The organism is Paenibacillus sp. FSL P2-0089, assembly GCF_038595095.1.
GTDB classification, from domain to species: Bacteria; Bacillota; Bacilli; order Paenibacillales; family Paenibacillaceae; genus Paenibacillus_AQ; species Paenibacillus_AQ silagei.
Map to the genome: position 1 here is coordinate 1,267,496 of NZ_CP152006.1, position 57,671 is coordinate 1,325,166.

General features: G+C 51.6%; 45 protein-coding genes and 1 pseudogene (2 of these 46 running past the window's edge). 38 read left to right on the forward strand and 8 right to left on the reverse strand.

What is annotated here, in order from left to right; genetic code table 11:
* The 4 genes from NST69_RS05340 to NST69_RS05355 form a co-directional block, all read left to right on the forward strand.
* A protein-coding gene (locus NST69_RS05340; protein ID WP_342548694.1) for a Zn-dependent hydrolase crosses the window boundary here: on the forward strand, positions 1-1,185 show its 3' portion. Its footprint begins 210 nt before the window's first position; only the last 1,185 of its 1,395 coding nucleotides appear in the window; its start codon lies off the left edge, out of view; the stop codon is at positions 1,183-1,185.
* A gap of 102 nt (positions 1,186-1,287) precedes the next feature.
* Positions 1,288-2,520 carry an alanine--glyoxylate aminotransferase family protein gene (locus NST69_RS05345; RefSeq protein WP_342548695.1) on the forward strand — a complete coding sequence of 411 codons (1,233 nt, stop codon included), beginning with the start codon at positions 1,288-1,290 and terminating at the stop codon, positions 2,518-2,520.
* A gap of 95 nt (positions 2,521-2,615) precedes the next feature.
* Positions 2,616-4,424, forward strand: a complete 1,809-nt coding sequence (locus NST69_RS05350; RefSeq protein WP_342550085.1) for an adenine deaminase C-terminal domain-containing protein — start codon at positions 2,616-2,618, stop codon at positions 4,422-4,424.
* 803 nt (positions 4,425-5,227) lie between these two features.
* Entirely contained in the window at positions 5,228-5,683 is a 456-nt protein-coding gene (locus NST69_RS05355) for an IDEAL domain-containing protein (protein WP_036727946.1), read from the forward strand.
* Positions 5,684-5,755: 72 nt separating this feature from the next.
* Here NST69_RS05355 and hemH read toward each other — a convergent pair whose 3' ends face one another.
* Positions 5,756-6,781, reverse strand: a complete 1,026-nt coding sequence (gene hemH, locus NST69_RS05360; RefSeq protein WP_036727724.1) for a ferrochelatase — start codon at positions 6,779-6,781, stop codon at positions 5,756-5,758.
* A gap of 485 nt (positions 6,782-7,266) precedes the next feature.
* On the opposite strand from hemH, the gene NST69_RS05365 reads away from it, so the two are divergent.
* A complete protein-coding gene (locus NST69_RS05365) occupies positions 7,267-9,588 on the forward strand; it encodes an FMN-binding protein (protein ID WP_342548696.1) in 2,322 nt (773 codons plus the stop codon).
* A 192-nt stretch (positions 9,589-9,780) separates the two neighbouring features.
* Positions 9,781-10,737, forward strand: coding sequence for an HD domain-containing protein (locus tag NST69_RS05370; protein ID WP_036727727.1), 957 nt, complete (start codon positions 9,781-9,783; stop codon positions 10,735-10,737).
* Between the two features lie 83 nt (positions 10,738-10,820).
* Here NST69_RS05370 and NST69_RS05375 read toward each other — a convergent pair whose 3' ends face one another.
* Complete coding sequence (locus NST69_RS05375; RefSeq protein WP_342548698.1) at positions 10,821-12,176, reverse strand: TerD family protein; 1,356 nt, start codon at positions 12,174-12,176, stop codon at positions 10,821-10,823.
* Positions 12,177-12,320: 144 nt separating this feature from the next.
* On the opposite strand from NST69_RS05375, the pseudogene NST69_RS05380 reads away from it, so the two are divergent.
* A pseudogene (locus NST69_RS05380) lies at positions 12,321-12,842 on the forward strand (TerD family protein); the annotation flags it as partial.
* A gap of 186 nt (positions 12,843-13,028) precedes the next feature.
* A complete protein-coding gene (locus NST69_RS05385) occupies positions 13,029-13,694 on the forward strand; it encodes a VWA domain-containing protein (protein ID WP_036727950.1) in 666 nt (221 codons plus the stop codon).
* A gap of 520 nt (positions 13,695-14,214) precedes the next feature.
* Here the strand turns inward: NST69_RS05385 and NST69_RS05390 are convergent.
* Positions 14,215-14,769 carry a GNAT family N-acetyltransferase gene (locus NST69_RS05390; protein ID WP_036727729.1) on the reverse strand — a complete coding sequence of 185 codons (555 nt, stop codon included), beginning with the start codon at positions 14,767-14,769 and terminating at the stop codon, positions 14,215-14,217.
* Between the two features lie 275 nt (positions 14,770-15,044).
* On the opposite strand from NST69_RS05390, the gene NST69_RS05395 reads away from it, so the two are divergent.
* The 11 genes from NST69_RS05395 (at position 15,045) to NST69_RS05445 (ending at position 25,957) form a co-directional block, all read left to right on the forward strand.
* Entirely contained in the window at positions 15,045-15,932 is an 888-nt protein-coding gene (locus tag NST69_RS05395) for a LysR family transcriptional regulator (RefSeq protein ID WP_036727730.1), read from the forward strand.
* Positions 15,933-16,054: 122 nt separating this feature from the next.
* Positions 16,055-16,927: a transporter substrate-binding domain-containing protein gene (locus tag NST69_RS05400; RefSeq protein ID WP_340978882.1), complete on the forward strand. Its 873-nt coding sequence runs from the start codon at positions 16,055-16,057 to the stop codon at positions 16,925-16,927.
* 34 nt (positions 16,928-16,961) lie between these two features.
* Entirely contained in the window at positions 16,962-17,744 is a 783-nt protein-coding gene (locus NST69_RS05405; protein ID WP_340978884.1) for an amino acid ABC transporter permease, read from the forward strand.
* Positions 17,744-18,454, forward strand: coding sequence for an amino acid ABC transporter permease (locus NST69_RS05410; RefSeq protein WP_209874845.1), 711 nt, complete (start codon positions 17,744-17,746; stop codon positions 18,452-18,454). The genes NST69_RS05405 and NST69_RS05410 overlap by 1 nt, the downstream gene beginning before the upstream one ends.
* Positions 18,451-19,203, forward strand: a complete 753-nt coding sequence (locus tag NST69_RS05415) for an amino acid ABC transporter ATP-binding protein (RefSeq protein WP_340978887.1) — start codon at positions 18,451-18,453, stop codon at positions 19,201-19,203. Before NST69_RS05410 ends, NST69_RS05415 begins: the two co-directional genes overlap by 4 nt.
* Positions 19,204-19,214: 11 nt before the next feature.
* Complete coding sequence (locus NST69_RS05420) at positions 19,215-20,237, forward strand: LLM class flavin-dependent oxidoreductase (RefSeq protein ID WP_340978889.1); 1,023 nt, start codon at positions 19,215-19,217, stop codon at positions 20,235-20,237.
* Entirely contained in the window at positions 20,234-21,433 is a 1,200-nt protein-coding gene (locus tag NST69_RS05425) for an amidohydrolase (RefSeq protein WP_340978891.1), read from the forward strand. The genes NST69_RS05420 and NST69_RS05425 overlap by 4 nt, the downstream gene beginning before the upstream one ends.
* Positions 21,426-22,583: an N-methyl-L-tryptophan oxidase gene (gene solA / locus NST69_RS05430; protein WP_036727951.1), complete on the forward strand. Its 1,158-nt coding sequence runs from the start codon at positions 21,426-21,428 to the stop codon at positions 22,581-22,583. Before NST69_RS05425 ends, solA begins: the two co-directional genes overlap by 8 nt.
* A 377-nt stretch (positions 22,584-22,960) precedes the next feature.
* Positions 22,961-23,485, forward strand: a complete 525-nt coding sequence (locus tag NST69_RS05435; protein WP_051478195.1) for a DinB family protein — start codon at positions 22,961-22,963, stop codon at positions 23,483-23,485.
* A gap of 55 nt (positions 23,486-23,540) precedes the next feature.
* Complete coding sequence (locus NST69_RS05440) at positions 23,541-24,881, forward strand: LLM class flavin-dependent oxidoreductase (RefSeq protein ID WP_036727742.1); 1,341 nt, start codon at positions 23,541-23,543, stop codon at positions 24,879-24,881.
* Positions 24,882-24,964: 83 nt separating this feature from the next.
* Complete coding sequence (locus NST69_RS05445) at positions 24,965-25,957, forward strand: patatin-like phospholipase family protein (protein ID WP_051478238.1); 993 nt, start codon at positions 24,965-24,967, stop codon at positions 25,955-25,957.
* 64 nt (positions 25,958-26,021) lie between these two features.
* Here NST69_RS05445 and NST69_RS05450 read toward each other — a convergent pair whose 3' ends face one another.
* Positions 26,022-26,564 (reverse strand): hypothetical protein, encoded by a 543-nt coding sequence (locus tag NST69_RS05450; RefSeq protein WP_155991588.1) that lies wholly within the window; start codon positions 26,562-26,564, stop codon positions 26,022-26,024.
* Positions 26,565-26,795: 231 nt separating this feature from the next.
* On the reverse strand, positions 26,796-27,800 hold the full coding sequence (locus NST69_RS05455) for a substrate-binding domain-containing protein (protein WP_036727744.1): 1,005 nt from the start codon (positions 27,798-27,800) through the stop codon (positions 26,796-26,798).
* Between the two features lie 411 nt (positions 27,801-28,211).
* Here NST69_RS05455 and NST69_RS05460 point away from each other — a divergent pair, with 411 nt between their 5' ends.
* The 8 genes from NST69_RS05460 (at position 28,212) to NST69_RS05495 (ending at position 43,767) form a co-directional block, all read left to right on the forward strand.
* The gene (locus tag NST69_RS05460; protein ID WP_342548699.1) at positions 28,212-33,320 is read left to right on the forward strand and encodes a glycoside hydrolase family 66 protein; all 5,109 of its coding nucleotides are present in this window, start codon (positions 28,212-28,214) and stop codon (positions 33,318-33,320) included.
* A 74-nt stretch (positions 33,321-33,394) separates the two neighbouring features.
* Positions 33,395-35,146: a histidine kinase gene (locus NST69_RS05465; protein ID WP_340978899.1), complete on the forward strand. Its 1,752-nt coding sequence runs from the start codon at positions 33,395-33,397 to the stop codon at positions 35,144-35,146.
* A gap of 3 nt (positions 35,147-35,149) precedes the next feature.
* Positions 35,150-36,775, forward strand: coding sequence for a helix-turn-helix domain-containing protein (locus NST69_RS05470; protein ID WP_340978901.1), 1,626 nt, complete (start codon positions 35,150-35,152; stop codon positions 36,773-36,775).
* Positions 36,776-36,850: 75 nt separating this feature from the next.
* Complete coding sequence (locus NST69_RS05475) at positions 36,851-37,813, forward strand: ABC transporter permease subunit (protein ID WP_340978903.1); 963 nt, start codon at positions 36,851-36,853, stop codon at positions 37,811-37,813.
* Between the two features lie 12 nt (positions 37,814-37,825).
* The gene (locus NST69_RS05480) at positions 37,826-38,704 is read left to right on the forward strand and encodes a carbohydrate ABC transporter permease (protein ID WP_340978905.1); all 879 of its coding nucleotides are present in this window, start codon (positions 37,826-37,828) and stop codon (positions 38,702-38,704) included.
* 89 nt (positions 38,705-38,793) lie between these two features.
* Positions 38,794-40,368 carry an ABC transporter substrate-binding protein gene (locus tag NST69_RS05485; protein WP_340978907.1) on the forward strand — a complete coding sequence of 525 codons (1,575 nt, stop codon included), beginning with the start codon at positions 38,794-38,796 and terminating at the stop codon, positions 40,366-40,368.
* Positions 40,369-40,411: 43 nt separating this feature from the next.
* On the forward strand, positions 40,412-42,133 hold the full coding sequence (locus NST69_RS05490; protein WP_340978908.1) for a glycoside hydrolase family 66 protein: 1,722 nt from the start codon (positions 40,412-40,414) through the stop codon (positions 42,131-42,133).
* A gap of 5 nt (positions 42,134-42,138) precedes the next feature.
* A complete protein-coding gene (locus NST69_RS05495) occupies positions 42,139-43,767 on the forward strand; it encodes an alpha-glucosidase (protein WP_340978911.1) in 1,629 nt (542 codons plus the stop codon).
* 102 nt (positions 43,768-43,869) lie between these two features.
* On the opposite strand, the gene NST69_RS05500 is transcribed toward NST69_RS05495, so the two are convergent.
* Both NST69_RS05500 and NST69_RS05505 read right to left on the reverse strand, forming a co-directional pair.
* Positions 43,870-44,541 carry a PspA/IM30 family protein gene (locus tag NST69_RS05500; protein ID WP_340978913.1) on the reverse strand — a complete coding sequence of 224 codons (672 nt, stop codon included), beginning with the start codon at positions 44,539-44,541 and terminating at the stop codon, positions 43,870-43,872.
* 62 nt (positions 44,542-44,603) lie between these two features.
* Positions 44,604-44,822, reverse strand: a complete 219-nt coding sequence (locus NST69_RS05505; protein ID WP_340978915.1) for a PspC domain-containing protein — start codon at positions 44,820-44,822, stop codon at positions 44,604-44,606.
* 297 nt (positions 44,823-45,119) lie between these two features.
* Here NST69_RS05505 and NST69_RS05510 point away from each other — a divergent pair, with 297 nt between their 5' ends.
* Positions 45,120-45,749: a YfbR-like 5'-deoxynucleotidase gene (locus NST69_RS05510; protein ID WP_340978918.1), complete on the forward strand. Its 630-nt coding sequence runs from the start codon at positions 45,120-45,122 to the stop codon at positions 45,747-45,749.
* Positions 45,750-45,791: 42 nt separating this feature from the next.
* On the opposite strand, the gene NST69_RS05515 is transcribed toward NST69_RS05510, so the two are convergent.
* A complete protein-coding gene (locus tag NST69_RS05515) occupies positions 45,792-46,424 on the reverse strand; it encodes a CPBP family intramembrane glutamic endopeptidase (RefSeq protein WP_342548701.1) in 633 nt (210 codons plus the stop codon).
* Between the two features lie 197 nt (positions 46,425-46,621).
* Between NST69_RS05515 and NST69_RS05520 the strand changes: the two genes are divergently transcribed.
* From NST69_RS05520 to NST69_RS05565, 10 genes are all read left to right on the forward strand, one after another.
* Positions 46,622-47,359, forward strand: a complete 738-nt coding sequence (locus tag NST69_RS05520; protein WP_342548703.1) for a hypothetical protein — start codon at positions 46,622-46,624, stop codon at positions 47,357-47,359.
* Positions 47,360-47,537: 178 nt separating this feature from the next.
* Complete coding sequence (locus NST69_RS05525) at positions 47,538-48,347, forward strand: protein phosphatase 2C domain-containing protein (protein ID WP_342548704.1); 810 nt, start codon at positions 47,538-47,540, stop codon at positions 48,345-48,347.
* A gap of 44 nt (positions 48,348-48,391) precedes the next feature.
* Entirely contained in the window at positions 48,392-51,640 is a 3,249-nt protein-coding gene (locus NST69_RS05530; protein ID WP_342548705.1) for a DEAD/DEAH box helicase, read from the forward strand.
* Between the two features lie 128 nt (positions 51,641-51,768).
* Entirely contained in the window at positions 51,769-52,470 is a 702-nt protein-coding gene (sigK, locus tag NST69_RS05535; RefSeq protein WP_036691086.1) for an RNA polymerase sporulation sigma factor SigK, read from the forward strand.
* A gap of 673 nt (positions 52,471-53,143) precedes the next feature.
* Positions 53,144-53,908 (forward strand): hypothetical protein, encoded by a 765-nt coding sequence (locus NST69_RS05540; protein WP_340980809.1) that lies wholly within the window; start codon positions 53,144-53,146, stop codon positions 53,906-53,908.
* Positions 53,909-54,329: 421 nt separating this feature from the next.
* Positions 54,330-54,845 (forward strand): hypothetical protein, encoded by a 516-nt coding sequence (locus NST69_RS05545; RefSeq protein ID WP_036727767.1) that lies wholly within the window; start codon positions 54,330-54,332, stop codon positions 54,843-54,845.
* 61 nt (positions 54,846-54,906) lie between these two features.
* Positions 54,907-55,473, forward strand: coding sequence for a phospholipase D-like domain-containing protein (locus NST69_RS05550; protein WP_051478203.1), 567 nt, complete (start codon positions 54,907-54,909; stop codon positions 55,471-55,473).
* A complete protein-coding gene (locus tag NST69_RS05555; protein WP_036727769.1) occupies positions 55,461-56,015 on the forward strand; it encodes a hypothetical protein in 555 nt (184 codons plus the stop codon). Before NST69_RS05550 ends, NST69_RS05555 begins: the two co-directional genes overlap by 13 nt.
* Before the next feature lie 103 nt (positions 56,016-56,118).
* Complete coding sequence (locus NST69_RS05560) at positions 56,119-57,177, forward strand: hypothetical protein (protein ID WP_051478204.1); 1,059 nt, start codon at positions 56,119-56,121, stop codon at positions 57,175-57,177.
* Between the two features lie 186 nt (positions 57,178-57,363).
* Positions 57,364-57,671 carry the 5' portion of a hypothetical protein gene (locus NST69_RS05565; protein WP_036727771.1) on the forward strand. It continues 853 nt past the right edge of the window, so only the first 308 of its 1,161 coding nucleotides appear in the window; it begins with the start codon at positions 57,364-57,366; its stop codon lies beyond the right edge, outside the window.

Sequence of the window (57,671 nt, forward strand, 5' to 3'; positions counted from 1 at the left end):
GATCAGGTAGGGAATGTCTATGGCACACTGGCCGGTTCTCAGGTAAGCGACAAGGTTATCCTGACCGGCTCGCATATTGACACGGTGGTGAACGGCGGGCGGTATGACGGTGCTTATGGTGTAGCGGCAGCTGTAACTGCGCTGCACTATCTTCTGGAGACCTTCGGTCCGCCGCTGCGGACGCTTGCGGTGGTATCCTTCTGCGAGGAAGAGGGCAGCCGCTTTCCGCTGACGTTCTGGGGCTCGGGGAATGTGACCGGGCTGTATAGCGGGAAGGAATGTATAGACTGCACAGATGCGGATGGGATCACGCTGGGGGCAGCGATGGCGGCCTGTGGCCTGGCAGGGGATGAAGGGTTGGCTGCTGAAGCTGCGGCGGGTCTGGAGCAGAGTGGCGGAAGTAGGAGTGCCGGATGTGGGAGTGAGGGGTCAGAAGTTGAATCTATGGCAGGTCTGGAGGGAAGCTTCTGGCGAAATAATAGTCCTGTGCGCAGTGATATTGCCGCATATGTCGAGCTGCATATTGAACAGGGGATTATTCTGGAACGGACGTCCCGGAGAATCGGGGTCGTGCAAGCCATCGCCGGACAGCGGCGGTATCTTGTCAAGGTCGGCGGGACGGCCAATCATGCAGGGACTACGCCGATGGGGTTAAGACAGGATGCACTCGCCGGGAGTGCGGAGATGCTGCTGGCACTGGAGCGGTCCGCGCTGGCTGAGGGTGACCCGCTGGTAGCCACAACGGGACGGCTAGAGGTCTATCCGGGTACATCCAATGTGATTCCCGGCGAAGTGCAGTTCACGCTGGATATCCGGCATAGCGAAGCTGGGGTGCTGGAGCGCTTCTGCGCAGCGGTCCTGGCGGAGTTCGCAGAGCTTGGCCGCAGGCGCGGCCTTACGCTTGAGGTACAGATGCTGCTGGAGACAGCCCCTGCTCCTATGGACCAGGAGCTGCGCGCGGCTCTTGAAGAGATCTGTCTCCAGCAGGAGAAGCCTTTTCTGAGCATGGTCAGCGGTGCGGGGCATGACGCCCAGCTGTTCGCCCCGCGCTGCCCGGCTGCGATGATCTTCGTGCCGAGCCGGGGCGGGATCAGCCATTCCCCCGGGGAGTATTCCTCCCCGGAGGAACTCGCTGCTGGCCTGGAAGTGCTGACAGCCATATTATATAGATTAGCTTACGAATAAGAGACACTGTTCACCGCAGCGACGACCAAGCTTCGAGTTGTAATTTTAATTTCGCTATAAATCGCGAGATCTGATCATTGGAAGTCTGGAGGGGAGAGAATCATGAAGCGGTACGAAGATTTGTCGCCGTCCTTGCGGTGCATTATGACCCCCGGCCCCGTGGAGGTTGATCCGCGTGTGCTGCGGGCGATGTCTTATCCGGTGCTGGGACAGTTCGATCCTGAATTCACAGAGATCATGAATGAGACGATGGAGATGCTGCGTGAGCTGTTCGCCACCAAGAATCAGTGGGCGTATCCGGTAGACGGGACTTCGCGTTCCGGCATTGAAGCGGTGATGGTCAGCCTGATTGCGCCGGGGGACCGGGTGCTGGTTCCGGTCTTTGGCCGTTTCGGCCATTTGCTCCATGAGATTGCTGAGCGCTGCGGCGCTGAAGTGCTCACGATTGAACAGACTTGGGGCCGTGTCTTTCCGCCGGAAGAGGTAATTGCGGCTATACGGAGCTTCAAGCCGGATGTGGTGGCGATCGTTCACGGTGAGACCTCTACAGGCCGTGTGCAGCCGCTGGACGGGATCGGGCAGGCCTGCCGGGAGCAGGATGCGCTGCTGATTGTAGACGCGGTGGCGACGATCGGCGGGGTGCCGGTAGAGACAGATGCCTGGATGCTGGATGCCGTGGTCGGCGGAACGCAGAAATGCCTGTCCATCCCTTCGGGCATGGCCCCGGTGACGTATAATGACCGGGCCGAGGCCAAGCTGCTCAGGCGCAAGCAGGTTGAGCGTGGACTTAGAACTGACGCCGCTGCTGTCAGCGAGCTGCCCGTAGTGCGCAGTAATTACCTCGACCTGAGTATGCTGCAGGATTACTGGAGTCCCCGGCGGCTCAATCACCATACGGAGATGACCTCTATGCTCTATGCTCTGCGTGAAGGCCTGCGGCTGGTCCTGGAGGAAGGGCTGGAAGCGCGGCATGCCCGGCACAGATTCAATGAGCAAGCCCTTACTGCCGGACTGTCAGCTATGGGGCTTGCGCTGTACGGGGAGGCGGAGAGCAAGCTGACGGTAGTCACCTGTGTGCTCATTCCGGCGGGAATAGACGGGGAAGCCGTCCGTTCCATGCTGCTGCAGCGTTTCGGTATTGAGATCGCCAGCTCCTTTGGACCGTTACAAGGCCAGATCTGGCGGATCGGTACCATGGGCTTCAGCTGCCGGGAGAATAATGTGCTGCGTCTGCTTGGTGCGCTGGAGGCGGTGCTTATCCGCCACGGGTACGCGGTACCTGCCGGACAGGGCGTTCAGGCGGCACTTGACGTATATGATTCAAAAGTAAGATAATCATACAATGCGATTTGTTTAAGTGACGGCTTGCGCCCCTTGAGGGGCGTCAGGGCCGTTTTTTCTAAATAGATAACCGGAAGGGAGTGCACATGATGACTTATACACGACAACCATTGGCCGACTGCGTGCCTGAGCTGGTAGCTACAGCCCGCGGAGATCAGAAGGCTACACTGGTCATTACAGGCGGCAAGCTGGTCAATGTATGCTCCGGGGAGATTCTGGACGGCATGTCCGTCGCTGTACAGGGCGGGCGCATTGCTTACGTCGGCAAGGATGTCTCTCATACGATTGGGGAGAGAACGCAGGTTATTGATGCGGCAGGAAGATACATTGCTCCCGGCCTGATTGACGGACACTGCCATATCGAGAGCACTCAATTGACGGTGACTGAATTCGCCCGCGCTGTATTGCCGCTGGGGACGACCGGAGGCTTCTTCGACGCCCATGAGATAGCCAATGTATTCGGGCTAAAGGGAATTAAGCTGATGCTGGACGAGATGCGGGGAACACCGCTGGCTGCCTATATGCAGGTGGCTTCCTGTGTCCCTTCTGCGGGCGCAGAATTTGAGACAACCGGCGCGTCCATCGGACCGGAGGAAGTAGCGGAAGCCTACACCTGGGGCGAGGATGTGATCGCGCTCGGCGAAGTCATGAACTTCCCGGGTGTAGTCTACGGCGATGAGAAGATGATCGGAGAGATCCAGGCCACGCTGCGTGCGGGACGGTATGTTGACGGGCATTTCACCTGGCCAGCGAGTGACTGGAGACTTCCGGTCTATGCCGCAGCAGGGGTGACTGGGGATCATGAGTGTGTGACAGCGGAGGATGTGATCGAACGCGTACGTCTGGGGATGTATGCCAAAATGCGCCGCGGCTCTGCCTGGCATGATGTCGCCAAAACCATCACGGCGCATACCGAGCACGGGCTGGACCCGCGCCGGATGATGCTGGTGACAGATGACCGCAGCTCCGAATCGCTGCGCGATGAGGGGCATATGGATTTTGTCGTGCGCCATGCGATCTCCCAGGGGGTGAAGCCAGTCACGGCTTTTCAGATGGCAACGATCAACACAGCCGAGCGCTTCGGCGTAGCCCGCGATATCGGCTCCATCACGCCGGGCTCCTGCGCAGATATCATTCTGCTGGACGGTAATCTGGCCGATGTTCATGTGGTCATGACGATCGCAGCTGGCGTTGTTGTGGCTGAGAACGGCAGCGTGACGGCTGAGCTGATTCCTTACACCTACCCGGATGAAGTACTGGCCTCTGTGCATCTGCAGCAGCCTCCGGTTCCCGCAGACTTCGTGATCCACGCGCCCATTGAGGAAGGTGTTCTGGCTACGCGGGTTATCCAGGCCACCCAGAACCACGTGGAGACCGGCGAGCTGATCATGAGCCTGCCTGTGGCTGGATCGGAGCTGGTTGTGCAGGGCGGTCTGTGCAAAATCGCTGTTCTGGAGCGGCACAAGGGAACCGGCAACAAATCCGTAGGGGTTGTGCAGGGCATTGGCTTCCGCGAGCCTGCGGCCATAGCGATGACCGTAGCTCACGACAGCCATAATGTGCTGGTCATCGGCAATGATGATGGACTGATGGCGCAGGCAGCAGCCGCCGTTGCGGAAGCGCAGGGTGGTGTTGCGGTGATTACCGCTGCCGGAACCACCATGTTCCCGCTGGCGATTGCCGGACTGATGTCCGCAGAGCCCTTTGAGATTGCCGCCGCGCAATCCGCTGCCATCAGCAAAGCGCTTTATGATGCGGGCTGTACGCTGAACTATGCTTTTATGACCCTGTCTCTGCTGGCCCTGGCGGTTATCCCCGCACTGCGGATTTCCGATAAAGGCCTGGTGCGGATCTCCCCCGAAGAGGGAATTCAGCTGGTACCGTTGTTCGTCAGCTAAGGCAGCGGGACATCCTGCCGGGGAAGATATACTAGTATTCTAATCTTGAGCCATTCAGTCTTTCACAGACTGGGTGGCTTTTTGTTGTTTAGGAAATTATGCGAAAAACCGAATACAATCGGTGCTGCTGCGATGACGTATGGCTCCATGCTCCACAGCCAATAACATTTATAGAGAAATCCTGCAAGAAGTGCAACAATACTACCCCATGGAAGCGGCTGATGCTGAAATCCTGCAACAAATGCAACAAAGCCAGCGCTAACTTGCTCTAAACACCGAAATTTGTGCAAATAATGCAACATTGTACCGCAGCCAGTAACATTTGTAGAGAATTCCTGCAAGATGTGCAACAATGCTATCCATACAATCGGTCCGTGAGAGAAAACGCTTAGAATTGGCAAGAGATAGGCGGAGCACCGCCAGGAAAGGAAGAGACAACATTGGATCCACGTATAGTTCACCTAAACTCGCCGGAGGTGGGCGAACGTAAGTAAAGAGCAGAAGTGCACTTGTATTAGGGTTTGATACTCCCACTCTTAAACAGCGGAGCGTGCTCCTAAGCGCCGCCGTAATTCATACTCCATATCCTGCACCGCTTTGTCCTTCGTTTGTGGGCATAAAAAAGATAATAATTAACCGATTTTTCGCAGCGTGAAACAGAAAATTTTAAGTTTTTAATGAAAAAGCATTAACAATAGGGGCGGAAAAGACGATAATACTTTTAAATTAGTTAAAATTATTGTCGAATCATGAAAATTCAGCATATACAGATCGTCCAAACCTGAGGAACGGGGTGCATGAGAATGTTGAGATTAGAAACACAGGACATCTTGAATATCACCAGGAAGCAAATTGCCGGTATTTTTAAAATGGAGCCGGTTGAACTGAAATTTGTCAATGATTATCAGGGTGAGCAATACCTGCTGACCAATGATAAGCTGCATCTCAGCAACCAGCATTATTGGGCTAAGGTTATGGATTGTGTGTTCGAGAACCATGTCAGACCTGTTCTGATGTGTGAGGTGCTCTACTTCCTGCGTAATGAGTTTCTGGAAAGTGACATCAAGCTGATGTTCTCCTATGATTTTGCGGAGGGCTCGGAGGGGAATGCGGCGGCTTCGGCTGAGATCAGCTTCAAGGATTCACCGGATCTGCAGCCTGATGAAATTGCCGAATTGATTGATTTTGCCCTGACTTTGCAGGATAAGCAGTGGTTCGAGGAACTGACTGCCAAATATAAACAGCTCACGGTTCAGTAATCGTACTATTTAAAATAAAACGCCCGGCTCACAGGATGATGGCATCCGTGAGACCGGGCGTTCTTGTTATCTTCATTCGGCGGAAGACAGCCAACCCTGGGCCGAGCAGTCTACCCGTTCCGCAAGGAAGCTGATCCATTCCTCCGTATCGTTCAGGCAAGGGGCCACCTCCAGCATCTCAGCGTTCCCGCCGCCCATGGCGAAAAGCTCCCGGCCTTCTACGGCCAACTCATGCAGTGTTTCGAGGCAGTCTGTGACAAGTCCGGGTGAGAAAATCAGCGGCCGCCGGATTCCGCGTCCGTGAAGCTCCTTCAGCGTGTCCGCAGTCGACGGCCCTACCCAGGTCTCCGGCCCGAAACGGGACTGGAAGGAGAGCTGCCACCGTTCCGGGGTCCAGCCCATCGCTTCTGCGAGCAGACGGCCTGTCTCCTGGCACTGCTGCGGGTAGGGGTCTCCGGTCTCGGCATAACGGCGGGGAATGCCATGGAAGGACAGGACATAATAATCCGGCTCTTCACTCATCGCGCGGATCTGCCGCTGCAATAAGGATTGCATTGCTGCTATGTAGCCGGGGGCATCATGGTAGGCTTCTACGAACCGCAGCGCCGGTACGAAACGCTTGGATACCTGCCCGTAGCGGCTATGCCGTCCCAGAGCGGCGAAGCTTGCAGCTTCATAGACGGAAGCTGTTGTTGTTGAGGAATACTGGGGAAATAACGGAAGAACTATGATACGGGTCACTCCCGAAGCTTCCAGCTTGCGGAAGGCTTCGGCCATGCCGGGTGTGCTGTAAGCAAGCCCCAGCTCGACTTGATAACTGCTGCCCAGCAGTGCCTGGAGCGCTGCCTGCTGAGCTCTGGAATGGACGAGCAGCGGTGATCCCTCTTCCATCCAGATCTCCTGATAGAGCTTCGCGGACCGGCGCGGACGGGTACGCAGAATAATGCCGCGCAGCAGCGGCTGCCAGAGCAGCGGATGATAATCAATGATTCTGCGGTCAGACAGAAACCGCTTCAGATAAGGACGGACCGCCTTGGCGCTCGGGGCGTCAGGGGTTCCGATCTGAGCAAGAATAACGCCTATACACGACTGATTCATCAGCAGCTGTTACTCCCTTCCATGAACATGACATCGTTTTAAAATATCATATTCAAGCCCAATCACACAATATAATATATCTCACCGTTATCATATGAAGGAGGATATGGGATATTATGAGAGTTCGGAGGAGTATATATTTTGTGCTATTGCAAAAAAGTGATGTTTCTTATAGGGTATGTGATTTTCTACACAGAGAAAAGAGTTTCAATTTTGTTACCATCAAGCCAGAAATATTCACCAGCAGCTTGAAGTCCACTTATGTGAATTAATTCACTCCATTATGTGAATTGTTTCACCTTTTGAAAGATTGTATATATAGATGAATCTTTTCTTACACGGGCTGGGCCGAGCAGGAATGAAGGAAGGAGTGGGTGACGTTCAGGAAGAGTTGGCTGCTCTTCGTAATCAGAAGGAAATGATACGGAACAAGACGGTTTGAAAACGCTACATACTACTGGGGAATAATAAAGGAGAATACGCATTTGAAAAAATTAATTTCTTTGACTGTAAGCGCAGCCTTGCTGCTCGCGCCATTAGCCTACACGATTAACGCACCGGCCTTGAACCTGAAGGTGGATGCGGTTTCAGCAGCATCGGAAGAAGCGCCGGCAGCGACTGCTAAACCAGCTCCGAAGGCAACAGCCAAACCGGCAGCCACTCCGAAGGCAACAGCCAAACCGGCGGCAACTCCGAAGGCAACAGCCAAACCGGCGGCAACTCCGAAGGCAACAGCCAAACCGGCGGCAACCCCGAAGGCAACAGCCAAACCGGCAGCCACTCCTAAGGCGACAGCTGCACCGGCAGCAACGGCTAAAGCAACCGCTAAGCCGGCAGCAACCACTGCACCGGAAGCATCTGCCAAGGCTTCAGCGAAGCCAGCGGTAACTGCTAAGCCGGCAGCAACAGCAGCTCCAGTTACTGTACACGAGGATGTATATCAGGATGGAGTATATGTTGCCTATGGAGATGCGTATTCCAAAGGCACAGAGGGTGCAAAGGTAACGATCAAAGACGGCAAGATCGCCGATATCGAGCTGCTCAGAACCAGCCCGAAGATCATCGACCGCAATGCCCGTGAGAATTACAGCGGCGTGTGGGCAGCCTATGGCCTGATGAAAGACAGACTGATGGGTAAAACCAGAGACGGCGCGGCTGCGGTTGACGCTGTATCCGGTGCAACCCGTACGAGCAATGGCTGGAAGCTGTCTGTAGACAGAGCTTTTGAGCGATCGCTTGCGCACCAAGCGGCTGATGCCACTTATTTTAACGGAGTCCATATGGGCGTAGACCCTGAGGCCAAATATGCAGTGTTTGCTACCTATGAAGCAAACAAGCTGACTGCGGTGAAAATGTATCCGCTGAGCGCTACCGGAGATTTCGTGGATGAGAAGACATATACGGCTGAACAGACCGCAGCGATTGCAGCAATCACTCCTGCACTGCTTGCCAAAGGTGCTAGTGCGCAGCCGGTAGCCGGCTTCGAGGCAGAGACCAAAGCCGCAGTGAACGCCTTCTGGGATGCCGAACAGAATGCCAGCATCAACAACAAGGCTGCTTATGTTGACGGATTCTACTCTTCCTACGGTACAGCAAGAAGTGTGGGCGTGGAGAGAGCGGATGTTGTGATCCGTAACGGTAAGCTGGTAGATGTGAAGTTGTTCAGACTGGGCAGTAACCTGATCGACAGAGGGGCAACCGCTTATGCGGAAGTTGTGAAGGCGAATGCTCCGATGACCGCCAAACTGCTGGCTAACGGATCTTATATCGCTAACTATAATGAGAAGGTAGATGGAATCTCCGGCGCTACGGAGAGCAGCCATGGCTGGAACCAGGCCGTAGAGCGCGCTTTTGAGAAAGCCTTGAAGACTCCGGGTGAAGGTCAAACCTTCGATGGTAAATTTGCCGGTGTGGATAATCAGTCCAAGGTTATGCTGCTGGTTGATATCGATGCGGATCAGGTAACGGGCATCAAGCTGAGCCTGTTCGGCGCAGACGGTAAGCTGATTGCAGACGACAAGCGGAGCGAAGAACAGAAATCACTGGTCGACAAGCTGACCGCAGGACTGCTCGCAAGCGGCGTGCAGGCTCCAGATATCGCCGGACAGGAAGCTCTGTCGGCTGCAGCGAAGGCAGCACTGACGGATGCTTTGACCAATGCGTCCAAGGTACAAGGCACTTATAAAGACGGCACTTTCACCGCTTATGGTGATGCTTATGACAAAGGCACGAACAAAGCAGATGTTACACTGCGTAACGGCAAGATCGTAAATGTGGCCCTTTCCCGTGTAGGCATGAACATGGTGGATCTGGGTAAATCCGCTTATGCTGAGGTGCAAAAAGCTATTCCGGTGCTAACCGCCAGCTTCCTGGCTGCAGGCACAAGAGAAGGCGCTCAGGATGTGGATGCCGTATCCGGCGCTACCAGCAGCAGCAATGCGCTGAAGGCAGCCGTTGACAGAGCTTATGGTAAAGCGGAAGTTACGGAAACGGATAAGGCCGCGTATTTCGATGGCATTTTCATCGGTGCCAGTGTGGATAAGACTGTAAATGTCATGGTTACTACTAAGTATAATGTGCCTGTAACTATGGCTGTGTACTACCTGGATGATAAAGGTAAGGTAAGATATAATCTGACGGATGATGAGCTGCTGGTGAAATACGAGATCGAGAATACCTCGAACGGCAAAGGACTGCATAAGTACGGGTACCGTGCAGCAGCCTTCGGAGCGAATGATGCCCAGAAAGCCATCTCTGCCAAAGCGGTAGAAGCGATCAAAGCAGCGCTCGAATCTGCCGGCAAATAACAGAATCCATTCACTAAGGGTTGTCCTGGGTCATGCAAATGGCCGGGACAGCCCTTTTTGCAGGTGTGGACATAAATAGGAATGCCAATCGTATAGTAATTTAAAGGGATTTGGGAAGGGAGTGTCAAACCTCTAATATACACACTAATATACCCAGCAGGCTCAGGCCTGTAAGTCATAGGAGGCTTCACAATGACATTAATCAAACAGCTAGCCCCGCAGGATGAATTCACCGGCTTCTATCTGCTTAGAGAACTGGTGCTGAAACAGACGAACGGAACTCCTCCCAAGGATTACTTCGATATTGTACTAGGTGATGCCAGCGGCCAGATTTCGGCGAAATACTGGGACGTCAGCGTGACGGATAAGGAGACTTTTTTCCCGATGGCGCTGGTGAAGGTCCGGGGGATGGCTCATACGTATCGCGAGAAGCTTCAGGTCAAAATCACCAAGCTAAGACTGGTCAATGAATCCGACGGCGTATCGCTGACCGACTTCATCCGCTCGGCCCCGGTGCGTCCTGTGGACCTGGTCCATACGATTAAGAACGAGATGGAGAGTATTGCCGATCCGGAGATTGCAGCGATTGTGAACTTCTGTGTAGGGAAGGTTGAGGAGAAGCTCATGCATTATCCGGCAGCCAAGACCCACCATCATGCCTATTTCGCCGGGCTTGCTTATCACATGGTCCGCATGCTGGAGATTGGGGATTTCCTGTGCAAGCAGCGTCCGTTCCTGAATCCTGATCTGATGAGAGCGGGCATTATCCTCCATGATATCGCCAAGCCGGAAGAGATGATCTCGCAGTACGGCATTGTGTCGGATTACAGTGTGCACGGAAAGCTGATTGGACATATCTCGATGGCTTCAAGCTGGATTACAGAAGCGGCCATCCGCACCGGCATTGATCTGGAATCTGAGAAGGTCATGGCGCTTCAGCATCTGGTCTTATCCCATCATAATCTGGGCGAGTGGGGAAGCCCGGTCCAGCCCCAGACGGCTGAAGCAGTTGCCCTGCATCATATCGACGCGATGGATGCCAAGCTGCAAATGGTGGAGGACGCCCTTGATACCACTCCGGAGACGGAGGAATGGACGCCGTTCATCCGTGGACTGGAGAATAAGGCCGTCTACCGGCTGAAGATATAACGATTGAGACACTGGTATCGCTGAAAATAAAGCAATCCCCCCATCCCGTAGTTGCGGTTGGGGGGATTGCTTTACTTAGGATCTTAAGCCTCCGCCGCTGCGGCGGACTCCGCCTGTGCCTTCGTGACGCTGTCAGCTTCCAGGCCGTAGTGGCTGCACAGGGCCGGAAGGCCGCCCGGCAGCAACTCTCCGATAGTAGCGAATCTCCATTTATCCTTATAACGGTAGAACTCTCCGATAACAACGGACATACCTGGCATAACATTCCGGCTTAAGGGGAATACGGCCAGTCTGACTCCCGTCCGGGAATCAATCAGTGATACGGAAGCGTTCCAGACCGGGCCCGGATTCCGGTCACCGCTGAACTCCGCAACCGTGAAGGCCAGCGCAATCCGCGTGATGGCTGCAGGCAGGCTGGTCAGCTGAAGATACAGATGCCCCATGTGCGCAGCGGGCTTAGAGCAGAAGACGGAGCCGCTAGGGTCTTCCATATTCCCAGAGAAGATAAGCTCCCGCTCTTGCTCACAGCGTCCGCTCTCCCGGAGCAGGAAGGCAGCGGTCTCCGGCTGGCTGACTTCCAGGTGCGAAGCCGGAGCGTCCCACTCCACAGCGGCAAGGAGTCTGGAGGCGCTAAGCTTGTCGCCGATATCGACTCGCTGGCCGCGAACCAATAGGGGGGCAGCCGCAGCTCCAGTGGCTGGCGATGCTTCCGCCGGAAGCTGGCCGGGCGATGCCGCTGGCGCTTCACCTGGCGACTGCCCGACCACCGTTCCGCCCACCGGCAATCCTGGGCTAACATCGACCGCAGGACTGGCAGCAGCCTTCTTCATGGTGGCCGGCTTCTTCGCGGCCTTCTTGGGCGCTGCCTTGAACGGCGTATACCCGCCGTCATACATCGTCCCGGCCTTGTAGCCCTGGCTGCCGGCTAACAGCAGCGGATCGAACTGCTGCCACTGCTCCATCAATTTCAGGAGAATCAGTGCAGAAGCTCTGGCATCCTCCAGGGCATCATGGTGCTTCAGCCGGATGCCGAAATGCGCCGAGATGACATTCAGCTTATGGGAGGGAAGGTCCTGGAGCATTTTTTTGCCGAGCAGGTAGGTACATAAATATTGAAAGCCGGGATAGCCCAGAGCGTAGTCATCCAGGCAGTAACGCAGCACACTCATATCGAAGGCGGCATTATGCGCGATCACAATCTCCCCCTGCAGCAGCGGTTCCACCGTGGGCCACAGCTCGGCGAAAGTAGGCTGGTCTCTAACCATAGAGGGTGTAATTCCATGAATGGCAATATTCATCCCGTCGAACGGTTGCTGCGGGTCAATCAGCCAGTTGTGCTCTGCTGTAACGATACCATCACGGACCTGAACAAGCCCCAGGGCACAGGCGCTGGAGCGGCCGGAATTGGCAGTCTCAAAATCTATCGCAGTGAAATTCATCAGGTAAAGCCCCTATCTATCATCTAATACCTCTCATATTAAAGGAGCAAAGCTGGAAATACAATCTGTTCAGGTTGTGCAAGGCTGCCTCAATGGGGTATACCTTATCTATGAACTTCTGGAATAGACTGCTATGAAGAGGAGATGAAAGACTTGCAGCTGTCAAAAGGTCAAAAGGTCGATATCACCAAAGGAAGAGAAGCTCACGAGATATCCATCCAGCTCCGCTGGAACACGCAGCATAGCGGAGTGGGCGTCGATGCGGCAGCCTTTCTATTGTCAGATCAGAACCGGTGTGAACGGGATGAGGATTTTATATTTTACGGAAATCCGGTGTCGAGGGAGGGGGGAGTAGCTCATTCTGCGGAGGGGGGGAACGGGGCGGACCTGTCCATTTCGTTATCGAGAATACCTCAGCATTATGCCCGCATTGCGGTAACCTTGACGATCTATGAGGGAGAGCAGCGCAACCAGCGGATGAAGGATCTGTCCGGCTTGCAGCTAACGCTGGCAGACCGCAGGACTGGGCAAGAGCTGTACCGCTTCGAGTATGGGGCGGATCTGTCAGAGGAGACAGCTGTCGTAGCCGGGGAGCTGTACCGCCATCAGGGAGAGTGGAAGTTCAGTGCAATTGGCAGCGGGTATAATGGAGGACTTGCAGCCTTGTGCCGAAGCTACGGGCTTGAGGTGGAACAGGAGTCCGGGAACGAAGCCGCAGCGGCGGCTGAGGTATTGGAGCGAACACCTGAAGTGGTGGAGCAAACATCTGAGCTAATGGAGCAGACACCTGAGGTGGTGAATAAGACCCCGGAGGTAATCCGTCAGCCCGAGGCGGAGCCTCCGGTGAATGTGTTGTCTTCGATTAATCTGCGCAAAAAGATCGTGGAGCTCACCCTGGTCAAAAAACAGCTCACCGGTGTAACCGCAAGAGTGGGTATCGTGCTGGACATCACCGGCTCCATGCGCAGCCTCTATGCCAGAGGGGTGGTGCAGGAGGTGGTTGAACGTATCCTTGCGGTTGCCAGCAAGTTCGATGATAACGGCTCCCTGGATGTGTGGGTCTATGATACGGAATTCAGCAGACTTCCGCCGGTTACCGAGCAGGAGCTTGGCAGCTATGTCTTCACTCATATTATGAACAACGATTCAATTCATAAGTTCGGGCGCAATAACGAACCGCCGGTAATGCAGGATGTCATCGGAAAATACACCAAGGAGGAGCCGGACACGACGCCAGTGTTCATTATCTTCATCAATGACGGTGGCGTAGTGAAGCCGACCCGCAAGGTGATTATGGCCGCATCCGCCCTTCCGATCTTCTGGCAGTTTGTCGGCATCGGCGATTCCGACTTCGAGGTGCTGAAGCAGCTCGACACGATGAGCGGCAGACTGGTGGATAACGCCAGCTTCATCCATCTGGACCGGATTGAAGACGTATCCGATGAGGAGCTGTATGACCAGCTGTTGAATGAATTCCCGCAGTGGCTGAAGGCCGCGAAGGCGAAGAGTATTCTGTAGGAGTATTCACAGGGAAGCGCAAAGTCTCGGCTTAGTAGCAGTATTCACAGGGAACCGTACTGTCCCTGCTCCATAGTAGCATTCGCAGGGAACCGTACTGTCCCTGCTCTATAGTAGCATTCGCAGAAAAACGTGCTGTCTCCGCTCTTAAGCGGCCTTCACATTGAGCTATGTCTGCCTCCTTACTGTGGACGGATTGCACAGTGATGCCAGGAATGTTGTACTAATTGCAACTTGGATTCCTAGATACCTGGGTGCTAGGGGGGATTGTTGTACGAAATGCAGGATTTGTGCCGCCAAACCGTCCGGAGGTGGAGAAATCCTGCTTTTTATGCAACAATGTTGGACTTTGGCCGGAATGAGGAGGGGAATGTTGTACTTTGGGCAGGATTGTGCAAAATTTCCCGGCCAGGCGGAGCTTTAGGGCGTCACGCCGGAACGGTCCCCACCGCCCCGTCGGAACAGTCCACATCGCCCGCCGTAACGGCCTCCACGGCTCGCAGGACGCCAACCTCCCCGCTCAGGCTGTGGAGGTTTTTTTGCTCTGCAGACCGGGCGGGGCTTGCAGCTCCAGGCGGTAGCCTTTGACCAGAGTATCCCCGTTCTTCAGATCCGTCTCATAAGCCCGCTTGAAGCCCAGTCTCTCATAGAGCCTGATCGCCGAGGCCATCATATCTGAAGTATGCAGGTTCAGGCTGGCTGCCCCCAGTGCAATGGACCTTCCTGCGGCTTCACGGATCAGAAGTCTGGCCACCCCGCGTCCCCGGACTGCCGGAGATACAGCCAGCAGACGGATGATCGGTGTATGGATACCCAGCTCCGGCCTGCCATAAGCAGCCTCTGAGGAGGTGAACAGCAGCACGCTCCCTACAATTTGTCCGTCCAGCTCCGCTACAATCCGGGAGACGGGTGCATCGCCATGAACCGAGCCGAGAATGGAATCCCGGTACTCCGCCCAGAACGGCCCGGGCAGCACGGCTGCATATTCGCTGTAAGCTTCAAGCAAGACCCTGGCAATGGCTTCACGATCGGAAGCTGCAGCTTCACGGATTACAATTTCTGCTGAGTGATTCATCTGGTGCCTCCTGTCCGGTGATGGTGTTTTGTTATTATAATCTATAAATCCGATGAGTATAAGAGGGATTTAATGATTTTGATTAATGGATAGAAAAGTTCTATCTGTAATTGTGATCAATGTAATGGTTATGGCCGTATGCTACACAATAAGTCTGTTGACAAAAAAAGGGCCGGTGACTAAGATATAAACAAATTCTATAGGAAAGTGCGGATCTAATTCATTGTTAAACGATTGGAATAGTAAAAATTATAAAATGCGGAGGGGGACTACGCTTGAACATCGAGAATATTGAAGCTTTTGTCTACATCAACCACTATGGCAGCTTCAACAAAGCGGCAGATGTGCTCTATATCTCGCAGCCGACAGTGACTGCCCGTATCCAGTCGCTGGAACGGGAGCTGGACTGCAAGGTATTCGACCGGCTGGGCAAGCAAATTAACCTGACGGATAAAGGCCGCCAGTTCCTCCCCTATGCGCAGCAAATTCTGCAGGTCTATCAGAACGGGAGGCATCAGATTCAATCCAAAGGCCAAATCCCCGGCGAGCTGAGAATCGGCAGCACAGTATCGGTCTCCAATTATCTGATGCCCCGTCTGCTGCTGCATTTGAAGCAGCGGTATCCCCACATCCGTATGAAGCTGACGACTGCTCCTACGGAAGTATTAATTGAGAAGCTGAAGGCGAAGGAGATCGATCTCGCTTTTATCCGCAAGGTAGTGAATCCGGCCATCCAGTCGTTCCCCTTCTGTGAAGACCCGATCTCGCTGTATGTGTATGCCGGTCATCCGCTGGCCCGCAAGGGCCGCGCTTCGATCCGGGAGATCTCTGACGAGACCCTCGTATTCTTCGAATGCGGCTCGCTGGACTGGATGCGTCTGCACCGGGTATTCGAGAGCATGGAGCGTCCGCCGGGCATTGTCTATCAGGTGGATAACCTGGAGACCGCCAAGAAACTGGTGCTGAAGCAAGCGGGAATCTGCTTCCTTCCAGCCTTGAGTGTGCAGGAGGAGGTAGAGGCGGGAACGCTGGTAAGGGTGGATATCACGGAGACCGAAGGCATCTCCCTCCGGACCCACCTGATCTCGCTGAACGGGGAGAACGCGGAGTTCCTGGACACCCTGCTGGAGCTGGGGACGGGGACGTTGAGCAAGCTGAATTGACTTCTTGAATAACCATATTAAGAAACTCTATTAGCGCATGGCAGCATGCAGTGATAAAGTTAATTGCATATAATCACCACTAAACAGATAGGGATTATCTAAATTGAAAAGGGGTTTGAGAGATGAACAAGACCATTTCGTTCGCATCCACACTTGTACTAACACTGCTGATCGCTGGCTGCGGCAATAATAACAGCGCTAATAGCGGCAAGGTAGCGGAGGCAGCATCTCCGAATAGTTCGGAGTCCACGGCTGCTGCCGCCGATCCGGCTAAGGTGACCAAGATCGTAGTCGGCACCGGGACAGCTTTTCCCAATGTCTGCTTCATCGATGAGAACGGCAAGCTTACCGGGTTCGATGTTGAACTGCTGAAGGAGATTGACAAGCGCCTGCCGGAGTATGAGTTTGAATTCCAGACAATGGATTTCAGCAATCTGCTGCTTAGCCTTGAGACGAAGAAGATTGACCTGGTAGCCCATGTTATGGAGAAGAACCCGGAACGGGAGCAAAAGTACGCTTTTAACAAGGAAGCTTATGCCCACTGGAGAAACCGCATCGTTGTAGCGAAAGGCAATACCTCGATCCAGACACTGGACGATCTGCAAGGGAAGAAGGTACTGACCGGCGCCACCAGCGCGCAAGCGCAAATTCTTGAGAACTATAACAAGGAGCACGGTGCGGATTCGATCAAAATTGTCTATCAGAACGGTGCCGCCAACGATACGGTCAACCAGATTGATTCGGGCCGGGTGGATGCTACCCTTGCTGCGGATTTCGTATTGCCGATCATTGACCCGCAGAGCAAGCTGCAGGCGGTGGGTCCCGAGCTGTCCTCTGCTGATATTCTATATGTGCTGCGCAAGGATGATGCCCCTTCGCAGAAGCTGTCGGAGGCCATTGACGGAGTGGTCAAGGAGCTGAAGACAGACGGCACACTTGGCAAAATAAGCACACAGTGGCTGGGGGCGGACGTTACCACCTCATCGGTTCAATAATGCGCAGGCCCGTACAGCGGAAAGGAGGTGCAGGATGGGTGCACCGTTTGATCTAGGTTTTGTCTTCTCGTTCCTGCCCAAGCTGCTGACTACGCTGAGTACCACGCTGCTGATCGTAGCCTGCTCGCTGCTGGCAGGAATGATTGTCGGATTTATCATTGCGCTTCCCCGCCTGTATAAGGTGCCGGTCCTGAAGACCTGCGCTGAGGTGTACATTTCTTTTTTTCGGGGGACGCCGATTCTCATTCAGTTATTCCTGTTCTATTACGGTCTGCCTGAGGTGCTGAAGCTGGTGAATCTGGATATGACGCGGACGCCGGTGCTGGTGTTCGTGATTCTGACCTACGGTCTGCACACAGGGGCTTTCATGTCGGAGATGATCCGCGCATCAGTGACAGCAGTCGATAAGGGCCAAGTGGAAGCGGCTTATGCTACGGGGATGACCTCGTACCAGGCTTTTACCCGTATTGTGCTGCCGCAGGCGCTGGGAATTGCGATTCCTGTCTTTTCGAACCTGCTCATAGCGCTGCTGAAGGATACTTCGCTGGCGTTCACGCTGGGAGTGATGGAGATGACGGGCAAGGCCCAGACCCTGGGCAGTGCGACCCAGCATTTCATTGAGACGTATATTGCACTTGCTCTTATCTATCTTGTGATCAGTTTTACGATTGAAAAGCTGCTGTTGGTTGCGGAGAAACGTCTGCTCAGGCATGAAGCCCAGGACAGTCCGGCCAAGAAGCGGTTCACTCTTCAGCGAAAAGCGTCCTACCGCACAATTGTCGCGGATGTGGGAGCGGGTAAAGGAGGCGGTGCGTAATGAAGCTGGACCCATCTTTTATCTGGACGGCGTTTCTGCAAATTCTGGGAGCCATTCCTACGACGCTGTATATCACGGTTGTGTCGGTGTTGGCAGGCTTCGTGATCGGTACGGTCGTGGCCCTGATCCGGATTTATAGAGTCCCCGGGCTGTATCCGCTGGCCGTAGGGTATGTCACGTTCATACGCGGCACCCCGATGCTGACGCATCTGCTGCTGATCTATTTCGGACTGCCGATGATTATCGACGGGCTTGCTGCACAGTTCGGCTGGAGCTTCCGCTCGGTATCGATACCGATGATCGGCTTCGCCTATATTTCTTTCTCCATTACGGCGGGTGCCTATATGTCCGAGGTGGTGCGCTCCGGTCTGCTCGCGGTGGATCGAGGTCAGCTCGAAGCGGCCCATTCCATCGGAATGAGCACGCCTCAGGCGCTGCGGCGGATTGTGTTCCCCCAGGCGCTGGCGGCGAGCCTGCCGAATCTGTCGAATTCTGTGATCGGGATGCTGCACGGGTCTACGCTGGCTTTTACCGTATCGGTGGTGGATATCAATGCCCAGGCGCAGATTGTCGCTTCGACCAACTGGAAGTTCTTCGAGGCTTACCTGGCGGCGGCGCTGATCTTCTGGGGACTGACGTTCCTCATTGAGCGGGCAACTGCCGTCATTGAAAGACGGATCAATCTGTATAACCGGGGGGGAGTCGCATGATTAAGCTGACACAGCTATCGAAGTCGTTCGGGCGCCATCAGGTGCTGAACCATATTGATCTGGAGGTGTTGAGGGGCGAGGTGGTGGTCATTCTCGGTCCCAGCGGATCCGGCAAAACCACGCTGCTGCGCTGTGTGAATGTGCTGGAGAAGCCCAGCGGAGGCGAAATTTCCATCGGGGACTTCAAGCTGGACTTCCGGCACGCCCGCAAGAAGGATATCCACCAGCTCCGGCAAAAGACGGCGATGGTCTTCCAGCAGTACAATCTGTTCCGGCACAAAACCGCGCTGGAGAATGTGATGGAAGGCCTCCTAATCGTCAAGAAGCTGCCAAAGGAGGCGGCGAGAGAGAAGAGCATCGCACTGCTGGAAAAGGTCGGGCTTGGCAGCAAGCTGAATGCCTATCCGAGCCAGCTCTCCGGCGGGCAGCAGCAGCGCGTCGGCATTGCCCGGGCGCTGGCGCTGGAGCCGGAAGTGATTCTGTTCGATGAACCGACCTCGGCACTGGACCCGGAGCTGGTGGGCGAAGTGCTTGCGGTGATCCGCAAGATCGCCAAGGAAGGCATCACGATGATTGTGGTGACGCATGAAATGGGGTTTGCCCGCGATGTGGCAAATCATGTGGTTTTCATGGACGGCGGTGTGATTGTCGAGGAGGGCACGCCCACGGAAGTATTCAACCACCCGCGTGAAGAACGAACGAAGCAGTTCCTGAAGCGGATTACGCCGGAGCTGAACTATTCCATCTAGGAGGCATATCTATGGCAATTACAATCAGCGTACTCGACCAAAGCCCGATCTATCCGGGGGAGACACCGGAAGAGGCTTTTGCACATACGATCAGGCTGGCGCAGCTATCGGAACGCCTCGGCTTCCGCCGCTTCTGGGTATCCGAGCATCATGATTCTGAGCAGGTAGCCGGATCTTCTCCTGAAGTGCTCATCTCGCACCTGCTGGCTAGGACGGAGCGTATTCGCATCGGCTCTGGCGGAATTATGCTTCAGCACTACAGCCCCTACAAGGTGGCTGAGAATTTCAACGTGCTGGCTTCGCTGGCTCCGGGACGGGTGGACTTGGGGGTAGGACGCGCTCCCGGCGGCCTGCCGCGCAGCACACAGGCCTTGCAGCAGGGAGGCGGGGAAGCCGCTTCATTAACGGACAAAATCACGGAGCTGGAGAAATATGTGCATAACCGGCTGGAGGCGGAGCATCCGCTGCACGGGCTGAAGGCAGGACCGCTCCCCGCAACCCCGCCGGAGCTGTATGTGCTTGGCGCCAGTGTCGCCAGCGCCGAGATCGCGGCCAGCCTAGGCTTGCCATACGTGTTCTCCCTGTTCATCGGCGGCGATCAGGCCGTTGCCTTAGAGGCGGTGCGGGCTTACCGCAACGGCTTCAATCGAAGCGGCGGGCAGGAGCCGCAGGTGATTATTGCGCTGGCTGTTATCGTGGCTGATACGGAAGAGGAGGCCAAGGAATTGGCTGGAGCGCATAAGCTGATCCGCATCCGCTTCGCCAGCGGCAAGACCCTGACTCTGGCCAGCCGGGAGCAGGCCGAGGAGTTCACCCGCCAGAGTGAGGAAGCGTACACGCTGGAGGAGCGGGAGCCTGAGATTACCAAGGGGACGAAGGAGACGGTCCGTGAGCAGCTTCTGGCTTTAGCTGAAGCTTCCGGCGTAGAGGAGTTCATCGTCACTACTAACGTGCAGCCCTTCGAGAAGCGGCAGCGTTCCTTCGAGCTGCTGAGTGAGGCGCTCTCCGGGGCTATTGCAGGGGCTTCACTATGACCAGTACAGCGGCAGAATCCGCTGCCCGTGAAGTGCATTCACTGGCGTTCAAGGAGCGGCTGGTTGAAATCAGGCGTCATCTGCACCGGCACCCGGAGCTGTCAGGGGAAGAGGTTGAGACTACCGCGTACATCACATCGCTACTGAAGCAGGCGGGGGTGAAGATCGTAGATTACGGTCTGAAGACCGGAGTCATTGCCGAAGTAGGCGGCCAGCAGGGCGGACCGGTGGTTGCGCTGCGGGCAGATATTGATGCCCTGCCGATCCAGGAGGAGACCGGGCTGCCCTATGCCTCGCTGTATCCGGGCAGAATGCATGCCTGCGGACATGACTTCCATACGGCGGCGCTGCTTGGAGCTGTGTATCAGCTCAAGGAGCAGGAGAGCGCCTTGAGCGGAACGGTTCGCTTCCTGTTCCAGCCTGCCGAGGAGAAAGCGAAGGGGGCACAGCAGATCATCGCTGCCGGCGGGCTGGAGCAGGTGCGCGCAGTGATCGGTATGCACAATAAGCCGGATCTGCCGGTAGGGACCCTTGGCATCAAGGCCGGTCCGCTGATGGCGGCCGCAGACGGCTTCGCAGTCAGTATCCGGGGCTTTGGTACCCATGCAGCCGTGCCGGAGGCCGGGATTGATCCTATTGTCGCCGCCTCGCATATTGTAACGGCGCTGCAATCCATCATCAGCCGGAATGTGGGCAGTCTGGATAGCGCCGTAATCAGCGTCACGCAGATCCACAGCGGAAATTCGTGGAACATCATCCCGGACACGGCGGTGCTGGAGGGGACGATCCGTTCCTTCGATGAAGCGGTGCGCGGCAGGGTGCTGAAACGGTTCGAAGATATAGTGAAAGGTGTGGCTGCCGCTCTCGGCGCTGAAGCCAGCGTGCGCTGGATCGGCGGTCCGCCGCCGGTCATCAACGATGCGCTGCTGGCCCGGCTTGGAGAAGAGACGGCGGCGAAGCTGGGCTATACCTCTGTGCAGCCGGTGCCGTCACCGGCCGGGGAGGATTTCGCCTTCTATCAGCGGGCGGTTCCCGGTTTATTTGTCTTCACCGGCACCGCCGGAAGCCGGGAATGGCATCATCCCGCCTTCGATCTGGACGAAGCAGCGCTGCCTGTAGGTGCAGAATTCTTCAGCGATCTGGCGGTACGTGTACTTGAGCATCTCTCGGCTAAAGGGGGTGCAGATCATCGCTGACCCTCCCGTATATGATGTGATTATTGTTGGTGCAGGCTCCATGGGCATGAGCGCAGGCTATCATCTGGCCCGGCGCGGGGTGAAGATCCTGCTGATCGATGCCTTCGATCCACCGCATACGGAAGGAAGCCATCACGGGGAGACCCGGCTGATCCGGCACGCTTACAGCGGCGATCCGGCCTATATTGACCTGGCGCTCCGTGCCCAGGTGCTATGGGAAGAGGCGGAGGCAGAGAGCGGCCTCAAGCTGCTGGCTCCGTCCGGCGTGCTCAATCTGGCAGACAGCAAGGTGTATTCCTTCGCCGGACGTCTGGAAGAGGCGCGGAAGCGGAAGGTCCGGGCTGAGCAGCTGGATGCCGAGGAAATCTGCCGCCGCTGGCCAGCCCTGAACCTCCCCGAATCCTTCGAGGCGATGTATGAGCCGGATGCCGGTTATCTCTACAGTGAGCGGTGCATTACCGCTTACCGGCAGCTTGCGCTGGATCACGGTGCGGAGCTGCTGACGAATACTCCTGTGCTGAAGGTGACGGCCCGCGAAGGAAGTGTCACAGTCCAGACGAAGCAGGGGGATTACCACGGAGCCGCTGCTATACTTAGCGCCGGGGCCTGGTTCAGTTCATTGTCGCCCTTCGTCAACTTGCCGATTAAGGCGGTACGAAAGGTAGTAGGCTGGTTTGGGAGTACGCCGGACTTCGAGACCGGGAGGTTCCCCGGCTTCACGCTGGGTGCAGAGGAAGGCGGGTTCTACGGTTTTCCCAGTATCAGCGGGGCGGGACTGAAGATCGGCCGCCATGATACAGGCGAAGAATGGAAGCCCGGCGAACCGCTGCAGCCGTTCGGCAGCCTGGAGAGTGATGAAGGCGACCTCCGCCGGGTTCTCGAAGCGTATATGCCTGGAGCAGCCGGGCGTCTGCTTAAGGGCTCCGTCTGTAAATATGAGCATACGCCGGATGAGGATTTCATCATCGACCGCCATCCTTCTCACAGCCATGTGCTGCTGGCCGGAGGCTTCTCTGGACATGGCTTCAAATTCTCCAGCGCGGTCGGAGAGATTCTCGCGGACATGGCTGTTCAGGGACATACCAGGCAGAATATAGCTCCATTCTCGTTGTCACGCTTCAATAGCAGCAGATCTGATTTGAAATCGTAGAGGGCGAGCGATGATACCTGGAGGACCGAGGAAGTGGAGCGATTCCCCTTCGGAGAGCCCTTCCCAGGCCGGAGTTGTTGTTCTTATGCGTTTCATGGGCGTTTGGCTAGGCGTAACACACCTCCATTCAGGGATAGTTGTAGAAGGTACACTTAAAAACAGCGAAAAGACTTACGTGCATCGTATAAGTGTAGCCTGTACAACTAAATCTGCCCGAATCGGTGAATATCTGAAGCAAATGGATTTTTAATTGTACGAACTACAATTAAACAGATAATGGGTTGGAAATCAGACGTTTTAGATGTACAAAGTGCAATTAAGCATATCCCATCAGCGGGTAACAACGATAATTCAAACCTATATTGGAGGGAATCGCAATGAGTAGTGTGAGTGTGGAGCTAGCCAGCTACTTGAACACGCACGAGCAATTAGTGCAGGCAACCAGAGGCTTATCGGATGAGCAGCTGAGGTGGAAGGCGGAGCCGTCAAGCTGGAGCGTGACCGAGGTGCTGGCCCATTTAGCGGATCACAGCATTGTAGTCTCCTTCCGCATCCGCGATATTCTGGCGGATACGAAGGTTCAGCTCCCGGCATTCCAGCAGGACGCATGGGTCAGTGGTCAGCATAGTAATCAGGGGCAAGCCGCTGACAGCCTGGAGCTGTTCCGCAGCCTGCTGCATTACAACAGTCTGCTGCTGGGAAGGCTGAGTCCCGCAGAATGGGAGAAAAGCGGAATTAACTTTAAGGGCGAAACGGTGCGTATCACCGATATTGTCCGCGGATTCACTGCACATGTAGAGCGGCATTTGGCCCAGATTGAACGAGTGAAGCGGGGAGCGCAGGCAAGTCAAGCTGCACCAGCTGCATCAGCCGCTCAAGCTTCGCAGCAAGCGGCCCTGTAAGAATATTTTCATGAGGAACCAAGCGGACTGAATACCAATTCGAGGAGGAATGAATATGACGAAACCAAGACAATTGAAGCTGGGGGCCCTGCTGCACGGCGTTGGAGGCAGTACCTCCATGTGGCGTCATCCCGATGCGCAGCCTGATGCCAGTGTGAACTTCGAGCTATACAAGGAATGGGTACGCAAAGCGGAGGAAGGCAAGCTGGACCTGATTTTCATTGCAGACGGTCTGTTCATCAATGAGAAGTCGATCCCTCATTTCCTGAACCGCTTCGAGCCGCTGACGATTCTCAGTGCGCTGGCGGCAGTCAGCAGCCGCATCGGTCTGGTAGGTACCTTATCTACCTCCTACAGTGAACCGTTCACGGTAGCCCGGCAATTCGGCTCACTGGATGTCATCAGCGGCGGACGGGCCGGATGGAATGTGGTGACCTCGCCGCTCGAAGGCTCTGCGCTCAATTACAGCAAGCAGGAGCATCCGGACCATGGCAAACGCTACCGTATTGCCGCCGAATATTTGGAGGTGGCACGCGGGCTGTGGGATTCCTGGGAGGACGACGCGTTTGTCCGCAATAAGGACACGGGCGTCTTCTTTGATCCGCAGAAAATGCATACGCTCGATCACCAGGGTGAATTCTTCTCAGTGAAGGGACCGCTCAATATCGCCCGCTCGAAGCAGGGGCAGCCGGTTATTTTCCAGGCAGGTTCCTCTGAAGTCGGCAAAGATTATGCCTCCAGCGTGGCGGATGCCATCTTCACGGGTCATGACTCGCTGGAGTCCGCGCAGGAATTCTATAAGGATGTGAAAAGCCGTGTTGCCTCCTTCGGGCGCAATCCCGATGAAGTGCTGATCTTCCCGGGAATAGCACCTATTCTTGGGGCTACCCCGGAGGAAGCGGAGCGCAAATACCAGGAGGTTGCCGGGCTGGTGACGATTGAGAATGCGCTGAACTATCTGGGCCGCTTCTTCGAGCATCATGATTTCTCGCAGTATCCGCTGGATGAGCCATTCCCGGATGTCGGTGATCTGGGCCGAAACAGCTTCCAGAGCGGCACGGACAAAATCAAAAAGGATGCCAGAGAGCAGGGCTTAACCCTGCGCCAGGTTGCCCTGCAATCGGCAACGCCGCGCAGCAGCTTCATAGGTACACCAGAGCAGGTGGCCGATCAGCTTCAGGCCTGGTTCGAGGGCGGAGCCGCCGACGGCTTCATGCTGGCGGCCGCCGTACCGAACGGGCTGGAGGAATTTGTTGATCAGGTCGTTCCAATTCTCCAGGAGCGCGGGCTTTTCCGCACCGAATACGAAAGTGATACGCTGCGGGGCAATCTCGGACTTCCGGTTCCGGAGAACCGTTATACAAAGGCTTCTGAACCGGCTGGGCAGCCGCTGTGAATCAGAACTTTCCCTCTCGCAAAGAATAAGGTGCAGCAACAATTGTACCCGGTCATAATTCGGATGGAGGGGGATGGATGGTTATGAAGGCAGACGCTGTATTTGAGGGCGGCGGTGTCAAAGGTATTGCTTTTGTCGGTGCGATTGAGGTAATGGAGCGTAAGGGGTACAGCTGGAACAAGCTGGCGGGGACTTCGGCGGGAGCGATTGTGGCGGCGCTGCTGGCGGCAGGCTACAATAGTGCAGAGATCAGGGAGCTGATGCATTCGCTCGATTATGTGAAGCTCTTGGGCAAGACAGGGTTGAACAATGTACCGCTGCTGAACAAAGCCCTTCCGCTGCTCCTGAATTCGGGGATCTACAGCAACCATGTTCTTGAGGGGGTGATGAGTGATTGGCTGAAGCGCAGGGGTGTAGAGACATTCGGCGATCTGCCGGAAGGCAAGCTGTCCATTATAGCATCGAACATCAGTAACGGAAAAATGGTTATTTTCCCCAGAGATCTCCCGCATTACGGGCTGTCATCAACCACCTTCCCGATTGCTGCGGCTGTAAGAATGAGTACAACCTTGCCGCTCTTCTTCAAACCCTATCAGTGGCATACACCGCTTATCCCGAAGCCGTATTACATGCTGGATGGAGGAATGCTGAGCAACTATCCCATCTGGCTGTTTGATGTAGAGGGGGTTCCGCGGTGGCCAACCTTTGGCTTCCGCCTGTCGGAGAAACGCACGTATGCCCAGACCCTGGATATCAACGGTCCTGTCTCTTTATTAAAAGGCATGTTCAAAACGATGCTCCAAGCACACGATCAGCGTCATGTAGATGAGCATGCGGAAGAACGGACCGTCTTCATCCCAACCCGGGAGGTGACGACGACCAAATTTGATTTGACGGATGCGGATAAGCAGTTCTTACTGACCTCGGGCCACACAGCAGCAGAGAAGTTTCTGAGCACATGGGATTTTGAAGCTTATAAACATAAATTTCGGGACAAGAACGCCACCTCACCGGTTCCAGCCTATTACAGCGATGAACCGCAGTCCGCGCAGGAGGATTCAGTACTCTACCATTGATGGAAAAGGGAGCAAGCTCTTGGCACCTATTCGGCTTAGAGCGTGCTCCCTCTTATTAGTGAATTTATTTGAACTCGCCCGTAACCGGCATCGCAGGATCGTAAGGGATAATAATGGAGCCCTTAAGAATTCGTTCATCCCCAGGCCGTGTTGGACATGTTGTATTGAGCGGAGTAAGTTCATAGACGAAATTGCCTACCGGGAACTGTTGGTACAGGCATAGCTTGACTAAGGGTTTACCGGATGGTAATGCTCCTGAAGATGCGCTGTCAGGGGAAAGCCCCATGGAGTCAGAGGCCGGCGAATGGCATACATACATCGTAATATAAGCCAAGTCCACGGTGACTTGTTGATAATAGTGCCTGCCGCTCCAATCCTGGAACAAGGCGCAGCCGGTTAAGGTGTTTCGTTTGCCTTGAATGACCCGCTGAACATAAACCCAGAGATTTCCCACATTGGTATTCGTCCAGATATACACCCAGGTGTTTGTACACAAGGTTTCGGGGGTTGGGGGAATTGGGATGAACGGCGGGCTGGGATTAGACTGCGGCGGCAGGCCAACAGTCTCTGAATTGCAGGTTTGCGGGGACAACATTTGATTTTCCAACAGAATCGCTCCTTGGCATTGAAATAGTTATAGAATATATCTATGCGAATGCCTAGGATAAGTTACAAATAATGGTAAAAACGTATCTTTTCTAGGTCGATGCAATTTAGGACATCCTTGAAAGGGATACAATTTAAAATAGCAATAGCACAGAAAAAGGTTGTTCCTTCTGCCATTATGGCGTTAGGAGCAACCTTTTTGGATTCAGGAAGAACAGTTATGCGTCCCTGTTCAGGTAATTGCCCGAACGGTTTGTCTTTCCACAATGGAGTGGGCACAGATTAGACTCTCCGCAGGCTCCCCCGTTTCAATCATGCCGATCAGCTTCTCGGAAGCGAGCATTCCAATGTCATACAGCGGCTGGCGCACCGTAGTCAATGGCGGATTGACCATCCGGGCTAACCGGAGATCATCGTATCCCATGATGGAGATATCTTCAGGCACGTTCATTCCATGCTTCGTAACGACCGAAAGGGCACCAATCGCCATTTCGTCACTGGCCGCGAAGACAGCAGTAACCTCAGGTGTTCTCCGTAACAGGGATTCCATGGCTCTGCAGCCGCTTTCGTAGGAAAAGTCCCCATACACGAGGTAACGGCTATCAAAGGCGATGCCTTGTGCTTCCAGCGCTTTGCGGTATCCTTCGACCCGTGGAGTTCCGGCGATGGGATCGCCCTTGGTGCCGCTGATCATGCCGATGCTGCGGTGGCCTTTGGTGATCAGATAATGGACAGCGTCATAGGCCGCCTGATAATCATCAACCTTCACATAAGGTACATTGGCATAATCCGTTTGGGAAGAGACCAGCACCACTGGAACGTTCATGCTCTCCAGCATGTCATAGTACTCTTGCTTGAGCACTTCACTGGAAAAAATAACCCCGTCAACCTGCTTCTCGCGCAGAAGCTGCAAATACTTCAGCGTACGTTTGCCGTCCTGATCGGTATTACAGACTATCACACTGTAATTGCGGTCATGGACGAATTCGCCGATTCCGTGGAGCAGATCGGAGGAGAAGGTGCTCGACACATCAGGAAATAATACGCCGATGGTTTGGGTGCGCTTGTTAATCAGTCCGCGGGCGATAGCGTTCGGCTGATATTTAAGCTCTTTGATGGTCTGGTCTACCTTTTGCTTCGTTTTATCTGAATATCCGCCTAAGTTATGCAGAACCCGTGAGACGGTGGCAATGGATACGTTCGCCTTTTGGGCAACATCTTTAATTGTGGGATTCATGGACTCTCCTACCTGTCGTTTAGCAGTAAACGCTTACTGAAAATATAAGTCCTTGCTTTTTCTTTGTCAACTGAAATTAAACATTCTGTAAAATAAGCATTGACAAGGAAAAATAAACGAGATAACTTTTATGGTAAGCGTTTACGTCATGGGAATTTAGGATTGTAGGTACAAAAATACATAACTTACATTCAAGTAAACGTATAAATTTACACCAAGAATTTTTTGGAGGAGGAGGGAAAGACCTTAATAAGGGGATGTTCTTTGCCTATTTGAGTAAACGTTTACGTGAAAAATAATAGGATTCCTTGAAATCTATTATTCCTTCGATACCTTCGCAAAACCTAACATCCTTATTCAGTCTTTCAGCAACATGTATTCTCAACAATATGGATATAAAGGAGATGCTGTATGTTTAAGAAACAAGCTGTTATCTGTCTCTGTTTATTACTGCTGATTCAAATTTGTACAACAGGCTATGGCGGCAGAGGAACGGCCCAGGCAGAGCCAACGGGGACGGGGAATCCCAAAATACTAAAAATGGTACCCTCAAAGGCACGATTCGCTCCGGGGGAAGCCGCAGAGCTGATTATGACCCTGGATCAATCTGCGGATTGGAACGGGCAGCTGCATCTGCAAATTTATCAGTTGAATACCCTTGTTGCTGAAGGCGACAAAGCGCTGACGGTATTTCAGGAAGGGAGCAACAAGCTAACCGTGGGGTGGACGCCTCCGGCTGAGGACTTCCGCGGCTACACGGCGAAAGCGTGGATAGAGGGAGATGCGCCATCAGAGTATGTGACCGCAGCGATCGATGTCTCCAGCGATTGGACGAAATTCCCACGATACGGATATGTCGCTGATTTTCCGCAGGAGACGGCGGAGGAGAGTGACTCCAAGCTCCGGGAATTGTCCCGGGACTACTACATTAATGCCTACCAGTTCTATGATTGGATGTGGCGGCATGATGTTTCGGTGTATTCCAAGACCGACAGCAATGGACAGCCGGTCACAGATGCAGACGGCAATTTCATTGATGAAGACATTAATGCGGATACACACTATTCGGATCTATTGGGACGTTCACTGTATCCGCTCAGCGTTAAGCAGCAGGTGGAGGCTGCACAGAAATACGGCTCCGCAGCTATGGCCTATCAGATGAATTATGCAGCGCGTGAGAACTATGAGGACTTCGGCGTCAGTCCGGAGTGGGGACTCTATAACAGTGCTCAGCTCGATCAGAACAATCCGCACAAAGACCAGAACGGGTATACCTTCGATGTGAACGGGAAGACGACCTCCCTGTTCCTGCAGGACCCGGGAAGCAGGTTCTGGCAGGACTATATCACTAAACAGTTTGACCGTTCCATTAATACATTCGGGTTTGACGGCATCCACCTGGATCAGTGGGGAGCCAATGATAACAATTTCCTGTATGACTATAACGGCAATAAACGTTATTATTCCCTGGATTATGCCCGGTTCATTCATTCCGTCAAGGACTCGTTGCTCGCAAATAACCCCTTAAAGAGCAAGGTTACGTTCAATATGGTGGGAGGCAATGCCGAATACAGCGCTGTACCCGATCCGGGTACAAAAACCGATTTCGACTACAGTGAGATTTGGCAGGACCGCAACAATTACCGGGATATTCAGAAGGTCGTGGAAGATACCCGGGAGAAGGATGGCGGTAAGGCGATGGTGATCGCCGGTTATATAAACTACAAAGAGGCTACAGGTCTGCCGACACGAGGCACGGAAGCCCAGGATGTTCCGGTAACCGTGGATTACCAATCAAGGATTGCCAAAGCTTACGGCTGGGTCGGCAACTTTGGACGCAAAGATACGGATTCGGTGACGTTTACCGTAAATGCTCCAGCAGACGGAATGTATACGCTTGTCCTGAATTATGGACAGGGCAATGGCGCCGGTTCTCCGGAAGGCAAGCTGATGGTTAATGATGAGATTGCCGCAGCGGCAATTCCCTTTGAGGCCAATACGGGGTGGGGGAACCCGACAGCACAAGCCGCAGTAACGGCAATGTTAAAGGAAGGTGAAAATTCCGTTAAGCTTACCCTGAATACAAATAGCCTTTGGCTCAATCTGGCGGGCCTGGAGGTCCAAGGGCAGGGGATCAATGAGCGCTATGAGGCGGCAGATGCCAAGCTGGATACGGTAATTGTGGATCAGTACAGCAATGTGTATTATTTTGATACCGCAGGCGATTATGTGAAATTCCATGTAAATGTTCCTGCTGAAGGAGAATATCCGCTCGGATTCAGCTACGCTTCGGATTGGCAGGAGGTGAAACGTGAGCTGCTTGTGAATGATGTGCCTCAGGGAGAGGTCTCGTTTGCCGGCACGGGTACATGGGATAAATTCTCGGAGCTTGGCAATCTGCACAAGGTTCATCTGAACGCAGGCGATAATATCATAACGCTGAGAGCGTCTGCAAATGACCTGGGTATTAAGCTCCGGTATATGACGGTCGGCACACAGAGAAACTATGCACTGTATGCGGATGTTCCGCAGACCAGCAGCCTGAGTTACAGCCAGAGCAAGACAGACAATTTCGGGCAGGCAGGACAGACTGTCACCTACGATGTATATGCAGAACATCCGCTGGACACGATTACGGTCCTGTATCATGGCGATAATGATCCTGTAATGTCGGTTCTGGTGGATAGCGAACCAGCTCCACAGGCCCAGAATATCACATTTGCTAAAACAGCCGGCGGCTGGGAGGGCTCTATGCAGCCCCGTGAATTATCTGTCCCTGTCCAGGAGGGACACCATAAGGTTACGCTGCGAATGGAATCAAGCGGACAATATATCAATGTGGGCGAGATCATTGCCGGAGGGTATGAATACAGTACAGGCGGCGCTGAAACAACAGGCGGGGTTGTCCCTATCATCGGATATGCCTCCGAGTTCAATAATGTCAATGACCGGTTGACTTTTACAGTGAATACAGCGCAATCAGGCATCTACGATCTCGGCTGGATCTATCAAAATAATGCCCAGGGGGCAGCGACCGTCAGCCGCAGTGTGTATATTAACAATGGCGCGGGCACTCCTGTAAGCTTTGCACCAACCGCTGGCTCCAAATGGGGAGAAGCGGCAATGAGCGGCATTCCAATGGAGGAAGGCATAAATCGCATAATCATCAAAATGCCGGAGGGGCAGGACAGCGGAATCAGGCTGGATAAGCTGAACGTTGCATTATCCGGTGATCCGGACCCGGTAACCCGCAGCTATGAAGCCGAAAGTACGGATACGGAGTCACCGTTCTCTCTCTACAAGGATACCGTGCTGAACTTTGGTGCAATCGGAGAGCAGGTGACCTATCCGGTGAACATCCCTCAATCAGGGGAACAGAGTCTGATCTTCACCTATTCCAATGCAGGCGGCATGACCACACGTTCGGTCTATATTGACGGCGTGCGCGCCAAGGATGAACATGGCAACGATCTGAAGATTGGATTGGATGGAACTGAGAGCAGTGAGAAGTACAGCGGGGACGGATACGTGATTATTCCACACATGGAGGCGGGGACCCATACCGTTACATTGAAGATGGAAGCGGATGATATTGCCGGAAGCGTCCGGCTGCGCGGGGTAACGGCTGGCTATTTCAACGAGCCGTCCGTGCGGCTGATGGATGCCGGGCTGGCATCGATGGGTGCAACCCATATTGAGCTGGGAACCGCCGAGAAGCAATCGGAAGGCCCGAACATGCTAGCCCATGAATATTATCCGAACCGCAGCAAAAAAATGCTGGAATCCACCAAGGAATCCATGCAGGAGTATTATAAATTCAATGCTGCATATGAAAACCTGCTGTTCGGCAGCAAAGCCGATTCATCCGCTGTTGTGTCCGTGGAAGCGGACGGCGGCAATCTGGCAACAAGCAAAGACGGAACGGAGAATACACTCTGGACAACAGTCAGAAAAAATGATACTAATACAGGCTTTGAGCGGTATGATGTACTGCATCTGATCAATCTGCTTCATAATGATGACAACTGGAGAAATGCAGCCAATGAGCCAGCGGTCCTCAACCATTTAAAAGTGTCTTACGATATCGGCATCACCGAGACGGAAGCACCGGATCTGAAGGTCTATGCCGCCAGTCCTGACGCCGGGCATGGTCTGTCACAAGAGCTGAATTATACTTGGAATGGTGAACAATTGCAGATTGAACTGCCATCGATGCAGTATTGGACGATGATTTATATCGACAAGGCGCCGAGGACAGCATGGGTTCAGCCGATCTTCAGTGATGATGAACCGGGCCTTCCAAGCCCGTCACCGACTGCAGAGGCAACTCCTGCACCTGCTCCCGGAGGGGCAGATATAGGTACAGTGACGGTATCGGCCACACCTGCGCCTACGCCTACTCCAGCAGCAGCGGAAAGGGATGTTCTTGTTTTGCAGGCGAAGGATTTGAATCCGGCGATTGATGGGACAATCACAATTGCGGTCAATGAGGATGAGTACAACCGGATTCAGATTCCTGTCTCTGTTGCGGAAGGGCTGCAGGGGAAGAAGCTGCAGCTTCAAGGAAGTCATTTCAGCCTGAACTTCACCCATGATCATATTCTTCAGCTTCTGGAAGAGAATAAAGGGAAAATAACAGCCGATTCACAAATTCAAATTACCTTCAACAGAATCGAGCCGCAGGCAGCTTTCCTTCCGGCTGTGAAGCCTTGGGTTCCCGCTGGATCGACCTATGAATTTGAATTCGGAGTAACGACGGCTGACGGAGGATTATCCAGGCTCGCTTCCTTTAGAAGCCCGGTGCAGCTTACCTTAAAGGTTGATGATCTGGAGCAAGAAGATCTGAATGAATTGCTGGGCATCTACACTTTCAGTGAGCCGCTGAAGAAATGGGAATATACCGGCGGCAGAGCCAACACGGCCGAACATGAGATTACAGCTGAGCTTAGTCACTTTAGCCGTTATACCGTGTTTGCATATGACAAAACGTATGCTGACTTACCTGCGGAGCATTGGGCATATAAGGCTGTCCGCCGCTTGACCGCGAAGCATGTCATCAACGGAATGACGGAGAATACGTTCGTTCCAGCGGCGAAGATTACCCGGGCACAGTTCGCTGCATTGATGGTCAAGGCACTTCGGTTAAAAGCCGAAGGACCAGCTCCATTTATGGATGTAACTGCGGATAGCTGGTATGCCGGTGATGTTGCCGCTGCTTATCAGGCAGGTCTGGTGAACGGAAGGAACGGGAAGCGATTTGCACCTGATGAAGCGATAACCCGTCAGGAGATGGCGGTGATGCTTGCCAAAGCATCAGCCATCCATGGAAGTATCAAGCAGACCGAAGAGGTGAACCTAACCTTTAGGGACAGCGAAGAGATCTCTGCCTGGGCACAGTCAGCAGTTCAGAAGGTGAAGTCAGCGGGTCTGATGAATGGATACGCGAATGGAAACTTTGCACCTGAATCCAGCGCAACCCGGGCAGAAGCCGCTCAGGTCATAGAGCATTTAATTGATTAATCCGCAAATAAGGTCATAGGATAAGGGTCACTGAGGTGACTCTTTCTTATGTTCTGTTGCAGAAAGGAGGCATTATGAAAAACAGAAAAAACTCGCTGGGTGTAAGACTGATTCAACTGTCTGCTGCGATAACGATACCGCTGCTCGCCGTTCTTTTTGCCGGGGGATATTATGCCAAGGGAATTGTACTCGAACAGGTATCCAGATCCTATCAGAATCTGGTCAACTCCAATCTTAAGATGATGGAGAGCAGCCTGAATGACATTACGATTAATCTGGTCGATATTGTCGATCATGATGTGAATTTTCTTCAATTGAATCAGCCGGGGCTGACAGAGTCCGACTATTATTTTGCCCGTATGGGGATTATGCAGAGAAATCAGGCTTATCAGGCCTATTACCATAGCGTGGATATGTTTTATCTATACTCCGGCGTTAATGATACTTTGACACTATCCAATGTACTAGGAACGACAGAGGAATATATGGACCAGATAAGGGATTGGATTACGACAAAGGTTCAAAATGAAGATAATCTGGAAACACTTCAGTACAAATGGACAATCGTTAAAATTGCCGGAGATTACTATTTAAACCGGACCGTCAGCAATAATCTGGACAATACCGCTTGTATTGGCGCTCTGATCCGAATCGACTCCATGCGTTCACCGCTGGGCAATCTGAACCTGCAATCGGGCGGTGATGTGCTGATTGTGGATAATGAAGGGAATATCTTAACCCGTCCTTCGGCATCCATGGGCTACGACTTCAAGCTGCCGGGTGAGAAGATGAATCTGAATTCTTCCTTTTCGTTTACGCATGATGGGCTGAAGTGGTTTGTGGTGTCCAGCCAGTCCTCTGCACTGGGAATCAATCTGTCCGTGGTCATCCCTGCTTCCGAGCTGCTCCAGGGACTCAATACCTTCCAAACGATTATTAATGTGCTGCCCTTTATTATTTTGCTCATTTTACTGGTTTACTTATATTATTTCCGCCGTATGGTCATCCGCCCGATTCTGGATTTGCTCAGCGGCATCCACCGGATCCGCAACGGCGCCATGGAAACCAAGCTTCCCGATTCGAACCTGGTGGAGTTTCAGGCGCTGAATCAGGCATTTAATAGCATGGTTGTGGAAATCCAGGATCTGAAAATTGATGTGTACGAGGAACGGATTAATGCGCAAAAGGCAGAAATGAAGCATTTGCAGATGCAAATTAATCCGCACTTCTTTTTGAATACGCTCAATATTATTTTTCAGCTTGCCGATTTGAAGCGTTTCGAATTGGTCAAAAAAACAGTACGGCATCTGGTGCAGTATTTCCGCTTTATGCTTCAGGTCAAGGATAACCGCATTACTTTGGGCCAAGAGCTGGAACATCTCCGCAATTACCTGGAAATTCAAAAGATGCGCTACCAGCAGTCGTTTGAGTTCCAGATCACCGTAGCCGAAGCGATTAGCCGCGCCTCCATACCGTCCTTGCTGGTACAGCCCTTTGTAGAAAATGCCATGCTTCATGGCATGAGCCTGAAGGCAGAGATCTTCCAGCTGGAGATTTCGGCAGGTCTCTCAGAAGAAGCGGCAGGTACCATGATCATTGAAATCTCTGATAACGGAAAGGGCAGCAGTGCAGAGAAGCTGCAGGAGCTGAATGCACCGGATTATACCCCGGACACAGATGAGGGACAAATCGGGATCTGGAATGTGAAGCAACGGCTGGCTATGATCTATCAGGGGAGAGCCGAAATTCACTTCAGCGGCAATCAGCCGTCCGGATTCCGGGTGCGGCTTAGCCTGCCTATTGAATATACAGAAGGAGAACGATGAGCCATGCGATTATTGATTGTAGATGATGAACAATTCGCTGTGGAGGGGCTGCTCTACTGCTGTGACTGGAAGGCGTATGGGATTGAAGAGGTTTTAACGGCGAACAGGGCCGACAAGGCCAGGGAGCTGCTGAATGATCACAGAATAGAATTGCTGATTTGCGATATTGAGATGCCGGATGAAGACGGACTTTCACTGGTTGGCTGGGTGAGGGAGCACTCTCCCTGGACTGAATCGATATTTCTGACCTGTCATTCCGAATTCTCCTATGCCAAGAAAGCCGTGAACCTCGGGAGCTTTGATTACTTGCTGAAGCCTGTTGACACAGAGGAGCTGTTGTCAGCTGTATCGGGGATGATGGCGGCCATCCGTGAGAAGGAAGAGTATGAGTCCTACAACCAGATGTATCATAAGTATCTGAATCTGTGGCAACAGGAAAAGCCGAAGCGTGTAGAACGCTTCTGGCAGGATCTGCTGTCCCGCAGCATCCTGTCGTTTGGGGATTTCTTTGACCGGGAGCTGGCGGGTGCAGGGGTAGGGTTAAATCCTGACGATCAGGTGCTCCCGATTCTGATCAGTATTGAGGAGTGGTCCAAACCGCTCAGCCCGCGTGATCAGGAAATCATGGAGTATGCGGTGAAGAAAGCGGCGGAGGAATGTTTTACAGAAGAGCATCCGGGGGAGGCCATCACCGATAAGAGCGGGGTTTTGTTCATTCTGCTGTATGCCGGAGGTGTGGAGGGAGGACCTGCGGCTAAGAAGGTTAGCCTTCAGCAGCTCACGGCCACAGGTAAACGTTTTATCCAAGCTTGCCAGGAGTTGTTCTACAGCATCGTAACCTGCTATGTCGGTTCGTTCAAACCCATCCAGGAGCTGCCGGGAATGTGTGAAAGTCTAAAGACCATGGAGCGTGATAATATCTCCCGGACCCAATCCGTGCTCTTATACTTACCACAGGATCAGATGCTGTCCGCCAATTCTAATTCGGAGGATATCCTGCTGGGTGATCTGATCTCTTATATGCTGAACGGCAAGCGTGAGTCCGCTGTGCAGTTCATTCATCATCTGACAGCGAAGTTGGAAGCCAATCCTTCTTTTCAGGGAAGACATCTGGACGCCCTGCATCAGGATACCCTGCAGATTATATATCACTTCCTGCAGGTCAGAGGAATCAATGCGGGAAGCATAGCTCTGTTTCCAGACTGGACAACCGCCCGGATACGGGGACTGCTTCAATACAGGCATTGGGCGGAAGGAATTGTATCGGCGGTCATGGAAGCGGAATTTGAGCGGCAGGAGAAGGGCGGTGTGATTGAGCGGTCCATCCGCTACATCCAGCAGCATGTGGAGGAAGAGATCTCCAGGGCCAGTGTCGCTGATTATGTGGGCTTGAACCCGGCTTACCTCTCCAGGCTGTTCAAGAAAGAGACCGGCCAGAACCTTATTGATTTCCTGATTTCGGTAAAGATGGACCGCACACGCGAGCTTCTGGACACCACGGATATGCCGGTCAGCGCGATCGCGCAGCAGGTAGGATACAGCAATTTTTCCCATTTCACCAAAATGTTCCGCAAGCAATTCGACGTCAATCCCCAGGAATACCGCAATGTCACAAAACGAATAGATTAAGGTTATAAAAACGGCAGAGCAGATGCAGGCAACTCCTTATAATGAAGCCATAACCCAATAAGAAGGTGTGGAACTATGGCTTCGGAAAAAGCACTAACGGCACAATCAGGCAGCTCGCGGCCTGGATCAAAATGGAAAAGCATATGGAAGTACAGGGCCTTGGTCGTGCTGGCATTGCCCGGTGTGCTGCTGATGCTGATCAATAACTACCTCCCTATGTTCGGTATTTTCCTCGCCTTCAAGGACCTGAATTATACGGCAGGAATCTGGGGCAGCAAATGGATCGGACTGGACAACTTCAAGTTTCTGTTTGCTTCGAACGACGCTTGGCTGATCATCAGGAATACCTTGCTGTACAACCTTAGCTTCCTGATCATCAATACGATACTCGCAGTGATGCTGGCACTTCTCCTTAACGAGGTCAAAAATAAGTTTGCCTCCAAGTTCTTTCAGAGCACAGTGATCCTGCCCAATTTCATTTCCATGGTCATTGTCGGCTATATCGTGTATGGATTTCTCAATCCGGAGCTGGGCTTCATCAACAAATTCATTCTGGAGCCCTTCGGGATAGATCCTAGAAACTGGTATGCGGAAGCAGAGCATTGGCCTTATATCCTGACCCTTGTTAACACCTGGAAGGGTGTGGGTTACTCGGCCGTCGTCTATCTGGCAGCCATTGTCGGGATAGACTCTGAATATTATGAAGCGGCCGTCATTGATGGGGCCAGCCGCTGGAAGCAAATGACGAAAATTACGATTCCGCTGATCGCTCCGATCATCATCATCATGACACTGCTGGCGATCGGCCGGATTTTCAACGCTGACTTCGGTCTGTTCTATCAGGCAACCATGGCCTCCGGTATGATCAAGGAGACAACGGATGTTATCGATACCTATGTATACAGGGCGTTAATGGTTACCGGGGATACGGGACTCGCCTCCTCGGCAGGGCTGCTGCAATCTGTGGTTGGCTTTACACTTGTCATTACCGTCAACCTGGCTGTCCGTAAATTCAGCAAAGAAAATGCTTTGTTCTAGAAGGAGAACACCATGGAGAAAAAACGAACCAATCCCTTTATCCTTATTGTCCTGTCATTGTTCAGTCTTGCCTGCCTGATCCCGTTCTGGCTTGTATTTATGATCTCGGTTGCTGATGAAGACTGGGTAACTGCGAATGGATACAGCTTCTGGCCCGGCAAATTCAGCCTTGTCGCTTATCAGTATTTATTGGAAGATGCCGAAAAAATATTGCGGGCTTATGGTGTTTCTGCTTCGGTAACACTGATTGGAGTTGTAGTCAGTCTGTTTGTGACTTCGGCCATGGCCTATGCATTATCGCGGAAAGAGTTTCCTCTCAGAGGTGCTCTGAGCTTCTACATCCTGATCACGATGCTGTTCTCGGGCGGCTTGCTGCCCTGGTATCTGGTCTACACCCGGTTCCTGCATGTTCAGGATACGCTGATGGCGCTTATCATTCCGGGTCTAATCGGCGGTTTCAACGTGATCATCATGCGGACCTTCTTCACGAACAGCATCCCGCCTTCCCTGATTGATTCCTCTCAGATCGATGGTGCAGGTGAATTCCGGACCTACTTCAGCATTATTCTGCCGCTGTCCTTGCCTGTAATGGCCACCATCGGGTTATTCACCACCGTATCCTATTGGAACGACTGGTTTACAAGCCTGGTCTTCATCCAGAATGAGAAGCTGTTCTCTCTGCAATATCTTTTGACCAAAACCCTAATGAACGCTTCGTTCCTGCAGACGATTGCCAATAAGGCTTACAGTTCAACCGCACAGGTCACAACGCCGCTTGAATCCATCCGGATGGCGATGGCGATGATTGCAATCGGACCGCTGGTGCTGGTATTCCCTTTCTTGCAGAAGTATTTCGTCAAAGGCCTTACCGTAGGCGCTGTGAAAGGCTGATCCCGGTATATGACCGGATTAGTATAAGCAAGTTCAGAATTAGAGAACAAAGGCAAGAATACAGAATCATTCAGGGAGGTCTATTATCTATGAAGTGGTTGAAAAAGAGTTCTGTTGTATTGACATCGCTTGTGCTGACTTCAGCCCTAGTAACCGGCTGCGGTGGGAATAATGCTGCGAATTCACCGGGGGGCACAGTCCAGCCGGGAAGCGAGGGCAGCTCCGAATTGAAGCCTTACGAAGTTGTAATGGTATTCCCCGATGCGCCGCAAAACGATAATCAGCGGGTACAGGATGCGATGAATGATTATCTGGCAAAGACCTATCCGGAAATGAACATGACGGTCAAGCTGAATCCCATCGACTGGGGCGCCTGGAGTGATAAAACGAATCTGATGATGGCCTCCGGCGACAAAATGGACCTGCTGTTTACAGCGGATTGGCTCGGGTTCCAGCAGCAGGTGACCAAAGGGGGCTTGCTGCCGCTGGATGATTTGCTCGCTAAATACGGCCCGGACATCGAAGCTGTGGAGAAGGACTATCACGGGCCGGCTAAACGCGGCGGCAAGCTATACGGTATTCATACCCACCAGGAGCTGGGCGGTGCACAAGGGGTCTACTTGAACAAAGAGCTTGTGGACAAGTACAAATTTGATCTGACTGCACTGAAGTCTGGTAAAGTCGAGGATCTGGAGCCCATGCTTCAAACCATCAAGGAGAACGAACCGGGGGTTACGCCTCTGGTGGCACCGAGCTTTCCTCTCGAAGCGTACTATTCATCGACGAATCTGGATTCTATCGTCAGTATTGCAGCGATTAACACCGTGGGAACAGCGGCAGATGATTATACCGTCATCAATTCCTACACGACTCCGCGGTATATGGAGCTTGCCAAGCTTACCAACAAGTGGTACAAGGCAGGATACATTAACAAGGATGCACTGACACCTGGTCTGGACGCCTGGAAGAAGATTCAAGCGGGTAAAGGCTTCGCCTTTGTCTCTGATATGGATATTATCGCGGATATGGAGATCGGCACAGCAGCCGTATCACCGAATGGTTCGATTAAAGCGGGCCGTGAGATGCTGCAAATTCCGCTTAATATTGACCGCTTGCAGACAGGGAAAATGACAGCAACCATGTATGCGATTTCAAAAAGCTCCCAAGATCCGGAACGTGCCATGATGCTGCTCAACCTGTTCTATAAGGACAAGGAATTGCTGACCCTCTTCAACTTCGGGATTGAAGGAACCCATTATGTACTCAAAGACGGACAAGTTGCGCTGCCGGAAGGCAAAACTACAGATAATGTCGGCTACTATCACGATATTATGTGGCAGCTTGGCAATCAAATGCTCAACTATACCCGTGTAGGCGAAGATCCGAATAAATACCAGAACTACGAGAAGTTCAACGAACAGGTGTCTTCTAATCCTTCACGGATCTTTGGATTTGTCTTCGATGCGGAGCCGGTAAAAAATGAATTGATCTCGATTGACAACGCCAACAAAGCCTTTGTTGACGGTCTGAAGTCCGGTCAGCTCGATCCGGAAGAGTCTCTTCCTAAAATGCTGGAAAAACAAAAAGCGGCTGGAGCAGACAAAGTCATCGCGGAGGCGCAAAAGCAGCTGGATGCCTGGCTGGCGGAAAATGGAAAGAAATAAGTGGAAGTGACCAAGCTCGATCTACAAGGATTGGAGAATTCATATGGACCATAGAGTATTGACACATATAGATATATATCCCGATCAGGCCCAGTACAAAACCGGCCAATCCGGCAGTATTATTATTGAAGTAGAGACCGGGGAGAAAGCGTTTCTGCAGCTGGTGGTCAGCTTCTACAAGCTGGAGCAGCAGGTTGCTGAAGCAAGACTTAGCATCCGTACGGAACCAGGCTTGAGACAAAGAGTGCCCGTTCCCTTGTTCACTGAAGCTACAGAGTGGGCGGGTTACGGGGTCAAGGCTACAGTTCTGTGCAATGAAGCTGTAGTGTCAACCGCCTATACCTCCTACGATATTGCCGATCATTGGGGCCGGGCGCCACGGTATGGATTTCTAAGCGATTTCCGGAGTGAAGAATCCGGAGACACCCGTGACGTTGACAGCATGAACAAATTCCACTTGAATGTCATACAGTTCTATGACTGGATGTACAGGCATGATGATCTGGTTCCGAAAGAGGATGAATTTATTGATCCGATGGGCCGGACGATGTCCTATAAGGTGGTTCGTGAAAAGATCGCAGCCGTACACGATAAAGGGATGGCTGCCATGGCCTATGGAGCGGTATATGCAAGTCTTAAGGACTTCTTGCAGGCACGCCCGGAATGGGGACTGTATAATCGCCAGGGAGATCCGTTTCAATTAATAGATCTATTCTATATTATGGATATTACGCCGGATTCTCCTTGGACCGATCATATTGTTGAACAGTTCCGTCAGGCCGTACATGCCGGATTCGACGGAATTCATATGGATCAATACGGCTTTCCGAAGAAAGCCGTGCGCCGGATCGCAGGAAAAGAAGAGCTGGTCGATTTGGCGGAATGTTATCCGGCTCTGATTAACCGGACCCAGGCGGCCGTGAAGGAAATCAAGGCAGAGGCCGGGGTTATTTTCAATAATGTGGGTAATTATCCTATACACAAGACGGCCCCGGCGGATCAGGAGGCGCTATATATTGAAGTGTGGCCGCCGGTAGTCCGGTTGTGTGAGCTTAAAGGACTGATTGATCATGCGCGTTCACTCGACCCTCACAAGCCGGTGATCCTCTCCGCCTATCTGCCCTCCTTCTACCCGGAAGCTGGACATGACAAGGAATGGGCTGAGAACGGGGCGCTGCTGACGATGGCCTCCATATTCGCTAGCGGGGGATATCACCTTTTGCTGGGTGAGGATCATGGAATGCTGACTATGCCCTACTATCCCGATTATGCAGTGATGCGGCCTGAATTTGCCGTCGAGGTCAGACGCTACTATGATTTCATCGTGCGTTTTGGTGTGCTGATCCAGGATGCAGAGCTGGAAGATGTGTCTTATACCTATACCGCCGGGGTGAACACCGAGATTACCTTCGAAGGCAAGGTGCCATTTGCCCCGAACGGAGATATTGACTCTGTCTGGACGATCATTAAGCGCAAGCCGGGCTATCAGATCCTGCAGCTGATTAATCTTGCCGGGCTTGAAGATGATTATTGGGAGCATGGCAAGCAACAGCGGCCTGAAGCTCAAAATGATGTGGTGTGCACACTGCTGATCGAACAGCCGATTGAATGCATTTACACGGCCAGCCCGGATGATGAGGCCCAGGAAGTGATTGTCCTGGATTATGAGGTAGTTCCTCACGGGCAAGGACTTGCGGCCAGATTCACTTTGCCGTCCCTGCGCATCTGGTCCATGGTTGTAGTTAAATTTAGCTTACAGGAGTGAATGGGTTGAACAATACAAAATGGTGGCAGACAGCTGTAATATATCAGATCTATCCCCGAAGCTTTCAAGACAGCGACGGGGATGGAATCGGCGACCTCCGGGGGATTATCAGCAGGCTGGACTATCTGGAGCAGCTTGGCATTACCGCAATCTGGCTTAGTCCGGTATACAAATCACCCAATGACGATAACGGCTATGATATCAGCGATTACCGGGATATTATGACCGAATTCGGAACCATGGATGACATGGATGAATTAATTGAACAGGCCAGGCAGCGCAATATCCGGATTATTATGGATCTGGTCGTCAACCATACCTCGGACGAGCACCCATGGTTCATTGAGGCCCGCAAAGGAAGGGATAATCCGTACCGTGACTATTATATCTGGCGTGATCCGGTCAACGGCCGGGTTCCCAACTCCCTGCGTTCAACCTTCAGCGGATCGGCCTGGGAGCTTGACGAAGCGAGCGGCCAGTACTTTCTGCACTTGTTCAGCCGCAGGCAGCCGGATCTGAACTGGGAGAACCCCAAGGTCCGTCAAGAGGTATGGGACATGATGAATTTCTGGCTGGATAAGGGTGTCGGCGGATTCCGCATGGATGTCATTGATCTGGTCGGCAAAATTCCCGATCAGGAGATCACAGGGAATGGTCCGAAGCTGCATGAATATCTGCAGGAGATGAACCGGGAGACCTTCGGAGCGCATGATGTTCTGACGGTGGGAGAGACCTGGGGGGCGACTCCGGAAGTAGCCAAGCTTTATTCCAACCCGGACCGTAAGGAGCTGTCGATGGTGTTCCAGTTCGAGCACATCGGTCTGGATCAGCAGGGCGGGGGAGAGAAGTGGGATCTGAAGCCTCTGGATGTAAGCGAATTGAAGCAGGTGCTGGCGAAATGGCAGACCGAGCTGGGGAACGAGGGCTGGAACAGCCTGTTCTGGAACAATCATGATTTGCCGAGAATTGTATCGCGCTGGGGCAACGATAAGCAGTACCGTGTGCAGAGCGCCAAAATGTTCGCCATACTCCTTCACCTGATGAAGGGTACGCCTTACATTTATCAGGGCGAGGAGCTCGGAATGACCAATTATCCGATTCAGGATATCAGCGAAGCGCAGGATATTGAGGCGATCAATATGTATCATGAACGGATCGGGCAAGGATACGCCAAGGAAGCTATCATTCATTCCATTAATGCAAAGGGGAGAGATAACGCCCGGACTCCGATGCAGTGGGATGCTACCCGTAACGGAGGATTTACAACCGGAGAGCCATGGCTGCCTGTACATCCGAATTATAAGGAAATTAATATGGAGGCGAATCTGAAGGACCCGGATTCGGTGTTCCATTGCTACCGTAAGCTGATTGAACTGCGGAAGAACAACCCGATTGTGGTATGGGGCGATTTCGAACTGGTGACCGGCGTGCCGGATCAAGTGTTCATGTACTTCCGCCGCTATGAAGGACAGACCTGGCTGGTAACGGCCAACTTCAGCGGGGAGCCCATCACACTGGAATTGCCGGAGCTGGGTCACGCCGGATTCATTATCGGCAACTACTCCAGAGATGATGTGGACTTCAAGCAGCTGCAATTACGGCCTTATGAAGCTTTTGCTGTTGTACTTGCATAGACTAACCTGTTCAGTCCTAATTGGAACAAAGTTCATTGCACCAAAAGGCTGCCTCCCTGATAAAAAGGGAGGCAGCCTTATTGCTTACTATACACCGTCAGCTTATTTACGGTTGCGGAGGCGCTCCAGCTCGGCTTCAACCGCGCTGTTCAGCGGGGATTCAGGAACGGCTGCGGCTGCAGCCAGACCGGATTGCTCGGCCAGTGCTTCCTGCATGGCGATTTTGTCTTCCATCCGTTCGAAGCCGCGGGCTGCGGCACCGGCGTTCAGCACCTGACCGCCGTATCCGGCCGGGGAGCATGATGCGCTGGCCTGTGCACACTGCTTGATCTCCGCAGCTTTGCGGGCACGTTCAGCCAGCTCGGCTCTTTTGGCTTTGAGGCGCGTATGTTCTTCCTTAACACCGGCAAGCTGTACCTCCAGCGAGGAAAGTGCTGCCTGTGTCTCTTGAAGTCCGGCGGTGCATTCCTGTCCGCTCTCTGTGTAGCGGAGCTTAGCCATTACCGCCAGGCGGGCAGCAGGTTCATTGCCCTCGCTCATGAACTGGACTGCTTCCGCTTCACTGCGCTCTGCAAGCACCTTGTATTCGTAAATCCGGCGCTCAAGCACACTGGCTGCTGCCTTGAGTTCACGCTGTTTGCCTTCGGCATTAGCGATCTTGTCCTCCAGATCCCGCAGGTATTGACCGGTTAGCAGGATCGGATCTTCCAGCTTGTTCAGCCCTTCGTGAATGGCAGCCTTCGTTAACGTGGTGATTCTTTGGAATATACTCATAATAATGATCTCCTTTTTATGTGGGTTGGTTAAGGTATGACGCAAGTATTTAATAGAAGGAATTAGTAGTTGAAGCCGTCATCGAATCCGCCGTAGGATTCCTGAGGGATAATAAGACTGCCGATGATATAGAGAAAAACAACAGTACCGAAGCTGAAAAACGTAGCGACAACAACAAGCAATCTTACGAGGGTCGCATCAACATTGAAATAGCGTGCCAGTCCTCCGCATAAACCTGTGAGCTTCTTGTCTGTTAAGGAACGGGTTAATTTTTTTGTCATAGTGATATCTTCCTCTCTTATATGGTGATCGCCGGTTCGCGGCGTGTTCACTGCGTTGTCTATGTATGTATTGTACGAATTTATCCTCTCTGGCAAAACGGCCTGCAGACTGTTCTTTGTTCCCGACCTTAGTCGGGGATGGGGACCGCAATAGGACGGGGAGAGGCCGGGAAAAACCTTAGATACGCGCAGCCGTGCGAATTTTACACAATGGGGTGCTGAGGTTCATCCGGGGTTAACACTGGAGGATTAGACTGAACTCTAGCGTAGCCTAACTAACATACGGGAGGACTAGCCATGGGAATTCACAAGTATTTTCGCTCACTGAATGAGCTGGAGCGCATTATCCGCTGTCCGGGCAAATTCAAATTCGAGGAGCATAGCGTTGCGGCCCATTCCTGGAAGGTCGTGCAATACGCGAAGACGCTGGCGGATATTGAAGAGAAGCACGGCGCGGTGATCGACTGGAAGAAGCTGTACGAGATCACGAGCAGCCATGATTACGGAGAGATTTTTATCGGGGATATCAAAACGCCGGTGAAGCACTCCTCGCTCCAGCTCAGATCACTGATCCAGCAGGTGGAGGAGGGCATGATCGACAACTTCATCAAGGAGCATATTCCGGACGAATTCAAAAGCATCTTCTACCAGCAGCTGCGTGAGGGCAAGGACGATTCGCTAGAAGGCTTGATTCTGGAGGTTGCCGATAAGATGGATCAGGTGTACGAAGCTTTTGCCGAGCTGCAAAGAGGGAACACGGAGAAGGAATTCGTGGTGATGTACCGCAATGCGCTGATCAAGATCAAGCATATTGACCTCAAATGCGTGGAGTACTTCCTGGCAGAGATTCTGCCGGACATGGTGAACGAGGAGACGCTGTCTCCGATTGATATCAGGCAGATTACGGAAGAGGCGCTGGCCCTGTAGAGGAGCTGTGGCTCTTTTTTCATATATACATATAGAAATACCTCAGGCCTGAAGGTGCTTGCTTACGGAAGCCCGGGCATACCACACGGCCGATCCGTTAAAAGCAATATGCAGCGGAATCGTCAGCAAGAGCGACTCCGTAACCTGCGCGAACAGCCCGAAGAAGATCCCTCCACTAAAAGCAAACAGCATGAATCTGACGCTCTCGCGGTTCAGCTTGTAATACTGCAAATGGGACACCGCAAACAGCAGTGAGGTAAGGAGGATCGCCCCGCTGACATCAATGATCGAAGTAGAATGCAGCTGACCGAGTACCGGATGGCGCGCAAGGATGGGCAGTATAAGTCCTCTGAAGGCGATCTCTTCAAAGACAGGGAAGCACAGCACGAAGTTGACCGTATTATAAGTTCCCACTGGATTATAGCCGGAGGATCGGGAGATGATCAGGTTCACAAGCAGAATAATAAGGAACAGCGGGAGCACTCTCATTACTTGCTGCGGGGCGCCAAACGTATAACTGTAACTCCAGAGAACGCTTCCAGCAATCATGGCAGCTCCCCAATAATAAATCGTAAACCGCGCTTGCTGTTTAGAGATAACCCCGAGTATCCCCTCGAAGATTCTATATGAAAAAGACAGCAGTACAGCAATAACGCATGATCCCAGCAACAGCATAGGTGGTGCCCCCTCAGAGATAGTCGAAGTGTAAGTATGGATGGTAAGTCTGTGTCAGAATGTAAATGTATCTATTCTTGCAGCATTACAGTTAGAAAGCAATTACAAATATTATAATAATGTAGGAGATGAATGTTACGGCGGGAAGATCAGTGGAAATGATACAATAAAGGAAAAATAAGGATGGTGCATCACTCTTGCAGTATTTTAATCTTATTCCGTTCTCTACTACGCTGTTCTGGTTCAGTGTTCTGCTCCTGATCGTATGGGCTGTCGACTTCCTGCTGGGCGACTCCGCTGTTCAGCTTCCGGCGGGCAGCCGCAGGGAACGGACCAAATCCATACTTGCGGATATTCTAATTTTTGCCGGGATTAACAGCTTGCTATTGTATGTACTTCATCCTCTGAGCAATCCGCTGCTGATTTCGCTGGTTGCTGCGGGATTGCTCGTTACGTATTTTATGACCTCCGGTATGCGCAAGCGCCTCTCCCCATACCAGCCTTGGATCTTGCTGATCCATGTTGTGCTTGGCATAAGCTTCTACCTGCTGTTTGGTATGCTGCTGATGAGCAGGCTGATTGTCACGTATAATCTTAACATGACGAATCAGTTCGATATACTCTATTTCGTCTATGGACAGGACCGGGAGGTGGTGTACGTGCTATTGCTGATTATGACTGCTCTCTATTTCGTAATCGGCAAGCTGCTGATGCGGCCACTTTACAACTGGTATGCAGAGAACTATTACCAGGCTTCGAGGATGAACATTAAGCTGGTTGGGGGAGAGCTTCTGAACGGAGTGTATATTCTGCGGGACACGGATAGAGGATTCCTGTCCGCAAGCGACAGTCTGAATCCGGGGCCGGACGCCAGGCTCTATAGGATCAGCCGGGAGAAGATAGAGTATATGGAGAGAGCCGGCAGTGTAAGCTGATCTGAATAGGTGATGCGAAGATAGCCCCTAAGCCGTATGGACGGTCCGGGGCTATTTGCTGTGATCCTATTTGCTTGTAGCTAATGACGGCTGCTTGGGTGCAGGCTTAACGCAGGAAGCGTATAAGTATATAATACTAGAAATACAAAACCGTGTAATCACGGGCAGGAGGAGCAGGATGAAACAGGGGATTCATAAATTTAGCTGGGTGGGCAGTGATGAGATGTATTTGGATCATCCAACTACATATGCGCATAAAAGTGTGGTGATCGGCCGTTACGGCGGGAACACTGCGGCCGGTGCCGACAAAAATGAAGATGGAGCCTACGTATTAAGTGAGCCGGACGGTGGTTGGGAGTGGGTAATGCTCCTGGATGCGCATCATACGGCAGAAAGCGCGGAGCTGCTGATTCGCACAATCGACAATGAAGCTGATGAGATTATCAGGCTGCTGTCGCTGTCGGTTCAGCGGGCGTTCCAGGCGCTGGAGGAATTTCTGTTGTCTATTTTCACATCTGAGACGTTCATCAGCGAGTGCAAGCAAGTTACAGGGGAAACGGCTTGCCTAATCTGCGTGCGGATGGAGAATTATCTCTGGTGGTTCTCCGTAGGGGATAACTCGCTCTATGTACTCCACCCTGAGCTGGCTGCCCGCGGGCAATATCTGCTGAACCAGCGCAATTACTACGAATGGATCGGCTTCGTCAACACCTTCGCCCAGCCCATCGCCTGTTACTCTTCAGGCATCCGTGAGCTGCGGCAGGGCCGTAACGTGCTCGTGTTAACGACGGACGGTCTTTTGGAGGTTGGGGCAAGGGTAATGGAGGACCCGCGCAGGCTTTATCTTGCTTTTACAGGTGATGAGAATCTGGAGGGATGTGTGCACAAGGTATTAGAGGATGTACATGAGCAGTTAGGCCGGGACAGTGCTACGGTTGTTGCCTGGAGTTATGATAATAGTAGAGAAGCGGCGATGCCGAGTGATTAGCTATAAATGATGAAGATGAATTTTATATTGAGAAGGTGCTTAATATGAAGATTACAATGAGAACAATTAGAGATTTTTGCGGAACTGACTTTTATAACCGGGGGAAGTCTTATTATGAACAGGGGTGTGTCCGCAGCCTTACCTTCTATCCGGATGATAGCAGCTATGGTGCACAGGTGAAGGGAAGAAAGGTATATGAGGTAAATATTGATATTTATGACCGTACCGATACCTTCAAAGCAGACTGTTCTTGTCCTGCCTATGAGAACTATGGCTGCTGTAAACATGTGGCGGCAACACTTATTGCTATACATATGCAGCAGATTAAGGAGCCTACCGATGCAACAGCTGCTCCATTCAGACGCGTAAACAAGTCTAAATACAACCAGATGGAGCAGCTTATTTCTTCTTTTCAGAAATCAGTTCTTACCCGTGAGAGTGAGCCTGTGCTATTCGGTCATGCAGAGTCGCTGCAGTTCGAGTTCACGCTTATCGTTCATGGTGGTTACAATAGCAATCCGCATTTCTCCGTTGAAATGCGTGTGGGAATCAAACGTCTGTATGTAGTGTCCAAAATAAACGAGTTTCTAGAGTATTTCGAGCAGCGTAAGCCATTATACTTTAAGAGTATATTTACCTTTGATTCTGAAAACCAGCACATTAATCCTGAGGATATGAAATTCCTTGAACTGTTGCTTCTAATGAAAAACACTGAGAAGATTTATAGAAATGATCTCCCCAGCTATCATAATAACTCCTTAAAGGACGGGAAAACAATTGTCGTCACCCCGCTGGCCTGGGACAAGCTTAAACTGCTTTTTCCGGAGGTGAATGTCATTATGGGGCGATCGGGGAACCCGGGAATTCGGGCTGAGCTTGCAGGAGAGGCGCCTCCGCTTGAATTTACGATTGGACCAGGGCAGAAGAAGGACTACGTTCTGTCAGCTTCAGCACTGGATAAGCTGATGTTGTTTCCAGACTACTCCACTAAGATCATGAACGGGAAGATATATTCCATAAACAGTGATGTTATAAGCATGATTTCACTATTAAGGCAGCAGTTCACGGCATCGCAGAACATTGAGATCGCTCCCGGACAAATCGAATCGGTCGTACAGAAGGTGCTGCCAGCCTTAAGAAAGCTAGGGAAAGTAAGTGTGGAACAGGCAGTAAGCGAGCGAATTGTGGAGCCTGAACTGCAGGCTAAGCTGTATCTGGATTATGCGGATGGCACCTTAACGTTCCGGCTGGAATTTCATTATGAGGAGATTGTGATTCATCCGCTGGAAGAGAATAGCGTGGATGAAGCGCGCAAGCAGAAGATCCTGATCCGAAATATGCAGCGGGAAAATAAGATCGTTGATATTCTGGACAACTCTCCGCTCAGACGGGAACGGCAGCACTGGGTTTCCGTAAGTGAGCCGGTCATCTACGAGGCGTTATATGAGCTTGTGCCGGTTTTGGAAGAGGTTGCCGAGCTGTTTGTCACACCTGCTGTTCAGAGACTTGTGCTGGAGCGTAAAGCTTATCCCAAAGTGAAAGCGGAGCTGAGCGAAGGTCTGGATTGGCTGGATATCTCTTTTGAGCTGGAAGGCTTGAATGAGGAGGAGACTGTTCGGGTCATGCAGGCGATTGTGGAGAAAAGGAAGTATGTCCGCCTGCGCAGCGGGGCTTTTCTGCCCATTGCAGTGGACAGCTTCAGCGAATTCGGCACCGTTGCCGAACGGCTGAATCTTAGGCAAAAGGATCTTAAACACTCGGTAATCCGCCTGCCCTCCGTACAAGCTCTTCAGCTTCCAGAGCGGGGCCATGGCTTCAAGCATACAAAGTGGGGCAAGTCGCTCCGGGAATTCCTGGACCAGCTGCGGGAACCGGACAGTCTGGAATTCGAGCTGCCCGCTGAGCTGAAGCCGGTTCTCCGGGATTATCAGGCCAGAGGCTTCCAGTGGATGAAGACGTTGTCGAAGTTCAGGTTCGGCGGAATTCTGGCAGATGATATGGGCCTCGGCAAGACAATTCAGAGCATTGCTTATATCTGCTCCGAGCTGGCTGAGATGCCGCTTAAGGTACAAGGGAAAACTCCGGTGCTGATTCTGTGTCCGGCATCCTTAACCTATAACTGGAGCCATGAGTTCGCCCGGTTTGCACCAGCAGTCAACGTACTGGTGGCGGCAGGGCAGAAGGAGGAGCGCAGTGGACTGCTGGAGGGAAAGGCCGTAGAAGAAGCGGATGTGATTATTACCTCGTACCCTCTTCTCCGCAGGGATATTGATCTGTATTCCGGTATAACCTTTCATGCGTTAATTCTGGATGAAGCCCAGGCGATCAAAAACTCAGCCTCCCAAACTGCCCAAGCGGTTAAATCGCTTAAGGCTGCACGGAAATTTGCGTTGACGGGCACACCGATTGAGAATTCGGTGGATGAGCTGGAAGCTATTTTCAGCACAGTCTTCCCGGCGCTGTTCACCGGACGATTGACCTTCAAGGAGCTGCCCGCTGGACGTATCGCCAGCATCGTGTCTCCCTTTATTCTGCGGCGGCTCAAAAAAGAGGTTCTGGAGGAGCTGCCAGACCGCATTGATACCGAACAGCGCACGGAGCTGCTGGACGAGCAGAAACAGGTCTATCTCGCTTACTTAGCGAGGCTCCGTGAAGATACCGAACAGGATTTGCTTACGGACGGATTCCACAAGAGCCGGATGAAGATTCTGGCGGGTATCACCCGCTTACGGCAGATCTGCTGCCATCCTTCGCTGTTCCTTGAGAATTATACGGGAGGCTCCGGCAAGCTGGAGCAATTGCTGGAGATTGTGCAAGAATGCCGTGATTCAGGCCGCAGAATGCTGGTGTTCTCGCAATTCTCCAGCATGTTAGCGCTGATCCGGCAGCGCCTGGAAGAAGCGGGAGTTCAGCCTTTATATCTGGACGGCTCGACTCCGGGCAAGGAGCGGGTGGAGCTGTGCAAGCTTTTTAATGAAGGGCAAGGTGAAGTGTTCCTGATCTCGCTTAAGGCGGGCGGAACAGGTCTGAATCTGACTGGAGCGGACACGGTGATTCTGTACGATCTGTGGTGGAATCCGGCAGTCGAAGAGCAAGCCATTGGAAGAGCGCACCGGATGGGGCAACGGAATGTAGTACAGGTGATTCGGTTAATCACCGAAGGTTCCATCGAGGAGAAGATGCTGGAGCTGCAGCAACGCAAAAAAGATCTCATTGAAGAGATCATCGAAGCTGGCGAGAACAAAACCACCCGGCTGTCGGAGGAGGATATCCGCGAGCTGCTCCGGGTGTAGGAGGCCCGTACCTATTTTCACCGTACATGCACTTCTAGGCACCTACCCACATACAATAAAAGGACCATGAACCCGTTGTTCTCCTAACTGATCGGTTTCATTGTACATGTGCGGGAGGTGTCGCCAAGTTGCCTGGAATCATAAGCACGATTGCGCTGCTGATCAAAGAACTGACGCTGCTGGTATCTTACGTAAGGAACAACGCTTTTCCCCAGCCTCTATCGGAGCAGGATGAGAGCAAATACTTAGGCATGATGGCCGAGGGAGACGCCAAGGCACGGAACCTGCTGATCGAGCATAACCTGCGGCTGGTTGCCCATATAGTGAAGAAATTCGACAACACCGGCGAAGACATGGAGGACCTGATCTCCATCGGCACCATCGGGTTGATCAAGGCCATCGAGAGCTACCGCCCGAACAAGGGCACTAAGCTGGCTACTTTTGCCGCCCGTTGTATCGAGAATGAGATCCTGATGCACCTCCGGTCGCTGAAAAAGACCCGCAAGGACGTATCCCTCCACGATCCAATCGGAACGGATAAGGAAGGCAACGAGATCACCCTGATCGATATCCTCGGCTCGGAAGCGGATGATGTGATTAAAGAGGTCGATCTGAAGATTGAGAAGAGCAAGATCTATCGTAATCTGGATATCCTGGATGACCGGGAGAAGGAAGTTGTGGTAGGCCGCTTCGGACTGGACACTGGCGGGGAAGAGCGAACGCAGCGGGAGATTGCGAAGGAGCTGGGGATTTCGCGGAGTTATGTGTCGCGGATTGAGAAGAGGGCGCTGATGAAGCTGTATCATGAGTTTTATAAGGTAAAGCGGTGAGCAACATGTGAATAACTAAAATTAATATTCTTTGAAATAAATTGTATAGTGAGCGACTTGTCTACGGATGAGTTGCTTTTTTATTCTTGCTATAGGAAATGGAATTTAGAAAATACTATTTCATTAGTAGAGAAGAGCAATTGAATGACATACAAAGATATATATGGTCTCATATTCAGTTACTACAATCATATGAGAAATATAACAAAGATATACGAGAAGGGCGGAAAACATTAAATGTGTAGTATTCTTAAACATCTATATAAGTTGAATCAAAGTTCTTAGCAAACCTTGACAAGGAAAAACGAACCATTTGTCGAATAAGAAACAAATCTAAAAAACGGACAAGTGGGGAACATCATGGACAAGCATACCGAACTGGAAAAAGTAACTAACAGTCACTATGGAAGGGCAAGGCACAACATTCCCCACGGTCGGCACATATGATTACGATGATGGAGCATGGATATCTGTATCGACTCAGGACACAGTGCCAGGCTTTTAATTTGAAAAATGTGAAGATGGACAGTGACAAGGTAGCGATTGCATATTTCAAGCAAATGGCACCGCAGCCTGTGGAATACACATTGACCGTCGATCAAGTTGGTACGGGAACAGTAGCCCCTTATGCTGCTGTGACTTCGACAAAATTCCTGAGTTTGAAACGTTAAACCTGACTGCTAGTCCCTCGCTAGGATACAAATTCGAGAAATGGATGATCAACGGTATTGAGATGGGAAGCCCGACTATTAGCGTATTTATGGATCGGGACATGGACGCTATTGCATACTTCTCTCCTATCTCTGTTATGCCGAAGCAATTTGAACTGGTCGTAGAGGTCGTAGGTCAAGGCAAAATCGATGTTACAAACGATCAAACAACTGTCGTATATCAAGATGTGCAGGGAACAGTCGGACAATTTAATGAGGGCAGCAAGGTAGATGCAGTAATGAGTCCAGGTCAGGGGTATGCCTTCTCAAAATGGGTGCTAAATGATCTAGAAGTATCCGACCAGTCGCTTCAATTCATCATGGATGAGGATAAGCTCGTACAAGCTTATTTCGAACCTGTCATTGTTCATCCCGATCCGAAAGGCTCGATAACGGTCGAGTTTGTTGATCAAGATACGAACAGTAAAGTTAAAGCGGATGTCACACTAACTGACTTGCCATTAGGAAACCAATCGTATACAGCGGACTCGATAATCGGGATATACAAGTTAATCGGTGATGCGGTCAAACAAGTGGTGCTGTCAGCCACAGAGCCGTTCAAAAGGTTGCCCTTTTTTTATAAACAGGAAGCCGTTATTCCGACACCGACACCATCGCCAAATCCAGAGCCAGAAGTACCAGAAGTTCCACGGAGTCCAGAGCCTACACCAACGCCCGAGCCAAGTCCTGAACCAAGTCCCAAGCCAACACCAAGCCAGAAATACTAGTCAAACCAGAAACACCACAGAGTTCAGAGCCAACGACGAAGCCTGAACCAACACCAGAGCCAGTACCGACTCCCGAAAATAAACCTACTCATTCTTTGACTCGTTCGGTGATAAGATTGATGCCGGAATTGGAGTAGACATTGACTCGAATACCGATTTTGGTCGAAGAGCATCTTTTGACGAGCCAGAGATACCCAATGACCATTTCAGTCCTGCAGATGCTGAGCCTGAACAGCCAGTAGCTGCCATCGCAGTCGATTCATCAACCAGCGAAGACCTCCCCGCGGCAGAGTCAGACCATAAGGAACCTGTTGGAGTAAGCATCTACACAGATGAAGAGCCAGAAGAAAAAAAAGATTTCGAAGCCAAGGAGACCGTAGCCGAGAGCAGCGCAAAGCTATTTGCCGAGACGAGAGTGGTAATGGAAGCAATTGAATATACAGCACCTCTTCCGGACAATATCGCAGAATCGCCATTAGAGCAACCCGATATGTTGGATGAAGTTGAAGCTTCTCCGTTGTTGCCTGTTATCGAGCAATTAGAAGCCGAATATATCGATCAGACCGCAGCGATCAAAGAGAAAGTTGTTGAGGTAGACAAAGTAACGACCGCTGACCGAGCTGGTAAAGCGGTGAACTGGACAATTCAGACCTTTGTTGTAGCACCAGTAAAGGGGTTATTCAAAGCCCTGCATAATGGGGTCATCAGTCTCTTTGGATTCTTCGGCAGTATCCTGAAATTCCTCGTGATCAGCGCGGTTGCAACGGTAGGACTCTACATCGTAATGGCACATTACTCGGATACTGGTCTTTCGGCGTATGAAATGGCGATGCAGCATTATGAAGCGGTAAAGGGAGTTGTAGTGAAACTCTATAAGGACATATCCTCTGAGGTCAGAGGTGAGGGAGTGGAAGTAACATCCATATCAAATAAATAGCTTGACATTGTACTCAAAGGGGTTACTCTTTTAGTATAAAATTGTAAGGAGTTGGATTTGAATGAGTAGAACCACGATAATCCCATTAATCCCAGGGCAGATTGATATTGTCACTTCGAAAGGGGAATACAACTTTCAAGAGGTATTGGACGATTTCCCCAATGCAGAGAGAATATTCGTAACAACATACAACATTTCAGCACGTCGTAAGGAACTGCTTCGTGCACTTGAAGATGCGACTTCCCATGCCGAGGTTCGTATCATTACGAATATCCCTGACCGATATGAGAGGTACTATGGAGACGCACCACGTGAACGTGCATCAGAAAGTATTGATCGCTATACACAACGCCTTGATCCATCGAACATTGATAACTTAGCTACATCCTTCAATTTCAGTAATCATTCCAAAGTGATTATGACGGATAATATCGCTTATATTGGTTCGGCCAACTATTCCGAAGAGAGCAAACAAAGCAGGGAAACGGGGTTCTTTGTCCGAGGACAGGATTTGGTAAGTATTATCAGAGAGAGTATTGTCCCTATCTTAATCAATGAAGGTATTCCTTACTTCGGAAGCATGTTGGATGATAAGAAAATCCTCCTTTCTTCCTGTTGTCAAGGTTAGAGGGGGCAGCTGCTGTTATTCGTGACGGACTTTTTACGTTTGTAGGTTATCCATATGAGGATCAGGAAATCTACAACATTCACGATCCTTATTTGAAGGTAAGCGATTTAGCGAGTTTACTAGATGTGCTTGATGAAATCGAAGGTGAACTCGATAATGAGTTCCGAGAGGTCGCAGGTTTGGAAAACGTAGCGAATCTTGTTGACATGGATTCTATTACTTCAATCCGTGATCTTTGTGATTATGGTAAACCAATCTATGAACTTGCTGAATTTGATACAGTTGAGTATGCGTCCGATTTACTATCTGAGCAGATGGTTCATAACGAAGACATGAATGATGTTTCACAAGATGCAGTAGATAAGGCTGCTGAACGTCGATATGACTTAGCTGAAGTAGCAGAAGATCCAGTAAACGAGCTATATAACTATTTGGAACAAGTGAAAAATTCATTCCATGCAGCTGTAAACGAAATAAATCGGCTTGAGGATCAGCAGGCAAAAATCGATAATACCAGCCATTATTATAAGCTTAAGACTTAGCTCAAGGGGGCTAATCGGAATGAAAGCATCACCAAAACTCTATCAAGCAATTCTTTGTTGTACTAGAAATGTAAACTACATTATTAGCATGGAGGTATGTTGAATGCCACTAGTTGCAACTTCTAAACTTGCACCACCACAAGATTGGAAAGAATTTGAGTCACTGACTCGTGATGCGTTAAGTGAAAAGTGGAGTTCTCCTGACTTAGAAATGAACGGGAGGCAAGGACAAGACCAAGCTGGCGTTGATATATTCGGAGAAAACCATAAAGGTGAGTTTGTTGGAGTTCAATGTAAGAATACAGAAAACTTGAACCTTCAAACAATAATTGATGAAGCACAAAAGGCAGAATCCTTTAAACCTGCTATTAATGCTTATTACGTTGCCACTACAGGTAAAAGGGATAGTGTATTACAAGAGTCAGTACGATTAGAGAATATAAAAAGAAAAGCGTCTGGAACGTTTAGTATTCAAATATTATTTTGGGATGACATTCAATCAGAGTTAGCTAAAAACACTATGCTCTTTCAAAAATACTACAGTCAATTTATGACACAGCTACCTCAAGAATCGATTGTAAAAGGAAATCGGATGGTAAGTGCGCTTGATCTTGGGTTCTATGGATTGAATGTTAGGGGTATAATGGGGATTTCATTTGGATTGTTTGGTTGTACCGATAAAGATATTAGGGAGTTTTACTCGATGCTTGAATTAATAGAGGAAGCTCTTTCAGTGATTGCAAATACGGAACAGCTACCGAAAAGAATTGAGGCTCTTAATAATTTCAAGAAAGAAATTAATGCCATAGTTGATGGGAAGATTAAAAAGTGGAAAGAAGCTAACGAGTTGGCTGAGGTCTTAGAAGATTCAATTAGAAATTTGACAAGATGGTTAGAGCCGAATGAGGTTAAAATTTTCGGAATAGGTGCTCAGATGGGGACTTGGGATTATTACACTTATTATCATTATGAATCTTATAGTAGGGAAGGTCTTGATAAACTTTCTAAGCGAATCAACGATTTACTACAGCTAGAAAAATTACCGGATGAAATCGAAAATTATATTCATGACTATCTTGATCCAGATAGTGAAATAGGCAAGGTGAGTAATGCACCAACAAGAACGTTTAATTGGGTAAGACAACATTACATGACTACTTGATCTGTATTATATTGTTATTTACTCTATGGGGGTTACTTTGAATATTATTTTAATGAAGCTTTTCGATGGCTACGTTCGCAACTATCATACATACTTTATTTATAGTGGGTGTAAATTGAGACACGATCCTTAATGGGATAAGATAAGAGAAATGTAGGTTCCTTACTGAAAGAGGTGTGCGGCAAAATGGATGATTTAGAATTCTATGAGCAGTGTATTCAGCGATATGCAGAAAGCCAAAGATTGGACTTAGCCGGAGCAGCGGCTTTTTTACAAGACAAGTTGCAGAACGAAACCGATAGTATAACACGGTTGATTTCGGTAAGAAAGCAGATGCTTACGCCGGAAGACCATAATTTGGTTCATCTAGTTGGTAATAATTTTCCTACTCTAATTGGTGATGATAATTCTGCACTTACCAGTATATTAGGAGAGATTTTTAAGGCTAGTCGCATTTATCATCAAGTTAAATCTTTTGAGGAGTATAATCCCTC

Bases quoted from the DNA above. Each gene is read 5' to 3' on its own strand.
- NST69_RS05480 (WP_340978905.1), top strand. From the start codon at position 37,826: ATGGAGAAAAAACGAACCAATCCCTTTATCCTTATTGTCCTGTCATTG.
- NST69_RS05405 (WP_340978884.1), top strand. From the start codon at position 16,962: ATGGGTGCACCGTTTGATCTAGGTTTTGTCTTCTCGTTCCTGCCCAAG.
- NST69_RS05420 (WP_340978889.1), top strand. From the start codon at position 19,215: ATGGCAATTACAATCAGCGTACTCGACCAAAGCCCGATCTATCCGGGG.
- NST69_RS05475 (WP_340978903.1), top strand. From the start codon at position 36,851: ATGGCTTCGGAAAAAGCACTAACGGCACAATCAGGCAGCTCGCGGCCT.
- NST69_RS05505 (WP_340978915.1), bottom strand. From the start codon at position 44,822: ATGACAAAAAAATTAACCCGTTCCTTAACAGACAAGAAGCTCACAGGT.
- NST69_RS05485 (WP_340978907.1), top strand. From the start codon at position 38,794: ATGAAGTGGTTGAAAAAGAGTTCTGTTGTATTGACATCGCTTGTGCTG.
- NST69_RS05390 (WP_036727729.1), bottom strand. From the start codon at position 14,769: ATGAATCACTCAGCAGAAATTGTAATCCGTGAAGCTGCAGCTTCCGAT.
- NST69_RS05345 (WP_342548695.1), top strand. From the start codon at position 1,288: ATGAAGCGGTACGAAGATTTGTCGCCGTCCTTGCGGTGCATTATGACC.
- NST69_RS05455 (WP_036727744.1), bottom strand. From the start codon at position 27,800: ATGAATCCCACAATTAAAGATGTTGCCCAAAAGGCGAACGTATCCATT.
- hemH (WP_036727724.1), bottom strand. From the start codon at position 6,781: ATGAATCAGTCGTGTATAGGCGTTATTCTTGCTCAGATCGGAACCCCT.
- NST69_RS05460 (WP_342548699.1), top strand. From the start codon at position 28,212: ATGTTTAAGAAACAAGCTGTTATCTGTCTCTGTTTATTACTGCTGATT.
- NST69_RS05525 (WP_342548704.1), top strand. From the start codon at position 47,538: ATGAAACAGGGGATTCATAAATTTAGCTGGGTGGGCAGTGATGAGATG.
- NST69_RS05415 (WP_340978887.1), top strand. From the start codon at position 18,451: ATGATTAAGCTGACACAGCTATCGAAGTCGTTCGGGCGCCATCAGGTG.
- NST69_RS05490 (WP_340978908.1), top strand. From the start codon at position 40,412: ATGGACCATAGAGTATTGACACATATAGATATATATCCCGATCAGGCC.
- NST69_RS05545 (WP_036727767.1), top strand. From the start codon at position 54,330: ATGGAAGCAATTGAATATACAGCACCTCTTCCGGACAATATCGCAGAA.
- NST69_RS05470 (WP_340978901.1), top strand. From the start codon at position 35,150: ATGCGATTATTGATTGTAGATGATGAACAATTCGCTGTGGAGGGGCTG.
- NST69_RS05530 (WP_342548705.1), top strand. From the start codon at position 48,392: ATGAAGATTACAATGAGAACAATTAGAGATTTTTGCGGAACTGACTTT.
- NST69_RS05400 (WP_340978882.1), top strand. From the start codon at position 16,055: ATGAACAAGACCATTTCGTTCGCATCCACACTTGTACTAACACTGCTG.
- NST69_RS05375 (WP_342548698.1), bottom strand. From the start codon at position 12,176: ATGAATTTCACTGCGATAGATTTTGAGACTGCCAATTCCGGCCGCTCC.
- NST69_RS05550 (WP_051478203.1), top strand. From the start codon at position 54,907: ATGAGTAGAACCACGATAATCCCATTAATCCCAGGGCAGATTGATATT.
- NST69_RS05425 (WP_340978891.1), top strand. From the start codon at position 20,234: ATGACCAGTACAGCGGCAGAATCCGCTGCCCGTGAAGTGCATTCACTG.
- NST69_RS05500 (WP_340978913.1), bottom strand. From the start codon at position 44,541: ATGAGTATATTCCAAAGAATCACCACGTTAACGAAGGCTGCCATTCAC.
- NST69_RS05465 (WP_340978899.1), top strand. From the start codon at position 33,395: ATGAAAAACAGAAAAAACTCGCTGGGTGTAAGACTGATTCAACTGTCT.
- NST69_RS05445 (WP_051478238.1), top strand. From the start codon at position 24,965: ATGAAGGCAGACGCTGTATTTGAGGGCGGCGGTGTCAAAGGTATTGCT.
- NST69_RS05435 (WP_051478195.1), top strand. From the start codon at position 22,961: ATGAGTAGTGTGAGTGTGGAGCTAGCCAGCTACTTGAACACGCACGAG.
- NST69_RS05350 (WP_342550085.1), top strand. From the start codon at position 2,616: ATGACTTATACACGACAACCATTGGCCGACTGCGTGCCTGAGCTGGTA.
- NST69_RS05355 (WP_036727946.1), top strand. From the start codon at position 5,228: ATGTTGAGATTAGAAACACAGGACATCTTGAATATCACCAGGAAGCAA.
- NST69_RS05440 (WP_036727742.1), top strand. From the start codon at position 23,541: ATGACGAAACCAAGACAATTGAAGCTGGGGGCCCTGCTGCACGGCGTT.
- NST69_RS05410 (WP_209874845.1), top strand. From the start codon at position 17,744: ATGAAGCTGGACCCATCTTTTATCTGGACGGCGTTTCTGCAAATTCTG.
- NST69_RS05370 (WP_036727727.1), top strand. From the start codon at position 9,781: ATGACATTAATCAAACAGCTAGCCCCGCAGGATGAATTCACCGGCTTC.
- NST69_RS05560 (WP_051478204.1), top strand. From the start codon at position 56,119: ATGCCACTAGTTGCAACTTCTAAACTTGCACCACCACAAGATTGGAAA.
- NST69_RS05515 (WP_342548701.1), bottom strand. From the start codon at position 46,424: ATGCTGTTGCTGGGATCATGCGTTATTGCTGTACTGCTGTCTTTTTCA.
- NST69_RS05510 (WP_340978918.1), top strand. From the start codon at position 45,120: ATGGGAATTCACAAGTATTTTCGCTCACTGAATGAGCTGGAGCGCATT.